This is a genomic window from Pseudoxanthomonas mexicana (genome assembly GCF_014397415.1).
GTDB classification, from domain to species: domain Bacteria; phylum Pseudomonadota; class Gammaproteobacteria; order Xanthomonadales; family Xanthomonadaceae; genus Pseudoxanthomonas_A; species Pseudoxanthomonas_A mexicana.
In genome coordinates, this window is the sequence record NZ_CP060731.1 from 2,347,569 (window position 1) to 2,402,935 (window position 55,367).

General features: G+C 68.0%; 59 protein-coding genes and 1 tRNA gene (2 of these 60 cut by a window edge). 40 read left to right on the top strand and 20 right to left on the bottom strand.

All coding sequences use genetic code 11. From position 1 onward, the window contains the following. The 5 genes from IAE60_RS10995 to IAE60_RS11015 form a co-directional block, all read left to right on the top strand. Positions 1-625: the 3' portion of a M48 family metallopeptidase gene (locus tag IAE60_RS10995; protein WP_187572273.1), read on the top strand. It extends 287 nt beyond the left edge of the window; the window shows 625 of its 912 coding nt (coding positions 288-912); the start codon falls outside the window, past its left edge; its stop codon occupies positions 623-625. Continuing rightward, a complete protein-coding gene (locus tag IAE60_RS11000; RefSeq protein WP_244966554.1) occupies positions 622-1,161 on the top strand; it encodes an SRPBCC family protein in 540 nt (179 codons plus the stop codon). The genes IAE60_RS10995 and IAE60_RS11000 overlap by 4 nt, the downstream gene beginning before the upstream one ends. Before the next feature lie 91 nt (positions 1,162-1,252). Then, positions 1,253-1,579 carry a hypothetical protein gene (locus tag IAE60_RS11005; RefSeq protein WP_187572274.1) on the top strand — a complete coding sequence of 109 codons (327 nt, stop codon included), beginning with the start codon at positions 1,253-1,255 and terminating at the stop codon, positions 1,577-1,579. A 115-nt stretch (positions 1,580-1,694) separates the two neighbouring features. After that, on the top strand, positions 1,695-2,045 hold the full coding sequence (locus tag IAE60_RS11010; RefSeq protein ID WP_187572275.1) for a bleomycin resistance protein: 351 nt from the start codon (positions 1,695-1,697) through the stop codon (positions 2,043-2,045). Positions 2,046-2,124: 79 nt separating this feature from the next. Beyond that, positions 2,125-2,565, top strand: coding sequence for a phage tail protein (locus IAE60_RS11015; protein ID WP_187572276.1), 441 nt, complete (start codon positions 2,125-2,127; stop codon positions 2,563-2,565). A 3-nt stretch (positions 2,566-2,568) separates the two neighbouring features. Here the strand turns inward: IAE60_RS11015 and IAE60_RS11020 are convergent, their stop codons facing one another. The 6 genes from IAE60_RS11020 to gluQRS all read right to left on the bottom strand — a co-directional run bounded on the left by IAE60_RS11020 (position 2,569) and on the right by gluQRS (position 6,262). Further along, positions 2,569-2,787: a hypothetical protein gene (locus tag IAE60_RS11020; RefSeq protein WP_187572277.1), complete on the bottom strand. Its 219-nt coding sequence runs from the start codon at positions 2,785-2,787 to the stop codon at positions 2,569-2,571. 42 nt (positions 2,788-2,829) lie between these two features. After that, entirely contained in the window at positions 2,830-3,000 is a 171-nt protein-coding gene (locus IAE60_RS11025; RefSeq protein ID WP_156383629.1) for a hypothetical protein, read from the bottom strand. 53 nt (positions 3,001-3,053) lie between these two features. Beyond that, on the bottom strand, positions 3,054-3,794 hold the full coding sequence (gene phbB / locus IAE60_RS11030; RefSeq protein ID WP_187572278.1) for an acetoacetyl-CoA reductase: 741 nt from the start codon (positions 3,792-3,794) through the stop codon (positions 3,054-3,056). Between the two features lie 75 nt (positions 3,795-3,869). After that, positions 3,870-4,373: a polyhydroxyalkanoate synthesis repressor PhaR gene (gene phaR, locus IAE60_RS11035; protein WP_162108933.1), complete on the bottom strand. Its 504-nt coding sequence runs from the start codon at positions 4,371-4,373 to the stop codon at positions 3,870-3,872. Between the two features lie 183 nt (positions 4,374-4,556). Continuing rightward, entirely contained in the window at positions 4,557-5,297 is a 741-nt protein-coding gene (phbB, locus tag IAE60_RS11040) for a beta-ketoacyl-ACP reductase (protein WP_187572279.1), read from the bottom strand. Positions 5,298-5,341: 44 nt separating this feature from the next. Then, positions 5,342-6,262 carry a tRNA glutamyl-Q(34) synthetase GluQRS gene (gene gluQRS / locus IAE60_RS11045; protein ID WP_187572280.1) on the bottom strand — a complete coding sequence of 307 codons (921 nt, stop codon included), beginning with the start codon at positions 6,260-6,262 and terminating at the stop codon, positions 5,342-5,344. 121 nt (positions 6,263-6,383) lie between these two features. Between gluQRS and htpX the strand changes: the two genes are divergently transcribed. Beyond that, positions 6,384-7,265, top strand: coding sequence for a protease HtpX (htpX, locus tag IAE60_RS11050; protein WP_162108936.1), 882 nt, complete (start codon positions 6,384-6,386; stop codon positions 7,263-7,265). 151 nt (positions 7,266-7,416) lie between these two features. Here the strand turns inward: htpX and IAE60_RS11055 are convergent, their stop codons facing one another. Continuing rightward, positions 7,417-9,492 (bottom strand): EAL domain-containing protein, encoded by a 2,076-nt coding sequence (locus IAE60_RS11055; protein WP_187572281.1) that lies wholly within the window; start codon positions 9,490-9,492, stop codon positions 7,417-7,419. A gap of 97 nt (positions 9,493-9,589) precedes the next feature. Beyond that, positions 9,590-10,609 (bottom strand): EF-P beta-lysylation protein EpmB, encoded by a 1,020-nt coding sequence (epmB, locus tag IAE60_RS11060; protein WP_187572282.1) that lies wholly within the window; start codon positions 10,607-10,609, stop codon positions 9,590-9,592. 102 nt (positions 10,610-10,711) lie between these two features. Between epmB and efp the strand changes: the two genes are divergently transcribed. From efp to folE2, 7 genes are all read left to right on the top strand, one after another. After that, positions 10,712-11,278, top strand: coding sequence for an elongation factor P (efp, locus tag IAE60_RS11065; RefSeq protein ID WP_162108939.1), 567 nt, complete (start codon positions 10,712-10,714; stop codon positions 11,276-11,278). Continuing rightward, positions 11,278-11,487: a hypothetical protein gene (locus tag IAE60_RS11070; protein ID WP_185895857.1), complete on the top strand. Its 210-nt coding sequence runs from the start codon at positions 11,278-11,280 to the stop codon at positions 11,485-11,487. Before efp ends, IAE60_RS11070 begins: the two co-directional genes overlap by 1 nt. Positions 11,488-11,498: 11 nt before the next feature. Then, entirely contained in the window at positions 11,499-12,839 is a 1,341-nt protein-coding gene (locus IAE60_RS11075; protein WP_187572283.1) for a TRZ/ATZ family hydrolase, read from the top strand. A gap of 46 nt (positions 12,840-12,885) precedes the next feature. Next, the gene (ubiG, locus tag IAE60_RS11080; protein WP_187572284.1) at positions 12,886-13,605 is read left to right on the top strand and encodes a bifunctional 2-polyprenyl-6-hydroxyphenol methylase/3-demethylubiquinol 3-O-methyltransferase UbiG; all 720 of its coding nucleotides are present in this window, start codon (positions 12,886-12,888) and stop codon (positions 13,603-13,605) included. After that, the gene (locus IAE60_RS11085) at positions 13,602-14,297 is read left to right on the top strand and encodes a phosphoglycolate phosphatase (RefSeq protein WP_187572285.1); all 696 of its coding nucleotides are present in this window, start codon (positions 13,602-13,604) and stop codon (positions 14,295-14,297) included. The genes ubiG and IAE60_RS11085 overlap by 4 nt, the downstream gene beginning before the upstream one ends. 106 nt (positions 14,298-14,403) lie before the next feature. Further along, on the top strand, positions 14,404-15,111 hold the full coding sequence (locus tag IAE60_RS18960; RefSeq protein ID WP_338052556.1) for an isoprenoid biosynthesis enzyme family protein: 708 nt from the start codon (positions 14,404-14,406) through the stop codon (positions 15,109-15,111). A gap of 107 nt (positions 15,112-15,218) precedes the next feature. Then, the gene (gene folE2, locus IAE60_RS11095; RefSeq protein ID WP_244966555.1) at positions 15,219-16,157 is read left to right on the top strand and encodes a GTP cyclohydrolase FolE2; all 939 of its coding nucleotides are present in this window, start codon (positions 15,219-15,221) and stop codon (positions 16,155-16,157) included. Between the two features lie 94 nt (positions 16,158-16,251). Here folE2 and IAE60_RS11100 read toward each other — a convergent pair whose 3' ends face one another. From IAE60_RS11100 to yidD, 3 genes are all read right to left on the bottom strand, one after another. Beyond that, the gene (locus IAE60_RS11100) at positions 16,252-17,034 is read right to left on the bottom strand and encodes a M23 family metallopeptidase (protein WP_244966726.1); all 783 of its coding nucleotides are present in this window, start codon (positions 17,032-17,034) and stop codon (positions 16,252-16,254) included. Positions 17,035-17,102: 68 nt separating this feature from the next. Beyond that, positions 17,103-18,449, bottom strand: coding sequence for a dihydroorotase (locus tag IAE60_RS11105; RefSeq protein WP_187572286.1), 1,347 nt, complete (start codon positions 18,447-18,449; stop codon positions 17,103-17,105). After that, complete coding sequence (yidD, locus tag IAE60_RS11110; RefSeq protein WP_162108947.1) at positions 18,449-18,706, bottom strand: membrane protein insertion efficiency factor YidD; 258 nt, start codon at positions 18,704-18,706, stop codon at positions 18,449-18,451. The genes IAE60_RS11105 and yidD overlap by 1 nt, the downstream gene beginning before the upstream one ends. Before the next feature lie 95 nt (positions 18,707-18,801). Here yidD and dksA point away from each other — a divergent pair, with 95 nt between their 5' ends. Next, on the top strand, positions 18,802-19,905 hold the full coding sequence (gene dksA / locus IAE60_RS11115) for an RNA polymerase-binding protein DksA (protein WP_187572287.1): 1,104 nt from the start codon (positions 18,802-18,804) through the stop codon (positions 19,903-19,905). Between the two features lie 70 nt (positions 19,906-19,975). On the opposite strand, the gene IAE60_RS11120 is transcribed toward dksA, so the two are convergent. The 3 genes from IAE60_RS11120 to cysS are packed head-to-tail and all read right to left on the bottom strand — an operon-like array spanning position 19,976 to position 23,107. Further along, positions 19,976-21,217, bottom strand: a complete 1,242-nt coding sequence (locus tag IAE60_RS11120) for an MFS transporter (protein WP_187572288.1) — start codon at positions 21,215-21,217, stop codon at positions 19,976-19,978. Further along, positions 21,214-21,651 carry a SufE family protein gene (locus IAE60_RS11125; protein WP_187572289.1) on the bottom strand — a complete coding sequence of 146 codons (438 nt, stop codon included), beginning with the start codon at positions 21,649-21,651 and terminating at the stop codon, positions 21,214-21,216. The genes IAE60_RS11120 and IAE60_RS11125 overlap by 4 nt, the downstream gene beginning before the upstream one ends. Before the next feature lie 4 nt (positions 21,652-21,655). Next, positions 21,656-23,107 carry a cysteine--tRNA ligase gene (gene cysS / locus IAE60_RS11130; protein WP_187572290.1) on the bottom strand — a complete coding sequence of 484 codons (1,452 nt, stop codon included), beginning with the start codon at positions 23,105-23,107 and terminating at the stop codon, positions 21,656-21,658. A gap of 142 nt (positions 23,108-23,249) precedes the next feature. Between cysS and IAE60_RS11135 the strand changes: the two genes are divergently transcribed. The 13 genes from IAE60_RS11135 (at position 23,250) to IAE60_RS11195 (ending at position 37,210) form a co-directional block, all read left to right on the top strand. After that, entirely contained in the window at positions 23,250-23,750 is a 501-nt protein-coding gene (locus tag IAE60_RS11135) for a hypothetical protein (protein ID WP_187572291.1), read from the top strand. A gap of 273 nt (positions 23,751-24,023) precedes the next feature. Further along, positions 24,024-25,028 (top strand): N-acetylornithine carbamoyltransferase, encoded by a 1,005-nt coding sequence (locus IAE60_RS11140; RefSeq protein WP_187572292.1) that lies wholly within the window; start codon positions 24,024-24,026, stop codon positions 25,026-25,028. 103 nt (positions 25,029-25,131) lie between these two features. Next, positions 25,132-26,328 carry an argininosuccinate synthase gene (locus IAE60_RS11145; RefSeq protein ID WP_187572293.1) on the top strand — a complete coding sequence of 399 codons (1,197 nt, stop codon included), beginning with the start codon at positions 25,132-25,134 and terminating at the stop codon, positions 26,326-26,328. Positions 26,329-26,474: 146 nt separating this feature from the next. Next, positions 26,475-27,557, top strand: a complete 1,083-nt coding sequence (locus IAE60_RS11150; protein ID WP_187572294.1) for an acetylornithine deacetylase — start codon at positions 26,475-26,477, stop codon at positions 27,555-27,557. Positions 27,558-27,636: 79 nt separating this feature from the next. Then, entirely contained in the window at positions 27,637-28,956 is a 1,320-nt protein-coding gene (locus tag IAE60_RS11155; RefSeq protein ID WP_187572295.1) for an acetylglutamate kinase, read from the top strand. 2 nt (positions 28,957-28,958) lie between these two features. After that, positions 28,959-29,582: a GNAT family N-acetyltransferase gene (locus tag IAE60_RS11160; RefSeq protein ID WP_187572296.1), complete on the top strand. Its 624-nt coding sequence runs from the start codon at positions 28,959-28,961 to the stop codon at positions 29,580-29,582. After that, the gene (gene argC / locus IAE60_RS11165; protein ID WP_187572297.1) at positions 29,579-30,529 is read left to right on the top strand and encodes an N-acetyl-gamma-glutamyl-phosphate reductase; all 951 of its coding nucleotides are present in this window, start codon (positions 29,579-29,581) and stop codon (positions 30,527-30,529) included. The genes IAE60_RS11160 and argC overlap by 4 nt, the downstream gene beginning before the upstream one ends. 78 nt (positions 30,530-30,607) lie before the next feature. Then, positions 30,608-31,900 (top strand): argininosuccinate lyase, encoded by a 1,293-nt coding sequence (locus IAE60_RS11170; protein ID WP_187572298.1) that lies wholly within the window; start codon positions 30,608-30,610, stop codon positions 31,898-31,900. Continuing rightward, complete coding sequence (locus IAE60_RS11175; protein WP_187572299.1) at positions 31,885-32,154, top strand: YciI family protein; 270 nt, start codon at positions 31,885-31,887, stop codon at positions 32,152-32,154. The genes IAE60_RS11170 and IAE60_RS11175 overlap by 16 nt, the downstream gene beginning before the upstream one ends. Before the next feature lie 7 nt (positions 32,155-32,161). Beyond that, positions 32,162-33,310, top strand: coding sequence for a glutamate 5-kinase (gene proB / locus IAE60_RS11180; RefSeq protein ID WP_185895876.1), 1,149 nt, complete (start codon positions 32,162-32,164; stop codon positions 33,308-33,310). A 147-nt stretch (positions 33,311-33,457) separates the two neighbouring features. Continuing rightward, positions 33,458-34,738 carry a glutamate-5-semialdehyde dehydrogenase gene (locus IAE60_RS11185; RefSeq protein WP_187572300.1) on the top strand — a complete coding sequence of 427 codons (1,281 nt, stop codon included), beginning with the start codon at positions 33,458-33,460 and terminating at the stop codon, positions 34,736-34,738. A gap of 124 nt (positions 34,739-34,862) precedes the next feature. Next, the gene (locus IAE60_RS11190; RefSeq protein ID WP_221893544.1) at positions 34,863-36,284 is read left to right on the top strand and encodes a glycosyltransferase family 2 protein; all 1,422 of its coding nucleotides are present in this window, start codon (positions 34,863-34,865) and stop codon (positions 36,282-36,284) included. Next, positions 36,284-37,210, top strand: a complete 927-nt coding sequence (locus IAE60_RS11195; protein ID WP_222937110.1) for a hypothetical protein — start codon at positions 36,284-36,286, stop codon at positions 37,208-37,210. Before IAE60_RS11190 ends, IAE60_RS11195 begins: the two co-directional genes overlap by 1 nt. A gap of 80 nt (positions 37,211-37,290) precedes the next feature. Here the strand turns inward: IAE60_RS11195 and IAE60_RS11200 are convergent. Beyond that, positions 37,291-37,367: transfer RNA gene (locus tag IAE60_RS11200), tRNA-Pro, on the bottom strand. Between the two features lie 149 nt (positions 37,368-37,516). Between IAE60_RS11200 and hisS the strand changes: the two genes are divergently transcribed. Then, positions 37,517-38,899, top strand: a complete 1,383-nt coding sequence (gene hisS, locus IAE60_RS11205) for a histidine--tRNA ligase (protein WP_185895879.1) — start codon at positions 37,517-37,519, stop codon at positions 38,897-38,899. Between the two features lies 1 nt (position 38,900). Next, on the top strand, positions 38,901-40,790 hold the full coding sequence (locus tag IAE60_RS11210) for an HAL/PAL/TAL family ammonia-lyase (protein WP_187572302.1): 1,890 nt from the start codon (positions 38,901-38,903) through the stop codon (positions 40,788-40,790). 168 nt (positions 40,791-40,958) lie between these two features. Here IAE60_RS11210 and IAE60_RS11215 read toward each other — a convergent pair whose 3' ends face one another. After that, entirely contained in the window at positions 40,959-42,863 is a 1,905-nt protein-coding gene (locus IAE60_RS11215; protein WP_187572303.1) for a sensor domain-containing diguanylate cyclase, read from the bottom strand. Between the two features lie 158 nt (positions 42,864-43,021). Here IAE60_RS11215 and IAE60_RS11220 point away from each other — a divergent pair, with 158 nt between their 5' ends. The 11 genes from IAE60_RS11220 to IAE60_RS11270 all read left to right on the top strand — a co-directional run bounded on the left by IAE60_RS11220 (position 43,022) and on the right by IAE60_RS11270 (position 52,749). Further along, positions 43,022-43,348, top strand: coding sequence for a YerC/YecD family TrpR-related protein (locus IAE60_RS11220; protein ID WP_187572304.1), 327 nt, complete (start codon positions 43,022-43,024; stop codon positions 43,346-43,348). Between the two features lie 8 nt (positions 43,349-43,356). Then, positions 43,357-44,271: an ATP phosphoribosyltransferase gene (hisG, locus tag IAE60_RS11225; RefSeq protein WP_187572305.1), complete on the top strand. Its 915-nt coding sequence runs from the start codon at positions 43,357-43,359 to the stop codon at positions 44,269-44,271. Next, positions 44,268-45,581, top strand: coding sequence for a histidinol dehydrogenase (gene hisD / locus IAE60_RS11230; RefSeq protein ID WP_187572306.1), 1,314 nt, complete (start codon positions 44,268-44,270; stop codon positions 45,579-45,581). The genes hisG and hisD overlap by 4 nt, the downstream gene beginning before the upstream one ends. Then, positions 45,578-46,657: a histidinol-phosphate transaminase gene (gene hisC / locus IAE60_RS11235; protein ID WP_187572307.1), complete on the top strand. Its 1,080-nt coding sequence runs from the start codon at positions 45,578-45,580 to the stop codon at positions 46,655-46,657. The genes hisD and hisC overlap by 4 nt, the downstream gene beginning before the upstream one ends. Then, complete coding sequence (hisB, locus tag IAE60_RS11240) at positions 46,654-47,727, top strand: bifunctional histidinol-phosphatase/imidazoleglycerol-phosphate dehydratase HisB (protein ID WP_162109609.1); 1,074 nt, start codon at positions 46,654-46,656, stop codon at positions 47,725-47,727. Before hisC ends, hisB begins: the two co-directional genes overlap by 4 nt. Continuing rightward, on the top strand, positions 47,724-48,326 hold the full coding sequence (hisH, locus tag IAE60_RS11245) for an imidazole glycerol phosphate synthase subunit HisH (RefSeq protein WP_187572308.1): 603 nt from the start codon (positions 47,724-47,726) through the stop codon (positions 48,324-48,326). Before hisB ends, hisH begins: the two co-directional genes overlap by 4 nt. After that, entirely contained in the window at positions 48,323-49,060 is a 738-nt protein-coding gene (gene hisA, locus IAE60_RS11250) for a 1-(5-phosphoribosyl)-5-[(5-phosphoribosylamino)methylideneamino]imidazole-4-carboxamide isomerase (protein WP_187572309.1), read from the top strand. Before hisH ends, hisA begins: the two co-directional genes overlap by 4 nt. Further along, the gene (gene hisF / locus IAE60_RS11255) at positions 49,054-49,830 is read left to right on the top strand and encodes an imidazole glycerol phosphate synthase subunit HisF (RefSeq protein ID WP_187572310.1); all 777 of its coding nucleotides are present in this window, start codon (positions 49,054-49,056) and stop codon (positions 49,828-49,830) included. Before hisA ends, hisF begins: the two co-directional genes overlap by 7 nt. Further along, positions 49,820-50,446 carry a bifunctional phosphoribosyl-AMP cyclohydrolase/phosphoribosyl-ATP diphosphatase HisIE gene (gene hisIE, locus IAE60_RS11260; protein WP_187572311.1) on the top strand — a complete coding sequence of 209 codons (627 nt, stop codon included), beginning with the start codon at positions 49,820-49,822 and terminating at the stop codon, positions 50,444-50,446. The genes hisF and hisIE overlap by 11 nt, the downstream gene beginning before the upstream one ends. Positions 50,447-50,587: 141 nt before the next feature. After that, the gene (locus tag IAE60_RS11265) at positions 50,588-52,168 is read left to right on the top strand and encodes a calcineurin-like phosphoesterase C-terminal domain-containing protein (RefSeq protein ID WP_187572312.1); all 1,581 of its coding nucleotides are present in this window, start codon (positions 50,588-50,590) and stop codon (positions 52,166-52,168) included. 2 nt (positions 52,169-52,170) lie between these two features. After that, complete coding sequence (locus IAE60_RS11270; protein ID WP_187572313.1) at positions 52,171-52,749, top strand: YdeI/OmpD-associated family protein; 579 nt, start codon at positions 52,171-52,173, stop codon at positions 52,747-52,749. Positions 52,750-52,914: 165 nt separating this feature from the next. On the opposite strand, the gene yddG is transcribed toward IAE60_RS11270, so the two are convergent. From yddG to IAE60_RS11290, 4 genes are all read right to left on the bottom strand, one after another. Continuing rightward, positions 52,915-53,787 carry an aromatic amino acid exporter YddG gene (yddG, locus tag IAE60_RS11275; RefSeq protein WP_187572314.1) on the bottom strand — a complete coding sequence of 291 codons (873 nt, stop codon included), beginning with the start codon at positions 53,785-53,787 and terminating at the stop codon, positions 52,915-52,917. A gap of 9 nt (positions 53,788-53,796) precedes the next feature. Next, on the bottom strand, positions 53,797-54,498 hold the full coding sequence (gene mtnC / locus IAE60_RS11280; protein WP_187572315.1) for an acireductone synthase: 702 nt from the start codon (positions 54,496-54,498) through the stop codon (positions 53,797-53,799). A gap of 97 nt (positions 54,499-54,595) precedes the next feature. Continuing rightward, positions 54,596-55,156 (bottom strand): 1,2-dihydroxy-3-keto-5-methylthiopentene dioxygenase, encoded by a 561-nt coding sequence (locus tag IAE60_RS11285; RefSeq protein ID WP_187572316.1) that lies wholly within the window; start codon positions 55,154-55,156, stop codon positions 54,596-54,598. A gap of 95 nt (positions 55,157-55,251) precedes the next feature. Then, on the bottom strand, positions 55,252-55,367 hold the 3' portion of the coding sequence (locus IAE60_RS11290) for a methylthioribulose 1-phosphate dehydratase (RefSeq protein ID WP_187572317.1). Its footprint extends 526 nt past the window's final position; the window shows 116 of its 642 coding nt (coding positions 527-642); its start codon lies beyond the right edge, outside the window; the stop codon is at positions 55,252-55,254.

The following is a 55,367-nucleotide window of genomic DNA, read 5'->3' on the forward strand; positions in this document are numbered from 1 at the left end:
CATCGCGCAACGGTTGATCGCCAAGGTGCCCCAGGTGGAGGCCGCCATCGCGGCGGAGAAAGGCACCCAGCCCAGCGGCAACTGGAAATCCTTCGACTGGGATGTCAACGTCATCCAGTCCGACCAGGCCAATGCCTTCTGCCTGCCAGGCGGCAAGATGGCCGTCTACACCGGCCTGATCCCGGTGGCGCAGAACGCCGATGCCGTGGCCGTCGTCATGGGGCACGAGATCGCCCACGCCCTGCTGCGCCACGGCGCGCAGCGCATGTCGCAGCAGAAGCTCACCCAGATCGGTCAGATGGCCGGCGCCATGAGCGGCATGGATCCGCAACAACAGCAGATGGTGATGGCCGCGATGGGCTACGGCTACCTGCTGCCCTACGCACGCGAACACGAGACGCAGGCCGATGAAGTGGGCCTGATGCTGGCCGCGGCGGCCTGCTTCAATCCGCAGGAAGCCGTGCCGCTGTGGCAGCGCATGAGCGAAGCCAGTGGTGGCCAGGCGCCGCCGGAGTTCTCCTCCACCCACCCCAATCCCGGCACGCGCATCCAGAACCTCACCGCGCTGATGCCCAAGGCGATGGCCTACCGCGCGAAGTTCTGCCCGCAGGGAGCGGCGCAGTGAAGACGCTGGCAGGTGTCGTGCTGCTGGGACTTGCGGTCGCCGCGCCGGTGCAGGCGGCGGTCAAGGATGCGCAGCCTAATGGCTTCACCCTCGAGAATTCCGAATGGGTACCGGTCGCGCCGCAGGTGGCCTACGCGGCGCTGGTGAACGATGTCGGCCGCTGGTGGCCGGCCGACCACACCTGGTGGGGCGATGCCTCGAAGCTGTCGATCAGCGACAAGGCCGGCGGCTGCTTCTGCGAGATCAACGGCGCGCAGCAGGCCTGGCATATGACGGTGACCTTCACCGATCCTGGCAAACTGATGCGCATGACCGGCGGCCTCGGCCCGTTGCAGGGCATGGGGCTGCACGGCGCGCTCGAGTGGCGCTTCGCCGAAGAGAACGGCGGCACCCGCATCACCCTGTGGTACCGCGCCGGTGGATACACACCGGACGACATCGGCAAGTTCGCGCCCGTCGTGGACAAGGTGCAGGGCCTGCAGCTGGGCGGCCTGGCGACGTTCCTGCGCAAGGGCAACGAGGGCGCCCCGCGCTGAGCCAGGCGCATCCGGCCATCGGGACGAAGGCTGCCTTCGGCCGCTTTGCCTGAGGAACGACATCAACGCTCGGCTCGAGGGAGGGGGGCTCGTGTTCAAGAGAATCGCGATCGTTGTCATGGTGCTGCTACTGGTACTGGCGCAGGGCTATTTCATCTATGCCATCCAGCACGGTGCCGGCGACGCATTCGCCGACACCTGGGCCGGTTTTGACGTCGTCCAGTCGGGCTACTCGCATTTCGTGTTTCGCACGATCAAGGGATGGTGGTCCTTGCCCATGCTTTGTCTGTGCCTTGCGGCGGTGGCCGCAAAAAGCGGTCGGACGCGCCATGCAGCGCTTGCGCTCACGGTCAGCGTCGTCGGCATCGTTGCGTTGTTGGCGGCCGCGTACGCCCCCGGGTTGTTCATCTCCGTGTGAGCTCTGCCGACGGAGGGCCGGTGACCGGTTCCATCGCGCATCCGGCGCTGCACGTCGTCCGCCAGCGCAGGGCGATAGCCTGTTTGCCGGAAGCCCCGTTCGAGGAGTGATATCCATGCCCCAGATCATCCCCATGCAGCCCGTCCGCCATCTGCCGCGGGCGATCGCGTTTTACGAGAAGCTCGGTTTCACCCTCGAAGACCGCCGTGACGACTGGGGCTGGGCGAAGCTGCGCTGGGGCGATTGCCAGGTGATGCTGGACCAGTCGATCAACGTGAACCCGGACGCGCCGCGCGGCGCGGTGCTGTACCTCTATCCCGACGACATCAGCGTCTTCCATGCGCAGGTGCGGGCGAACGGGCTGGACGTGCCGGAGTTGGAGACTACGTTCTACGGCATGCGCGAGTTCCGGATCGACGATCCAGATGGCAACCGGCTGTGGATAGGGCAGGTGGAGGCGGCCTGACCTCCGCGGGCGAGGAATCGCGTTGGAAGAGCGTGTGCCCCACACGGGCGCGCTCTCCTTCCCTGATGGAGCCCGTGCCATGCCCGTACAGCGCGATCGTCCGTATGCCGGAATGAATTTCCACGTCGACCTCGGTCTGGGCGACGGGCCCGATGCGGGCGTGTCCGAGGTGGTCTTCCCCGAAGCCCGTCTGCTGGTGAACGAGTACCGCAATGGCAACGACAGGGTGCTGGAGGCGACGAAACTCCCCACGCTGACCCGGTACGACAACCTGCTGCTGCGCCGGGGCGTGGCCGGTTCCCTCGCCTGGTATCAGTGGTGGGATGAGGCACGCAATGGGGGCGATGCGCGGCGCACGGTCACCATCACGTTGCTGGACGAGCAGGGCAACCCGGTGATGCGTTGGCGCTTCCTGCGGGCGCGACCGGCGGCGTACGCGCCTTCACCGATGGATGCGGCGGTGGGCGACACCCTGTTCGAGACACTCGAGATCGCTTTCGAACGTTTCGAAATGGAATGACGGTCAGGCGCCGGGATCGCGCGGGGAGGGGTCGCGCAGGTAATCCAGCGCGAAGCCGATGACCAAGCCGAGCAGGGCACAGCCAAGTGCCATGGCGGCAGACGAAGGTGCCTTGCCGGTCAGGTGGAACAAGGCCAGACCCGCCGCGATGCCGAGCAACGGAGGGACCACCAGGCGAGGCCTGCTCCACAGGCCGCCGAGCAGTGCGGCGATCAGTTCCATGGCCGACTCCCGATGATCGACACCGGGAGCATAGCCCGTGGCTCAGAGCTTGCTGAAGAGCGTCGCGGCCACCAGCAGGCCGAAGCCGGCAACCACCAGCCAGAACGCATGCGGAGCCAGCACCGGCACGTAGCCGAACTTCGCGGCGATGCCGCCGCCGCCCAGCAGCAGGGCGATCAGCCAGACACCGAAGGTGGGAGGAGTGAGTTTCATCGGGGAGTCTCTTGAGGGTTCGAGAAGAGATCGTCGTACGACCGGGAATCCGGTCAGAAGCTCATGAACAGGCCGCCGTTCACCGGCAGGTTGGCGCCGGTGATGTAGCCGGCATCGTCCGCGGTAAGAAAGGCGACTGCGCGCGCGATGTCGGCTGGCTGGCCGATGCGCCCGACGGGGACCGACGCCACGGTCCGCTCGCGGACCTCGTCCGGCATGGACCGGGTCATCGGCGTTTCCACGTAACCGGGCGAGACGCTGTTGACGGTCACGCCCTTGCGCGCGACTTCGCGGGCCAGCGACATCGAGAAACCGTGCAGGCCGGCCTTGGCCGCGGCGTAGTTCACCTGGCCGAAGTTGCCGGTCTGGCCGCTCACCGAACTGATGTTGACGATGCGGCCGAAACCGCGCGCCTGCATGCCGTCCACCGCGTGCCGGCACAGGTTGAACACGCTGTCCAGGTTCACGCCCATCACCGCGTCCCATTGCGCCTTGTCCATCTTGCGCAGGGTGGCGTCGCGGGTGATGCCGGCGTTGTTGACCAGGATGTCGAGGGCGCCGTGGCGCGTTTCCACCTCGTGCACGAAGGCGGCGCAGGCGTCGAAGTCGGCCACGTCGACGACGGCGGTCTCGATGTCCAGCGAGGCGGTACGGGCCCGGAACTCGGCCAGGCGTTCGGGGGAGGCGGGCAGGTCGGCGGCGATCACCTTGCGGCCGGCGTTCGCCAAGGCCTGGCAGATCGCCAAACCCAGACCGCCCAAGCCACCGGTCACCACGGCAATGCGTTGCGTCATGCGAAGTTCCTGAGGGTGTGGCTCAAAAAAAGGCCCGCGCAACAGGGCGCGGGCCGGGTCTCACTACGTAGCGGATCAACGAGCGCGCGTTTTCGGCGTCTCGCGCGGAGCGTCCTTCGGCTTGACCGTCGTGGGGCGGCCCATGCCGCCGGTCAGGTTGCGCTGGAACTCCTGCCACAACTCCATGTTGCGTTCGGTCAGCTGGTTCATCATGGTCCAGGGCGTCTGGCCCAGCAGGTTGCCCATCTGGCTGCGGAACTGCTGCTGCTGCTCCATGAACAGCTGCATGCTGCGCTCCAGGTAGTTGCCCATGAAGCCCTGCAGCGAGTCGCCATAGAAGCGGATGATCTGGCTGAGCAGCTGCGTGGACAGGACCGGCTCGCCGTCCTGTTCCTGCTCGCTGATGATCTGCAGCAGCACCGTGCGGGTCAGGTCGTCGCCGGTCTTGGCGTCGCGGACCTCGAAATCCTCGCCGTCCACGATCAGCTGGCGCACATCCTCGATGGTGATGTAGCTGGAGATCTCCGTGTCGTACAGACGACGGTTGGGATACTTCTTGATGATGCGGATCGCAGCCATTGAGTCTTCGCTCTAAACGCGTATTGCAGCAGCATGACGCAGCGCAACAGCCCTTGCAACAGGCCGGAGGGCAGGGTGTCCCTGTTCAGGGAGAGCAGGGCGCCGGAACGGGAAAGACGTGATCCTTCGCCGGCAGCTGCATCGCAGGAGGCCGGCGCCCCAACTCCCCGTTCCCGCGCTGCCTCACCACCCCATATGGTGGCCGCCGTTGATGTCCAGGTTGGAGCCGGTGATCCAGCTGGCCTGTTCGTCGACCAGGAAGGCGACCGCGTAGGCGATTTCCTCGGGCTTGCCGAGCCGGCCGGTGGGTATGTCGGCGGCGATCTTGGCGCGGACTTCCTCCGGCACCGCCATCACCATGTCGGTGGCCACGTAGCCGGGCGACACCGTGTTGACGGTGATGCCGAGCTTTGCGTTCTCCCGCGCGAGCGAAATGGTGAAGCCATGCATGCCGGCCTTGGCGGCGGCGTAGTTGGCCTGTCCGTACTGTCCCTTCAGGCCGTTGATCGAACTGATCTGGATGATGCGGCCCCACTTGCGGTCGCGCATCCCTTCGATCACCGGACGGGTGACGTTGAACACCGAATTGAGGTTGGTGTTGATGACGTCGCCCCACTGGGTGGCGGTCATCTTGTGGAAGGTGCCGTCGCGGGTGATGCCGGCGTTGTTGATGAGGATCTCGACCGGGCCCAGCGTCTGTTCCACCTCCTTCACCATCGCCTGCGCCTCGTCCGGCGAGGTCACGTCGCCCTTCACCAGCGCGATGTCGTAGCCGTCGGCCTTCATCTGCGCCTGCCACGCGCGCGCCTTCTCCTCGTTGCGGTAGTTGGTGGCGACCTTGTGGCCCATGTCGGCCAGCTTCTTGCAGATGGCGGTACCGATACCTCCGGTGCCGCCGGTGACCAGGGCGACGCGCGATGTCATTGGGGGATCTCCGTATACCGCCGCAAGCCGACGGCGATCCGATTCTAGACAGCGCCTGCAACAGGGTTGTTGTGCGCCGCAGCGAATGTCATGTGTGTCACTTTTGGCAGGCGCTCGGGCCGGAAGCCGCGGGCCGCGGCCTGCATCGCCTGGGTCACCGTCGGCAGGCCGGCGAGCAGGGCAGGCGCCTGTCCCAGCGCCTGCCAGGCGGCGCGGAGGGCGGGCAGGGGTGACGCATCGTCCACCGGCAGGGCGGCCATCGACTTGGACAGCTTGTCGCCGTGGACGTCGACGATCAGCGGCAGATGAAGGTAGCGCGGCCTGGGCAGGCCCAGCGCGCGCTGCAGCAGGATCTGGCGGGGGGTGGAGTCGAGCAGGTCCGCCCCGCGCACGACATCGGTGATGCCCTGTTCCGCATCGTCCACGACCACCGCCAACTGGTAAGCCCAGTAGCCATCCGCTCGGCGCAGGACCACGTCGCCGACGTCGCGATCGACCGCCTGCGCGATGCGGCCCTGCAGGCCATCGATGAAGTCCACGGCTGTGCCCTCGTCAACACGTAGCCGCACGGCGGCCGGCCGGGAGGGGTCGCGCGCGACGCAGCGGCGATGGATGCCCCCGACAGACGCCAGCTCGCTGCGGCTGCAACGGCACTCGAAGGCCGCGCCCCCGGCCAGCAAGCGCTCCAGTGCATGCGCATACCGCGCATAGCGCCGGCTCTGCCAGACGACGGGCAGGTCGGAGGTCATGCCGAATGCGGCCAGCGTGGCCAGTTGGGCATGGGCGGCGCCCGGAACTTCGCGGGGGGGATCCAGGTCCTCCACACGCACCAGCCACTCCCCCTGATGGTGTCGCGCCAGCAACCAGCTGCCCAATGCCGCCACCAGCGAGCCGAAATGCAGCGGGCCGGTAGGCGAGGGCGCGAAGCGTCCGCGGTAATGAGGGTGGGGAAGCGTCTCGGTCATTCGTCGGAAAGAAAGGAAAGCTGAACCGCACAGTCAGCCATTGGCTTGAATTCGTGTCGCCACAACCGCAATTCTGCGGCGTCCACCTCTGTTCTTGCACGTCATTTCTGGAGCTTCAACCGTGTTCACGCGCGTCGCCCTGTTCCTCGCTACCAACCTGGCCGTCCTGGTCCTGGCCGGCATCGTCATGTCGCTGCTGGGGGTGAACCCCAACCAATTGGGGGGGCTGCTGGTCTTCGCCGCCATCTTCGGCTTCGGCGGATCGCTGATCTCGCTGCTGACCTCCAAGTGGATGGCCAAGCGTGCCACCGGCGCGCAGGTGATCGAGCAGCCGCGTAACGATGCCGAGCGCTGGCTGGTGGCCACCGTTCAGCGCCAGGCGCAGGCGGCCGGTATCGGCATGCCGGAAGTCGCCGTCTACGATGCGCCGGAGATCAATGCCTTCGCCACCGGCGCCAACCGCAACAACGCCCTGGTGGCGGTGTCGACCGGCCTGCTGCGTTCGATGAACCAGGACGAGGCCGAGGCCGTGCTCGGCCACGAGGTGGCGCACGTCGCCAATGGCGACATGGTGACCATGGCCCTGCTGCAGGGCGTGCTGAACACCTTCGTCATCGTGCTGGCGCGCGTGGTGGGCGGCGTGGTGGACAGCTTCCTGTCCGGCAACCGCGAGGGCGAGGGCCGTGGTTTCGGCTACTACATCATCGTGATGGTGCTGGAAGTCGTGTTCGGCCTGTTCGCCACCATGATCGCCATGTGGTTCTCGCGCCGCCGCGAATTCCGCGCCGACCACGGGGGTGCCTCGCTGGCGGGCCGGCAGAAGATGATCGCCGCGCTGGAGCGCCTGAAGCAGCAGCAGCGCCCCAGCACATTGCCGGCCCAGGTGGAAGCGTTCGGCATCGCCGGCGGCATCGGCCAGGGCATGAAGAAGCTCTTCCTCAGCCACCCGCCGCTGGAGGAGCGCATCGCCGCGCTGCGCGCACAGCAGGCCACGGTCGCCTGAGCCGCGCGAGGCCGCAGGAACGAAAAACCCGCCGGAAGGCGGGTTTTTTTCAGCGTTTTTCGTAGGAGCGGGCCATGCCCGCGATGCTTTTTTGGACCAACGACGGAGAGCATCGCGGGCGTGGCCCGCTCCTGCAAGCGCGAGAGCGTGCTCAGCTAAAGTCGTAGTTCATCAGCGGTCCCGGCGCCGCCAGGAAGTTGCCTTCCACGTAATCCACATTAGCGGTGAACAGGAAGGCCATCGTCGCCGCATCCTGCACATGCTCGGCCACGGTCAGGATGCCCAGGGCCTGCGCGCGCTCTGCGATCTCGCGGATCTTCTGCTGGTGTTCGGCATTGCGGCCCAGGTCCTCGCTGAAGACGCGGTCGATCTTGAGGAAGGTGGGCTGGAAGTGCGACAGCAACTGGAACGAATCCAGGCCCGCGCCGAAATGCTCCAGGCCCACGTGGCAGCCCAGCTTGGCCGCGGCGGTCTGGAAGGCCTGCGCCTGGCGCAGGTGGGTGAACACCTTGGCCTCCGGCGTCTGCAGCCACAGGCGGTCGCCGGGCACGTCGTGCGCGGCCAGCTGCCGGGCGATGAGGTCGAGCAGGCGGTTGTCGGCGAAGGACGCCGGGCTGACCTTGACCACCATGCGCGTGTCGTGGCCGTTGCGCTTGCGTTCGGCCAGGACCTCGATGGCGCGGTTCACCACCCAGCGGTCGATGGCATCGAGCAGGCCGTTGTCCTCGGCGATGCCGATGAAGGACTGCGGCTGCACGATCTCGCCGTTGGACTCCAGGCGCAGCAGCGCCTCGTAGACCTCGCCGGGCTCGGCCTGCAGGCTGACCACGGGCTGGTAATGCAGGCGGAAGCTGTCGTCCTGCAGCGCTTCGCGCAGCCGCTGGATCCAGTTCTGCACGCGCTCTTCCTCGGCGCGGTCCACGGCGCCCGGGTCGAAGATCTCGAAGCGGTTGCCGCCCAGGTTGGTGGCGGCCTGCAGGCAGTCCGTCGCGCGCGTCAGCACGGGGCCGACGCTGGCGATCTTCTCGCCGATCTGCACGCCGCCCAGGCTGGCGGTCACCGAGGCCGAGCGTTCGCCCACATTGAACACGTGCGAGGCATAGGCCGCGCGGAGCTTCTCGGCCAGGGCGGCGGTATGGGCGTGGTTGCCGCGCAGCAGAACGGCGAACGTGCGCTCGCCGAAGCGGGCCGCGATGCAGCTGTCGTCCAGCTTTTCGGACAGGCGCGCCGCCAGCGCGGCGGCCAGGTCGTCGGCCGAATCGATGCCAATGTCGGCCAGCAGGCGCTGGTAGTGGTCGGGTTCGACCAGCAGCAGGCCGTACTGGTCTTCGCCGCGGGCCACCGCGGCCACCGCCGTCTCCAGCTCGCGCAGGAAGGTGGGGCGGTTGAGCAGGCCGGTGACCATGTCGCGCTGGCGCAGATCCTCCACCTCGCGGGCCAGTTCGGGATCGAACTCCTCGCGGCGGCGGAACACCACCTGCACGCAGGGCTCGCCCTCGTAGGTGGCGGTGGCGAATTCCAGCGTGGCCGGGAAACTGTCGCCGTCCAGGCTGCGCGCTTCCAGCTCGAAGCGCGGCGGCGGCGGTTCGCCCTTGCTGAGCTTCTTCAGCAGGGCCTTGAAGTCGCTGACGTACTGCGGACCCACCAGGTCCAGCAGCGACAGGCCTTCCACATCCTCGAACGACTCGAAGCCGAACATCTCCAGGTAGGCATCGTTGGCCCGGATGTGCATGCCTTCGTGGATGTAGGCGATCGGGTCGCGCGATGACGAGATCAGTGCGTCGCACCGGCGCTCGGTCTCGCGCATCTGGCCTTCCAGGCGGCGCTGCGAACGGCGCGCGTCCAGGTCGGCCCACTCCCGCCGCAGTACGGTCAGCACGTGGTCCGGCCGCCCGCGCAGGGCGACCGCGCGTGCGCCGGCCGCCTGGTCGGCCAGCAGGTCGGTCTCGGTGATGGCATCGGCCAGCACGATGACGGGGATGTCCTTGCCGCTCCCGTCCACCTGTGCCAGTACCGTGGCCAGCGGGATGCCCTTGGCGGTGCGGGAGGCCAGCAGCAGGTCCATGGGCTGGGACGCCACCATCTGTCCCAGTTCGCCGGCGTCGAGCGGCCGCAGGGGGCGCACGGCGATGCCGCCGTTGCGCAGGGTGGACACGATGGCCTCGGCGTCTTCGGCGCTGTCGTCCACGAGGGTCAATCGAAGGGTGGTGTCTTTGCCGATCTGCATGCAGCGGGTCCGCCGGGGGTGCGGGTTTAATACACGAAGGGGCGCGAAGCGTCCAATGCACGCGTCGCAGATGCGGCGGCGCGTCGCAGCCTGCGGCCTAGAGCGGACGCTTGCCGGTGTCGCCGGGGATCTCGCGCACCAGTCGGGGCACGAGGTAGCCGGACAGCCGGGCGGCCAAGCCGGCGTGGAGCGCGCGTGCATGCGCGTCGTCCACTTCGAAGTGGGCCACGCCGGCGACCCGGTCGAGCTGGTGCAGGTAGTAGGGCAGCACGCCGGCCGCGAAGCCGCGTTCGCTCAGTGCGGCCAAGGCGTCCACGCTGTCGTTCACGCCACGCAGCAGCACGGCCTGGTTGAGCAGGTGCACGCCGGCCGCGCGCAGGCGCCCGAGCGCCGCGTCGACGGTGCCGTCGAACTCGTTGGCGTGGTTGGCATGGACCACGAGGGTCACCGGCCAGGGCAGGGTCGAAAGCCAGCCCATCAGGCCGTCATCGACGCGCTCGGGCACCACGATGGGCAGGCGGCTGTGGATGCGCAGGCGGCGCAGGTGGGGAATATCCGCCAGCGCGCTGGTCAGTTCGGCCAGCTTGCCGTTGGACAGCGACAGCGGATCGCCACCGGAAAGCAGCACCTCTTCGATCGAGGCGTCCTGGCGGATGAGGTCGACAGCCTCGCGCCAGCCGTCGCGGGCCGCGGTTTCCTCCGCATAGGGGAAGTGGCGACGGAAGCAGTACCGGCAGTGGATCGCGCAACTGCCCGTAGCCACCAGCAGGGCACGGCCGCGGTACTTCTGGATGACGCCGGGCGCGGTTTTCGCCGCGCCGTCGCCCACCGCGTCCAGGTCGAAGCCCGGCATGGGGCGCATCTCGTCGTCCAGGGGCAGGACCTGGCGCAGCAGCGGATCGCGCGGGTCGCCGCGGCGCATGCGGGCCACGAAGCCACGCGGCACCCGCAGCGGGAACTGGGCCATCGCTTCGTCCGACAGGCGCGGGGCCAGGCCGTCCAGCCCCAGCAGGTCCAGCAGTTCGCGCGGATCGCGCACGGCCTCCCGCAGGGCCTGCTGCCAGCGGACGGGCACCAGCGCGGCAGGCTGTCGGGGTTCGGAGGCTGCGGTTATCATGTCGGGTCTGAAAACAAGCACCCGCCGGGTCCGGCGGGTTCCCCATTCTATCCGGCCGGCCGTGTCCCGCGGCGGGTTTGTCTCACCCCAAGGAGTTTATCCATGGCCAGTTACGGCATGAACGATGTCAAGAACGGGATGAAGATCCTCGTCAACAACGAGCCTTCCGTCATCACCGACACCGAGTACGTGAAGCCGGGCAAGGGCCAGGCGTTCACGCGCGTGAAGTACCGCCAGATCCGCACCGGCCGCGTGCAGGAAATCACCATGAAGAGCACCGACTCGGTCGAGGCGGCGGACGTGGTGGACACCGACATGCAGTACCTGTATTCCGACGGCGAGTACTGGCACTTCATGCAGCAGGAAACATTCGAGCAGGTGCAGGCCGACAAGGCCGGCATGGCCGGCGCCGAGAAGTGGCTCAAGGGCGAGGAGCAGTGCGTGGTCACGCTGTACAACGGCACCCCGATCCAGGTGACCCCGCCGAACTTCGTCGAACTGAAGATCGTAGAGACCGATCCGGGCGTGAAGGGCGACACCGCCGGTACCGGCGGCAAGCCGGCCACGCTGGAAACCGGCGCGGTCGTGCGCGTGCCGCTGTTCGTCGGCCAGGACGAGATCATCAAGGTCGACACGCGCTCGGGCGACTACGTCAGCCGCGTGAAGTGATGGAGCATCTTGCGCTGTATCTGGGCGTCTGGGCGGTGGGCGTGCTGCTCGCCGGCCTGGGCGTGATGCTGTGCTGGAATGCGACCCTGCCGCGGCTGTTCCCCAGCGTGCCGCGGCTGGGCTACGGGCGCGCCCTGGCCCTGATGCTGCTGTGCTGGCTGCTGTTCGGCGCCGGTGCCATCGGGCTGACCTACACGCTGGGATTCTGAGCCGAGGCCCCATGAGCGACCGCATCCCCGAAGCCTGCGACCTGTTGATCGAAGCCGGTTTCGTGGTGCCGGTCGTCCCGCACGGGGTGGTGCTGGAACACCATGCGGTCGCCGTGACCGGCGGCCGCATCGTGGCGGTCCTGCCGGTGCCGGAGGCGCGCTTGCGCTTCGCGCCGCGCGAGACGGTGTCGCGCCCGGATGCGGCGCTGATCCCGGGCCTGGTGAACGCGCATACGCACAATCCGATGACGCTGCTGCGCGGCGTCGCCGACGACCTGCCGCTGAAGGTCTGGCTGCAGCAGCACATCTGGCCGATAGAGGCGGCCGTGATCGGCCCGGACTTCGTCGCCGACGGCATCACCCTGGCGATCGCCGAGATGCTCCGTGGCGGCACCACCTGCGTCAACGAGAACTACTTCTTCCCCGACGTGCAGGCGGCCACCTACAAGCGCCACGGCTTCCGCGCGCGCGTGGGCCTGCCGGTGATCGACTTCCCCACCGCGTGGGCGGCGTCGGACGACGAGTACTTCGACAAGGCCGACGAGGTGCACGACCAGTGGCGCGACGACGCCCTGATCGCGACCGCGTTCGCCCCGCATGCGCCGTACACCGTCAACGATGCGAACTTCGAACGCGTGCGCATGCTGGCCGACCAGCTGGACATTCCCGTGCACCTGCACCTGCACGAGACCGCGCAGGAAGTCGAGCAGTCGCTGGAAAAGCACGGCCAGCGTCCGATCGCCAGGCTGGACCGGCTGGGGCTGGTCAACGAGCGGCTGATCGCCATCCACATGACCCAGCTGACCGAGGCCGAGATCCATCTGTGCGCCGAGCGTGGCGTCAGCGTGGTGCATTGCCCGGAATCCAACCTCAAGCTCGCCTCCGGCTTCTGCCCGGCCTGCGCGCTGGAACGGGCGGGTGTGAACCTGGCCATCGGCACCGACGGCTGCGCCAGCAACAACGATCTGGACATGTTCAGCGAAACCCGCACCGCGGCCCTGCTGGCCAAGGCGGTGGCGCAGGATGCCGCGGCACTGGATGCGTTCAGCGCGCTGCGCGCGGCCACCCTGGGCGGGGCGAAGGCGATCGGCTTCGACGACCGCGTCGGCTCCATCGAGCCGGGCAAGGAGGCCGACCTGGTGTGCGTGGACCTGTCCGCGCTGGAAACCCAGCCGCTGCATCACGTGGTGTCCCAGCTCATCTACGCCACCGGGCGCCAGCAGGTCAGCGACGTCTGGATCGCAGGCCGGGCCCGGCTGCGGCAGCGCATGCTGGTGGATATCGACATCGAAGGCGTCCTGTCCAACGCGCGCCAGTGGCGCGAGCGGATCGCCGGCATCCGTCTTTCCTGAGCCATGCGTGACGGCGTCATGGCCGGCATCGTCTTACAATGACGGCATGACCACCTCGACTGCGCCCCGCGACGACAATTTCAGCCAGGCCGAACTCGACAAGTTCGGCGCATTGGCCAACCGCTGGTGGGACCCCGATGGTCCCCAGAAGGCGCTGCACGCGCTGAATCCGGTCCGCCTGCAGTATGTGCGCGACCGGGCACGTCTTGCCGGCGCGACCGCGCTCGACGTTGGCTGTGGCGGCGGATTGCTGAGCGAAGCCCTTGCAAGCGAGGGTGCTCAGGTCACCGCGATCGACCTGGCGCCGGAACTGGTGAAGGTGGCGCGACTGCACCGGCTGGAATCCGGTGTGCAGGTGGACTACCAACTGCGCTCGGTGGAATCGCTGGCCGAGGAGCGGCCCGGCAGCTTCGACGTGATCACCTGCATGGAAATGCTGGAGCACGTGCCCGATCCAACGTCCATCATCCGCGCCTGCCATGCACTGCTGAAGCCGGGCGGGCAGCTGTTCCTGTCCACGCTCAACCGCACGCCGGCGGCGTTCGCCCTAGCGATCGTCGGCGCGGAATACGTCGCCCGCCTGCTACCGAAGGGCACGCATCACTACAAGGAATTCATCCGTCCGTCGGAACTGGCCTCGTGGCTGCGCGATGCAGGGCTGCAACTGCAGGACGTGTCCGGCCTGGCCTACGAGCCGTGGCGGCAGCGCGCACGGCTGAGTACGCGCACCGACGTGAACTACCTGGCCTGCGCGGTGAAGCCGTGACGTCGGCGGGGTTCCCGCGTGCCGCCCTGTTCGACCTGGACGGCACGCTGCTGGACAGCGCGCCGGACATGCTGGCCACCGCCAACAGGATGCGCGCCTCGCGGGGCATAGCGCCGATGACGCTGGACCTGTTGCGGCCGCATGTCTCCAAAGGGGCGCGTGCCATGCTGGCCGCGGCGTTTCCGGAGATGGAACAGGGTCCCCGCGAAGCGCTGGTGCCCGAATTCCTGGCGATCTACCGGGAAGAGCTGGGACGGCACAGCGTGCTGTTCGACGGCGTGGCCGCGATGCTGGCCGCGCTCGAAGCGGCGGGCAGCACCTGGGGCATCGTGACCAACAAGCCCGAATACCTCGCGCGCGCTATCCTGCCCCAGTTCGGCTGGGATACGCGTTGTGCGGTACTGATCGGCGGCGACACGCTGGCCGAAAAGAAGCCGCACCCGTTGCCGCTGCAGGTCGCCGCCGAACGCATCGCCATCGCCATCGCCGACTGCGTCTACGTAGGCGACGACGAGCGTGACATCCAGTCCGCCCGTGCCGCCGGCATGCCGTCGGTCGCAGCGCTGTGGGGCTATCGCCAGGCGCATGAGGAGCCGGCGCTGTGGTTGGCCGACGTGATGGTGGGAGTGCCCGCTGCGCTCATCGATCCGTCGGCATGGCCTTCGGCCCGGAGTCTCGTGGGAGCGACGTAAGTCGCGACCGCACGATCGCAGTCCTCCGCTGCCTGCGCGCACCCGCATCCCGGTCGCGACTTGCCAGTACCGGCATGCCGGTACTCCTCCTACAGGGTTCCACTGCATGTCCGATTCCGCCGCCCTCGACAGCTTCCTCGACAAATGGCGTGCACGCTGGCCCGAGTGGTCGGTGGGCGAGATCTTCGTCGTGCCGGAGCGACGCGACATCGTGGTGGCATGGTTCGCGCTGTTGCAGGAGTTCGAGGACGTGCTGAACATCGCCGGCGACCCGCTGCCGGCGGACGCCAAGCTGGCCTGGTGGGGCGAGGAACTGCGCGGCTGGGCCTCGCAACGTTCGCGTCATCCGCTCGGCCGTCGCCTCGAACCGGTGCGCGCCGACTGGGCGCGGCTTGCCGACGCGTTGCCCACGCTTGCAGAAGCTCGCACGGTACCGCGGGATCGCGAGGCGGGCTTCGCCGCGTTGTCGCGTTATGGCGAAGCGGTTGCTGTCGTGGAGAGCGGGGTGCTGGGTCACATGCCCGCCTCGCAGGCCATCGTCGCGGAGATGCTGTCTGCCCGCTTGATGGAGGTCGGCGGCGTGGCCGTGCCGGTGAACCTGCGGCAAGGCGCGGATGAAGCGGGCCAGCTCAGGGCCTGGGCCACCGCGTTGCTCGAAGCCTGGCCCCCGCGCGACGGCGCGCGCGAGCGTCGCCTGCTGTCCGCATATATGCATGGCCGCCTTCTCCGTTTCGCGCGCCGGGGCGAACCTGCGCCGCTGCCGTCGCGGGCCTCTCTGCTGTTCACCGGCTGGCGCGCCGCGCGCGGCGGCTGAAGGGCCCGCTTATCGCGCCGATAGGTTCGGAAGCATGCTGTAACGGACTGTTTCATCGAGCGATTCGGGGGCAGGGGGTACAATGCGCGGCATCCACTCCCCCGTGCATGACGATGGCTCCCTCGCTCCCCGCGGCGCCCCGCGCCGATCTTCCCGATGTCGCCCACCAGCGCGTGCCGCTGGCGCGCCCCCTGGACTGGGTGGGCATGGAGAACATCGCGTTGCCGGTCCGCCTGCCGGACGGGCAGGGTGGGCAGCTGCAGGTGGCCGCCAGCATCGACCTGTCGGTGAACCTGGCCCATGCCGATGCGCGCGGCATCCACATGTCGCGTCTCTACCTGGAACTGCAGGACGGTCTGGCGCGCGAGTCCATCACGCCTGCCGGCCTGCGCCACCTGCTGCAGACCAGCGTGGACTCGCAGGCCGGGCTGGCCACGCAGGCCCGGCTGCGTATCCGCTACGAGGCGCTGCTGCAGCGGAAGGCGCTGGAAAGCGATTACGCCGGCTGGAAGCGCTACCCGGTCGAGATCGAGGCCGCACTGGCCGACGGTCATCTCCTGCTGGCGCTGTCGTTCGCCGTCGAATATTCCAGCACCTGTCCGGCCTCGGCCGCGCTGTCGCGCCAGGCCAACGCCGAGCGCTTCGCCGAGGATTTTGCAGCGGCACGTCCGCTGTCGGTCAACGTGGTGCACGACTGGCTCGCGTCCGAGCGCGGCCTGGCTGCCACGCCGCATGCGCAGCGCAGCCGGGCCAGTGTGCGTGTGGAGTTGCGGCCGCAGTTCGACGAGTTGCCGTTGGTGACGCTCGTGGACGCCATCGAAGCCGCGCTGGGCACGCCAGTGCAGACCGCGGTGAAGCGGGTGGACGAACAGGCCTTCGCCCGCCTCAACGCGGAAAACCTGATGTTCTGCGAAGACGCCGCGCGCCGCGTGGCCTCGGTACTGGCGAACGATCCGCACATCGCCCGTTACGACGCCACGGTGGCGCACTACGAGAGCCTGCATCCGCACGATGCGGTGGCCCGGGTCAGCGGCAGCAACGATTGAGGCCTCGGTTGCCGGATGTGGGAGCGACGTGAGTCGCGATCGCCCTCAAAGCAAAGCTTCGCGACTTACGTCGCTCCCACAACGGCAGGGTGGGTTACTTCCCGCGTTCGAGTACCAGCAGCGGATCGATACGCGTATCGAACCAGTTCATTCCCCAGTGCAGATGCGGTCCCGTCGCACGCCCGGTGGCGCCCACGGCTCCGATGACCTGTCCCGGTTCGATCCGGTCGCCCACCTTCACGTCGATGCGTGACAGGTGCAGGAAATTGGAACTGACGCCATGGCCATGGTCCAGCAGCACGGTGCCACCGGTCAGATAGAGGTCGGGCGACGCGAACGTCACCACGCCACCGGCCGGCGCTCTCACCGGTGTCCCGTCCGGTGCCGCGATGTCCATGCCCGAGTGGCCCGCGCCGGGCTGGCCGTTGTAGACGCGCGCATTGCCGAAGCGGCCGCTGATGCGCCCCTGCACCGGCCACTGGAAAGGAAGCGCGAAGTCGGTGCGCTCATCGTCGCGCTCGCGCGCGGCGGTGACGAGCGCCTGCTCGCGCTGGATGCGCGCGGCGATCTCCGGCGGTGGATTGACGGTCTTCGGTGGCACGCCGTTGACATGTTCGACCGGCCAGTCGCGCGGCGTCACTGCGATGCTGACGGGTTCCACGCGGCCCGAGGGCAGGGTGACATCGACCTTCAGCGGGCCGGTCTCATCGCGGCCCACGCCGAACGCGACGGTGCCGTAGCCCGTGGCGCGCAACAAGCGTTCGCGGTAGCGCACCTGGCTGCCCGGTGGCACCTTGCCGAACACCAGCGCGCCCTGCGGCACGCTGGCGGGAAACACGACACGCTCTTCCTGTGGAACCGGGGCTGCCGGCCCCACGTCCTGCGCAACGACGAGCGGTACCCAGCCGGCACAGACAGCGGCGAACAGCGCCGCGACGATCAACTTCAACGCGCGAACTCCAGGCGCTGGCCGTTGGGTGTGCCGACCAGATGCTGGCCATTCCAGACCATGCGGCCATTGACCCAGGTGGCGCCGATCCGCGAACGGAACGTGCGGCCCTCGAACGGCGACCAGCCGACCTTGGACAGCACGTCCTCGCGCTTCACCGTGAACGGCTCGTCGTCGATCAGCACCAGGTCGGCGAAATAGCCTTCGCGCAGGTAGCCGCGATCCTTCACGTCGAACAGCTGCGCCGGGGCATGGGCGAACTTCTGCACCACGCGGGCGACGTCCATGCGGCCTTCGTGCACCAGTTCCAGGGCGGCCACCAGGGCGTACTGCACCAGCGGCAAGCCCGAGGGCGCCTGAACGTAGGGCTTTTCCTTCTCTTCCAGCGTGTGCGGGGCATGGTCGGTGGCCAGCACATCGACCACGTCGTCCACCAGCGCCTTGATCAGCGCTTCGCGATCGCCGGCATCCTTGATGGCGGGATTGCACTTGATCAGGTTGCCCAGCGCGGCGTAGTCGGCACGGTCGAAGCGCAGGAAATGGATGCAGGTCTCGGCGGTGATCTGCTTGCACTTGCCATCGGGCTGCACCAGCGGGCCCGGCGTGAACAGCGCCAGTTCGTCGGCCGTGGAGATGTGCAGCACGTGCAGACGGGTGCCGTGCCTGCGCGCCAGCGACATCGCCAGACGGGTGGACGTGATGCAGGCCTCGCGGCTGCGGATGTCGGGGTGGTGCTCGGCACTCAGCGCATCGCCGTACTTGGCCTGGAATGCCGCCAGGTTGGCGTCGATGGTCGGCGTGTCTTCGCAGTGGGTGATGATCGGCGTGGGCGCTTCGCGGAAGATCGCGTCCAGTGTGTCGGGATTGTCGACCAGCATGTTGCCGGTGGACGCGCCCATGAACACCTTGATGCCCGGCGCGGTCTTCGGGTCGAGCGTGCGGATCGCCTCCAGGTTGTCGTTGCTGGCGCCCAGGTAGAAGCCGTAGTTGCCCCAGGCGCGTCCCTTCGCGCGCTGGTACTTGTCTTCCAGCGCGGCCGCGTCCAGCGTCGGCGGGCTGGTGTTGGGCATGTCCATGAACGTGGTCAGGCCGCCGGCGACCGCCGCGGCGGATTCGGTGGCCATGTCGCCCTTGTGCGGCATGCCCGGCTCGCGGAAGTGCACCTGGTCGTCGATCATCCCCGGCAGCAGCCAGCGTCCGGCGGCATCGATCACCGTATCGTCGCCCTGGGGCCGGATTTCGGCTGCGATGCGGGCGATGCGTCCGTTCTCGATGCGCAGGTCGCCTTCGGTGACGCGACCTTCGTTGACCAGGCGGGCATTGACGATGACGGTGGCGGGCATCAGTGGTGTCCTGAACAGGAGTGGGTGGGGGAGGCGCCGTCGCGGGCAGGGACCGGGTCGTGCCCGCCGGGGTGCAGGGGATGGCAGCGGCCGATCCGGCGAAGGGCCAGCCAGCCGCCCCTGAACGGTCCGAACCGTCCGATTGCCTCCATCGCGTACTCCGAGCACGAAGGCACGAACCGGCAGCGCGGCCCCAGCAGCGGGCTTATGAAGCGCTTGTAGCCCTTCAACAGCAGGATGAGCAGACGGGCGAGCATGTTCCGATGATACCGCGTCGGGTTGCCGCTGCCCGCCGGGTAGGCTATAAAAGCGCGCTTTCCCGATGCTCGGGAAGAACAAGGAAGCGTTGTTCGTGGCTGCGAAGAAACCTGCGAAGAAGGCCGCCAAGGCCGCCAAGAAGCCCGTTCAGGCCGTCGCCAAGAAGCCTGCCGCGAAGAAGGTTGCCGCCAAGAAACCGGCTGCAAAGCCGGCGGCCAAGAAGGCGGCGCCCAAGCCTGCTGCCAAGAAGGCCGTCGCCAAGAAGGCGGTACCGGCCAAGAAGCCGGTCGCCAAGCCGGCGGTGAAGAAGGCCGCACCCGCCAAGAAGGCGGTTGCCAAGCCGGCCAAGCCTGCCGTCGCCAAGAAGCCCGCGCCGGCGCCCAAGGCGACCGCCGCCAAGGCTGCTCCGGTGAAGGCACCGGCCAAGGCCACGAAACCCGCTCCTGCCAAGCCCGCACCGAAGCCTGCCGCCAAGCCGGCTCCGGCAAAGTCCGCCCCCACCGCGGCTGCGACCAAGACTCCCGTGCCTGCGCCCGCCCCCAAGGCGGCAGTCCAGGCCCCGGCGCCCGCCGCCAAGGTTCCGTCCCCCCCGAAGCCTGTGCCAGTCCCGAAACCGAATACCAAGACCGCCAAAGCCACGTCCACCGCCGAAGCCCCCGTGAGTCCCCGTCCCGCCGCCACCCGCCCGATCGGCAAGGTCGCGGTCGCCGTGGCCGCCCGGCCTGCGGCGCCGGTCGTGCGCGGCAAGGTGAAAGAAGTGCCCTACAAGACCGATGAAGCCACCGGCCGTCCCATCGTGCCGACCGGCTACAAGCCCTCTCCCGAAGAGGAGTACATGAGCCCCTTGCAGCTCGAGTACTTCCGTCAGCGCCTGCTGCAGTGGCGCGCCGACCTGGTGGAGGAATCCAAGCAGACCATCGAGAACCTCAAGGACGAAGTCCGCGATATCGGCGATGAAGCCGAGCGTGCGACCCGCGAGACCGAGAACTCGCTGGAACTGCGCACCCGCGACCGCTACCGCAAGCTGATCGGCAAGATCGACAGCACGCTCAAGCGCCTCGAAGGCGGCGATTACGGCTACTGCGTCGACACCGGCGAAGAGATCGGCCTGGATCGCCTGGAGGCGCGCCTGACCGCCGAGCGCACCATCGACGCCCAGGAGCGCTGGGAGCATCTGCAGAAGCAGCAGGGCGACTGAGTCCTGCATCCAGCGCATGGAGAACCCCGCCTTGGCGGGGTTTTTCTTTTCCGGCCCGGACGATCTTGGCCTACTGCAGTTCGCGCAGGTCCAGCCGCCGCAGCCGGGGTGCCTTCCATGCCGTGATGCCGGCGACGGAGAGGATGGCGAAGCCGCCGAGGATCACCGCGGGCACCAGTCCCAGCAGCCTGGCCATCGTGCCCGCGTAGAACGCGCCCAGTTCGTTCGACGAACTGACGAAGATGCCGTTGATCGACGACACCCGGCCGCGCATCTCGTCGGGCGTGGACAGCTGCAGGATGGTCGAACGCACCACCACCGACACACCGTCGCACATGCCGTAGAACAGCAGGATGGCCGCCGACAGCCAGAAGCTGCGCGACAGGCCGAACGCGATGACGGCCAGTCCGAAACCCGCCACCGCGAACAGCAGCACGCGGCCGGCGTGCTGCTGCAGCGGATGGCGTGCCAGCCACAGGCCCACGCACACCGAACCCGCCGCCGGCATCGCACGCAGGATGCCCAGGCCCTCGGGGCCGTGGTGCAGGATGTCGTGGATGAACGCCGGCAGCATCGCCACCACGCCGCCCAGCAGCACCGAAAACATGTCCAGCGCCATCGCACCCAGCATGATCTGGTTGTTCCACACGAAGCGCGCGCCCTGCGCGATGCTGGCGAAGACGGGCAGGCTGACCGCAGGCGGTCCGGGCTCCTCCACGCGCAGCCGGGCCAGCACGATGCCCGCGAGCAGTGCGAACACCACCGCCATCGCGTACGAGAGGGTCTTGCCGCCGAATCCCACCAGCACGCCACCCAGGGCGGGGCCGGTGACCAGCGCGGCCTGGAAGATCACGCTGCCCAGGCCCGCAGCGCGCACGAAGTCCTCGCGCGGCAACACCTTCGCGAACAGGGCGTTGTAGACCGGGCTGAGGAATGAGCGCGCCATGCCGGTCAGTGCGATGGCGGCGTAGATCGGCCATGTGCCGTCGAACGGCAGCCGGCCGGCCGCCACCGCCACCAGGATCACCGCCGTGGTCGCCAGCGCGCCGCAGGCGATCATGCCGGTCCGCCGTCGTGGCAGGTGGTCGACCAGATAACCGGCGAAGGGTGCCACGCAGAAGAACGGCAGGACCTCGGCCAGCCCGACCAGGCCCAGCGAGAACGGATCGCGGGTCAGTTCATAGATGTGCCAGCCGACCGTGACGGCGACGATCTGGTACGACAGCAGTGCACAGATGCGGTACGCCAGCACCGCCGCGTAGCCGCGGTTGCGCAGCAGCGAGAAGGCGGAGCGGGACCCGGCTTCGCTCACTTCGCGTTGATGGCCGTCTCGCGGATGAAGGCCAGCAGCGAGGCCAGGCCGTTGCTGCGGGTGGGCGAGAGATGCTTGGCCAGGCCGATGTCGGCGATGTAGTCGGGCGTGGTGTCCAGGATCTCTGCGGCGGAGCGGCCCGAATAGACGCGCAGCGCCAGGAAGATCAGCCCCGACACGATCGCCGAGTCGCTGATGGCATGAAAGTCCAGTCGCGCCGCATCGCCCTCGGGCACGATCCAGACCATCGACTGGCAACCGAGCAGGCGGTGCTCCTCGCGCTTCCATTCCTCAGGGAACGGCGGCAGCTTGCGGCCCAGGTCGATCAGGTACTGGTAGCGTTCGGACCAGTCGCCGAAGAAGGCGAACTCGTCCTTGATGGCCGCTTGCGCGTCGGCGGCGGTGGGTTCGAGCGGGAAGACGGTGTCGGTCATGGTGTTATCGGTCAGGTCCGGCGTTCAGAGCTTCTTTTCCCCCGGCGGGAGAAGGAAAAGAAGGCATCCACGCCCGCTTCCAGCGCACGCCCTGCGGCGTGTCTTCCAGCAGGATGCCCTCGGCCGCCAGCTGGTCGCGGATGGCATCGGAACGGGCGAAGTCGCGGGACTTCTTCGCCGCTGCTCGTTCGTCGATCAGCGCCTGGATGCGGGCGTCGTCGTCGCTGGACGCGCCGCGACCGAACCATGCGGCGGGATCCTGCTGGAGCAGGCCCAGCACGCGGCCGGCAGCGAGGAGCTCGCCCTTCAGGCGCTGCCTGTCCGCATCGGTGGAGGCTTTGCGCGCCTCGGCGGCGATGCGTGCGACTTCGGCCAGCGCCTGCGGCGTGTTGAGGTCGTCGTCCAGCGCATCCTCGATGACCGGGGGTGTCGCAGGCGTTGCGTCCACATCGCCAAGATCACGCAACGTCCCATAAAGCCGGTCCAGCGTGTTCTTCGACTGTTCCACCAGCGCTTCGGACCAGTCCAGCGGCTGCCGGTAATGGGCAGAGAGCAGCGCGTAGCGCAGCGCTTCCGGCGGGTGCTGCTGCAACAGGTCGTGGACCTTCTCGATGTTGCCCAGCGACTTGCTCATCTTGGCGCCGCCGAAGTTGAGCATGCCGTTGTGCACCCAGAAGCGCGCGAACGTCTTGTGCGAGCCGTCGGCGTGCTTGTGCGCGCATTCGCTCTGCGCCACTTCGTTCTCGTGGTGCGGGAACTGCAGGTCCACGCCACCGGCATGGATGTCGATGGTCTCGCCCAGGTGGGCGGCGGCCATCGCCGAGCATTCGATGTGCCAGCCGGGACGGCCGACGCCCCAGGGCGAGTCCCAGCCCGGCAGGTCCGGCGTGGAGGGCTTCCACAGCACGAAGTCGCCCGGGTCGCGTTTGTAAGGGGCCACGTCGACGCGGGCGCCGGCCAGCATCTCGTCGGGATCACGGCGCGAGAGCTTGCCGTAGTCCGGGAAGCTTGCCACCGAGAACAGCACGTGACCTTCGGCGGCATAGGCGTGGCCGCCGGCGATCAGCCGCTCGATCATCGCGATGATGTGGGCGATATGGTCGGTGGCGGCGGGTTCGATGTCGGGCGCGAACTCGCCGGTCACGCCCAGCCCGGCCATGTCCTCGCGATAGGCGGCGGCGTAGCGGCCCGTGATGGCCGAGATCGGCACGCCCAGTTCCCGGGCGGCGGCGTTGATCTTGTCGTCCACATCGGTGATGTTGCGTGCGTAGCGCAGGCCGCCGTAGCGCCGGCGCAGCAGCGCGGCCAGTACGCCGAACACCACCGGCCCGCGGGCATTGCCGATATGGACGTAGTTGTAGACGGTGGGCCCGCACACGTACATCGTGGGAACGGGGCCGAGCGGTTCGAAATCCTCGACCCGACGGGTGAGGTTGTTGTGCAGGCGCAGGGTCATGGAGGCGGGGCAGGGGGAAAGCCGGTCGATTCTACCTTCTGCGTCGAAGCCAGGGGTCGGTGCGGGCTGGCGACGCCGATGTTCAGCCCCACTCAAGGCGCGGTCCCTACACTGTGACACCGGGATACCACTTTCAGGCCACATGCACCGCCTCCGCTCCGCCTTCGCCCTGTCCTGCCTGCTGCTCGCCGCGCCCGTCGTGGCGCAGGAGCGGGTGGTGCCTGCCGAAAACGTCCGCCTGGACTACGCGCAGGTGTTGAGCGTCGAGCCGGTGTACCAGACCCTTCGGGCCACCCGCACCGAGCAGCGCTGCGACGAGGTGCCTGCGCCCAAGCCGGAACGGCCTGCGCAGGAAGAAAGTCGCTGGAACAAGGTGGTCAGCTCCGTGCGGGGCTGGTTCGGCGGTGAGGACGAGGCGGATGCGCCCCCGGTGGCGCCGCCCACACCCACGGTGAAGGTCAATTGCAGGGTGGTGCCGGTCGAACGCGAATTCCAGCGACCCATCGCCTACGACGTGGACTACATCTACAAGGGCGTGAAGTACCGCTCACGCCTGGCGGAAGACCCGGGCAACCGCCTGCGCATCCGCATCTCTGTGGTGCCCTACGTGGCGCCGGCCCAGCCGACGGCCAGCGGGCCCTGATTTTCGAGCACGGTTGCACACGCAACCGAATCCGTCCTTGCGCTGCGCCGCAGCACATGCGAGCATTCGCGCCCATGAAGATGAACGCACACGCCCATGCCGACAGCGCGGCCCGACAGGCCTCGGGCATGACGTCGCGTGCGCGTCGACCGGAATCCTGCATCTAGCTGGGTAGCCCGGACGTTTTCGCCTGTTCGCCGGAACCCAGCCAGAGGCTGGGTTTTTTCGTTTCTGAAGCCCGTTTTGCCACATTCCCGACACCAGGATGCCGTCATGAAGCACTTCTTGAACACGCAGGACTGGAGCCGCAGCGACCTCGACGCGCTGCTGACCCAGGCTGCTCTCTACAAGCAGCACAAGCTGGGCGACGCACTGAAGGGCCGGTCCATCGCGCTGGTGTTCTTCAATCCGTCCATGCGTACCCGTACCAGCTTCGAACTGGGCGCCTTCCAGCTGGGTGGTCACGCCGTGGTGCTGCAGCCGGGCAAGGACGCATGGCCCATCGAGTTCAACCTGGGCACGGTGATGGATGGCGACACCGAGGAGCACATCGCCGAGGTCGCGAAGGTGCTGGGCCGTTACGTGGACCTGATCGGCGTACGCGCGTTCCCGAAGTTCATCGACTGGGCTTACGACCGTCAGGACATCGTGCTGAAGTCCTTCGCCAAGTACTCGCCCGTGCCGGTGATCAACATGGAGACCATCACCCATCCCTGCCAGGAGCTGGCGCATGCGCTGGCGCTGCAGGAGCACTTCGGCACGTCAGACTTGCGCGGCAAGAAGTACGTGCTCACCTGGACCTACCACCCCAAGCCGCTGAACACCGCCGTGGCCAACTCCGCGCTGACCATCGCCACGCGGCTGGGTATGGACGTGACCCTGCTGTGCCCCACGCCGGACTATGTGCTGGATGAGCGCTACATGGGCTGGGCCGAGCAGAACTTGGCCGAGAGTGGCGGTTCGCTGCGTGTCAGCCACGACATCGAAAGCGCGTATCGCGGTGCCGACGTGGTCTACGCAAAGAGCTGGGGTGCGCTGCCGTTCTTCGGGAACTGGGAGCCGGAGAAGCCCATCCGCGACCAGTACAAGCACTTCATCGTCGACGAGGCGAAGATGGCTCTGACCAACAACGGCGTCTTCAGCCATTGCCTGCCGCTGCGCCGCAACGTGAAGGCCACCGATGACGTGATGGATTCGCCGCAGTGCATCGCCATCGACGAAGCCGAGAACCGCCTGCATGTGCAGAAGGCCATCATGGCCGCCCTGATGCAGCAGTGAGCGGAGAGGAGTGAGGAGTGAGCGAAAGCGCTCGCCCGCCGCTCCCCCCGCGACCCCGCTTCTACTCACTCCTCACTCCTCTCCACGCACTCCTCCCACACCCATGAACCAGTCCAAAGACATCGTCCTCGCCTTCTCCGGCGGCCTCGACACCAGCTTCTGCGTGCCCTACCTGAAGGAACGCGGCTGGAACGTCCATACCGTGTTCGCCGATACCGGCGGCGTGGATGCCGAAGAACGCGCCTTCATCGAACAGCGCGCCGCTGAGCTGGGCGTGGCCAGTCACGTCACCGTCGATGGTGGCCCGGCGATCTGGGAGGGCTTCGTCAAGCCGTTCGTGTGGGCGGGGGAGGGCTACCAGGGCCAGTACCCGCTGTTGGTATCCGACCGTTACCTGATCGTCGACGCCGCGCTTAAGCGGGCCGCCGAGCTGGGCACCAACGCCATCGCGCACGGTTGCACCGGCATGGGCAACGACCAGGTACGTTTCGATCTGGCGGTGAAGGCCAGCGGCGACTACCGCATCGTGGCGCCGATCCGCGAGATCCAGAAGGAACACACGCAGACCCGAGCCTACGAACAGGCCTACCTGGAAGAGCGCGGCTTCGGTGTGCGCGCCAAGCAGAAGAGCTACACCATCAACGAGAACCTGCTGGGCCTGACCATGTCCGGCGGCGAGATCGACACCTGGTCGGCTCCGGGCGAGGGCGCCCGTGGCTGGTGCGCGCCCCGTGCCGAATGGCCGGTGGAACCGTTGCGGGTGACGGTCGGCTTCAGGAACGGCGAGGCGGTCAGCCTGGACGGACAGCCCGTCGCCGGCGCCGCGCTGCTGGCGAAATTGAACGCGCTGTTCGCGCCCTATGGCGTGGGCCGCGGCGTGTACACGGGCGACACCGTGATCGGCCTGAAGGGGCGCATCGTGTTCGAAGCGCCGGGTCTGGTGTCGCTGCTGGCCGCGCACCGCGCGCTGGAAGAAGCCGTGCTGACCAAGCAGCAGAACCGCTTCAAGCCCGAGATCGCACGCAAGTGGGTCGAGCTGGTGTACGAAGGCTTCTACCACGATCCGCTGAAGGCGGATCTGGAAGCCTTCCTGCAGTCCTCGCAGGCTACCGTCAACGGCGAGGTGATGCTGGAGACCCGCGGCGGCCGCGTCGACGCAGTGGCGGTGAAGTCCCCGCATATCCTCAACGCCAAGGGCGCGACCTACGCGCAGTCGGCGGATTGGGGGGTCGAGGAGGCCGAGGGCTTCATCAAGCTGTTCGGCATGAGCTCGACCCTGTGGGCCGAGATCAACCGCTGAGTCTTCGGGAAAAGCCCTGCTGTCATTCCAGCGCAAGCTGGAATCCAGTTTGATTCTGCTTCGGACGCTCCAGAAGCAAAAACAAGATGGATCCCGGCGTACGCCGGGATGACGTTCGAAACGACGACGGTCCACGGACACACACCATGCTGCCATCCGTTCTCCAGCACCTCGACAAGCTGGTGTCCTTCGACACCCGCAACCCGCCGCGCGACATCGGCACCGAGGGGATCTTCGACTATCTGCGCACGCAGTTGCCGGATTTCCGCATCGAGATAACCGACCACGGCGCCGGTGCGGTGTCGTTCTTCGCCGTGCGCGGGCGGCCGAAGCGGGTGTTCAACGTGCACCTGGACACCGTGCCGTCCTCGCCGGCGTGGAGCGCCGATCCGCACGTGCTGCGCATCGAAGGCGACCGTGCCATCGGCCTGGGTGCCTGCGACATCAAGGGCGCAGCCGCCGCGCTCGTGGCCGCCGCGCAGGTGACGAAAGGCGACGCTGCGTTCCTGTTCACGACGGACGAGGAAGCGAACGATGCGCGCTGCATCGCGGCCTTCCTGGCGCGCGACCACGGATTCGGCGAAGCCATCATCGCCGAGCCCACGCAGTGCCAGGCCGTGCTGGCGCATCGCGGCATCAGCGCTGTTCGCATGGCGTTCAAGGGCCAGGCCGGGCACGCCTCCGCCGAGAATGCGCTCTCGCTCAGTGCGCTCCACAATGCGATGCGCTGGGGCACATCGGCGCTGGATTTCGTGCAGGCCCAGCATCACCTGCGTTTCGGCGGCCTGACCGGCCTGCGCTTCAATATCGGACGGGTCGAAGGCGGCATCAAGGCGAACATGATCGCGCCCAGTGCCGAAGTCCGTTTCGGTTTCCGCCCACTGCCGTCGCAGGATCCGGCCGAGTTGCACGCCACGTTCCGTGGCTTGGCCAATGCCGATGCGCTGGCCGAGTACGAAGAGACCTTCCGCGGCCCGTCGCTGCCATCGGGCGATGTGGCCCGTGCGGAGGAACGCCGCCTGGCCGCGCGGGACCTGGCCGACGAGCTGGGCCTGCCGATCGGCAATGCGGTGGATTTCTGGACGGAAGCCTCGCTGTTCTCCGCGGCCGGCCTGACCGCCTTCGTCTACGGTCCCGGCGACATCGCCCAGGCACATACCGCCGACGAGTGGGTATCGCTGGAACAGTTGCAGCGGTACGCCGAGAGCGTGGCAAGGATCCTCCAATAACACCGTAGGGCGGGCCTCGGCCCGTCATGCGCAATGATGATGACGGCGGGCCGAGGCCCGCCCCACGAAAGCAAGAGACATGGAATCGAACAAGCAAACCCGCCAGACCATCATTCGCCTGCTGTCCAGCATGGCCAGCGCGAAGGAGATCTCGCAGTACGTCAAGCGCTTCTCGCAGCTGGACGCCAAGCGTTTCGCCGTGGTGAAGGTCGGTGGGGCCGTGCTGCGCGACGATCTCGAATCGCTGACGTCCTCGCTGACCTTCCTGCAGGAAGTCGGCCTGACGCCGATCGTTGTGCATGGCGCGGGGCCGCAGCTGGACGAGGAAATGACGGCGGCGGGCATCACCAAACAGACCGTCAACGGCCTGCGCGTGACCACGCCGGAGGTGCTGGCCATCGTGCGCAAGGTGTTCCTGCAGCAGAACCTGGCCCTGGTGGAAGCGCTGCAGCAGGTCGGTGCGCGCGCGACCTCCATCGTGTCCGGCGTGTTCGAGGCCGAGTACAAGGACCAGGCCACCTACGGGCTGGTCGGCGATGTCACCCGCATCAACCAGGCCCCGATCGAGGCCAGCCTGAAGGCGGGCTCCATTCCCGTCATCGCCAGCATGGGCGAGACCGTCGGCGGGCAGATCCTCAACATCAATGCCGACTTCGCCGCCAACGAACTGGTGCAGGTGCTGCAGCCGTACAAGATCATCTTCCTGACCGGCACCGGTGGCCTGCTGGATGCGGAAGGCCGGGTGATCGATTCGATCAACCTGTCGACCGAATACGACGAACTGATGGCGCAGCCGTGGATCAACGGCGGGATGCGGGTGAAGATCGAGCAGATCAAGGATCTGCTGGACCGCCTGCCGCTGACCTCGTCGGTGTCCATCACCAAGCCTGCCGAACTGGCCAAGGAGCTGTTCACCCATCGCGGTTCCGGAACGCTGGTGCGGCGCGGCGAGCGCGTGCTGCGGTTCGAAGGCAGCTGGGACGGCGTGGACCTGGCACGACTGAAGACGCTGATCGAATCCAGCTTCGGCCGCACGCTGGTGCCGGACTACTTCCAGCGCACCACGCCTTACCGCGTCTACATCAGTGAGAACTACCGCACCGCGCTGATCCTCACGCGGGAGGAGGGCTTCGCTTACCTGGACAAGTTCGCCGTGCTGGACGATGCACAGGGCGAGGGCCTGGGGCGCGCCGTCTGGCACGTGATGCGCGAGGAGAATCCGCAGCTGTTCTGGCGCTCGCGCCACAACAACCAGGTGAACATCTTCTACTACGCCGAATCCGATGGCTGCTACAAGCAGGAGAAGTGGAAGGTGTTCTGGTACGGCATCGAGGATTTCGCCGACATCGAGCGCTGCGTGGCCCACTGCCGCACGCGCCTGCCGACGCTGAAGGACTGACCATGGCGATCGACGACCTGCCGCCCGCATGGCGTGAGGTGCCCACCCTGGCGGGGCGGCATGCGCACCTGGAGCCGATGGCGCATGCGCACGTCGACGGCCTGCGTGCGGCCCTGGCGGGCGACGCGCTTGCCGCGCTGTGGTTCACCCAGGTGCCGACGGCGGCCCGTGTGGACGCATATGTGGACGCTGCGCTGGCGGCGCAGGCCGATGGGCGCGTGCTGCCGTTCGTGGTGCGCGATGCGCAGGGACGCGTCGTTGGTAGCACCCGGTTCTACGGAATGGAAGCGGACGTGCCCAAGCTCAGCATCGGCTACACCTGGTACGCGCCGGATGTGCAGCGGACCGGTGTCAATACCGAAGCCAAGCTGCTGCTGCTCACGCATGCGTTCGAGACATTTGGCTGCATCAGCGTGGTGTTCGAGACCAGCTGGTTCAACCACCGTTCGCGTGCCGCCATCGCCCGGCTGGGCGCCAAGCAGGACGGCGTCCTGCGCAACCACAAGCGCCACTCCGACGGCTCCCCGCGGGACACCGTCGTCTTCTCGATCATCGACGGCGAATGGCCGGCGGTGAAACGCAACCTGCTGGCCAAGCTGGCACGGCACGAACAGGATTCCCCATGAGCACCTCCAAGACCGTCGGCATCGTCGGCGCCCGCGGGCACACAGGCGCCGAGCTGATCCGCCTGATCGCGTGCCATCCGCACCTCGAACTGGCGTTCGTGTCCTCGCGCGAGCTCGATGGACAGAAGGTCAGCGACCATATCCCGGAGTTCTCCGGCGAACTGCGCTACGAGAACCTGAGCCACGAACAGGTGGGCGGCAACGGCGCGGATGCGGTGATCCTGGCGCTGCCCAACGGCAAGGCCGCTGAGCTTGTCGCGGCCATCGACGCGCAGGCGCCGGATACCGTCGTGGTCGACCTGTCCGCCGACTACCGTTTCGACGAGCGCTGGTACTACGGCCTGCCCGAACTGACCCGGCAGAAGTATGCGGGACAGAAACGCATCAGCAATCCGGGCTGCTATGCCACCGCCATGCAGCTGGCCATCGCCCCGCTGAAGGACCGCCTAGCCGGTCCGCCGCAGTGCTTCGGCGTGTCCGGCTATTCCGGCGCAGGCACCACGCCGTCGGACAAGAACAACATCGAACTGCTGCGCGACAACCTGATGCCCTACGCGCTGGCCGACCATCTGCACGAGCGCGAGGTCAGCCGCCAACTCGGTCTGCCGGTGGAGTTCATGCCGCACGTGGCGCCGCACTTCCGTGGCATCACCATGACGGTGAATCTGTGGCTGCAGACGGCGATGAAGATCGAGGACATCCGCGCGCTCTATCGCGAGCGCTATGCGGGCGAACCGTTGATCCAGGTGCTGGACGAGGCGCCCTGGGTCAGCCGCATCGCCGGCCGGCACGGCGTGGAGATCGGCGGCTTCACCCTGGCCCCCGGCGGCAAGCGTCTGGTCGTGGCCGCGACCCTGGACAACCTGCTCAAGGGCGCGGCGACGCAGGCGATGCAGAACCTCAACCTGGCGTTCGGCCATGAAGAGCTCGAAGGCGTGCCTTTGTAGGAGCGCCCTCGGGCGCGATCATGGGTCGTAGAAAAGCATCGCGCCCGAGGGCGCTCCTACAGTTCTATGGAGATTTCGATGACGAATCTGTTGTGGCAGAAGCCCGGCGTGGCGGTGGATGCGGAGATCCAGCGTTTCCTTGCAGGTGACGACGTGGTGCTGGATCGCGAGTTCTTCCTGCACGACATCCAGGCGAGCACCGCGCATGCCGAAGGCCTGCAGCGCATCGGCATCCTGTCGGGCGACGAACTGGCCGGGTTGAAGCGCGAACTGGCGATCCTTGCCGAGGATTTCCAGCGCGGCGACTTCGTGCTGGATGAGCGTTTCGAAGATGGCCACTCCGCCATCGAGGCGCGGCTGACCGAACGTCTGGGCGATGCCGGCCGCAAGATCCATACCGGACGCAGCCGCAACGACCAGATCCTGGTGGCCACGCGGCTGTGGCTGAAGGAAAAGCTGGCCCGCGTGGCGGTGCTGTCGCGCGAGATCGCCAAGGTGGCGCTGGACCGCGCGCAGGCCGAACGCGACCTGCCGATTCCGGGCTACACCCATATCCAGCGCGCCGTCGTATCGTCTGCCGGCATGTGGTGGGCGGGCTGGGCGGAAGCCTTCATCGACAATGCCATGCGCGCGCGCGACACGCTGAAGCTGGTGGATGCCAATCCGCTGGGCACCGCGGCGGGCTACGGCGTCAACCTCAAACTGGACCGCGAGCACACCACCGCCGCGCTGGGCTTCGCGCGCATGCAGGTCAGCCCCCTCTACGCGCAGCTCTCGCGCGGCAAGTTCGAACTGGCTGCGCTGGAAGCGCTGGGCGGCGCCACGCTGGACCTGCGCCGCATCGCGTGGGACCTGTCGCTGTTCACCAGCGCCGAGTTCGGCTTCGTCGCGCTGCCGGCGCAGTACACCACCGGCAGTTCGATCATGCCGAACAAGCGCAATCCCGACGTCATCGAACTGATGCGCGCCACCCATGCCAGCGTCGCGGCAGCACGGATGGAGATCGAACAGCTGCTGTCGCTGCCGTCGGGATACCACCGCGACCTGCAGGCCAGCAAGGGCGCCATCTTGCATGGCTTCGGCCGTGGATTGCCGGCGCTGGAACTGCTGCCGGCGCTGCTGGCGAACCTGGAATGGCGCGGGGACCGGCTGCGTGCGGCGATCGATTCGGGCATGTATGCCACCGATGTCGCCGTCGAAGCGGCGGTGGCAGGGGTCCCGTTCCGCGAGGCCTACAAGGCGGCCGCCGCATCCGCGGACAGCGCAGGGCAGGGGCGCACACCGGAGGGCAGCCTGGCCGCGCGGACATCGCCGGGCGCCGCGGCGGACCTGCGCCTGGATGCCCTGATCGTGCGATGGGAGGCGTTGTGACGCGCTACCTGGTCATGGCGATGCGTCGGCCGTCGTTCGACGAAGCGGTGATCGCGCCGCACCTCGCCTTCCTCGAAGAACTGCGCGCGATGGGGCAGTTGGAAATGACCGGCGGTTTCAGCGACAGGTCGGGCGGCGCCTACGTGCTGGTGAACGTATCCTCGCTGGACGAGGCGCGGGCGGTCGCGGCCCGCGATCCCCTGGCGCTGACCGGCACTTCCGACCTTACCGTGTACGAATGGAACACCCGCTGATCCGACCATGACGCCCGCCTCGCCGCTTCCGTTCGCAGAACAACCCTTGCCGGCCTGGCGCCGTGCCGTGCTTAAGGTCGGCAGCAGCCTGCTGGCGGGCGAGGGCGAAGGACTCAGTCCGCGCCATGCGCTGAACCTGGCGCAGTTCGTGTCGTCCAGCATCGCGGCCGGGCGCGAAGTGGTGATCGTGTCGTCAGGGGCGGTGGCGGCGGGACGCGGCCTGCTGCACCGCAAGCCGCAGGCCGGCGCCGCGATGGCCGAACGGCAGGCGCTGGCCGCACTCGGGCAGGCGCAGCTGATCGCGCTGTGGCAGCGGTTCTTCGATCGGCCCGTCGCGCAGGTCCTGCTGACCCACGACGACCTGCGCAACCGGCGTCGCTACCTCAATGCGCGCGCGACGCTGCAGGAACTGCTGGCGCTCGGCGCGTTGCCTGTGGTCAACGAGAACGACACGGTCTCCGTCGACGAGCTCAAGCTGGGCGACAACGACAACCTCGCCGCGGTCGTGGCTGCGCTGGTGGATGCCGACGCCCTGTTCATCGCCACCGACATCGACGGTTTCTACACCGCCAACCCGCGCACGCAGGTCGGGGCGCAGCCGATCCTGGACGTGGAGGCGCTGACGCCCGAGTTCTTCGCCATGGCCGGCGGCGCCGGCAGCGGTGTCGGTACCGGTGGCATGCACACCAAGCTGGAAGCCGCGGCGAAGGCGGCCGCCGCCGGCATCGAGACCTTCCTGTTCAACGGCACGCAGGCGGGCACCGTGTCCGCCCTGGCGCGTGGTGCGCTGATCGGCACGCGTTTCCGCCCCGCGCAGAACCGTCTGGCTGCGCGAAAGTACTGGCTGCGCAACGTGCCGGTGGAGGCCGGCGCCATCGTGGTGGATGCCGGTGCGGCGAACGCGATGGGGCAGAAGGGTGCCTCGCTGCTGCCGGGCGGCGTGACCACGGCGGAGGGCGACTTCCGCCGCGGCGACATGGTCGAGCTGGTGCTGCGCGACGATGCAGGCGAACGCCGCATCGCACGGGGCGTCAGCCAGTACTCGGCGGTGGACATCCGCCGCATCGCCCGGCGCCATTCGCGCGAGATCGAAGGCATACTCGGTTACACCTATGGCGAGAACGTCGTGCATCGCGACGATCTGGTGCTGCTGTGAGGCATCGCCGCCCGGTACCACACGCTTTTGTGGGAGCGCCCTCGGGCGCGATGCTCCTGCTCGGGAATCCAGATCGAAAAGCATCGCGCCCGAGGGCGCTCCTACAAGGGCATGGGTTCCATGACCGATCATGAGCAAGGAAATCGAATGACCGACATCAAGACGCTGGCCCTGCAATGCCGCGACGCAGCGACGGCCATCGCATCCTTGCCCACTGAAGCCAAGAACGCCCTGCTGCGCGCGATGGCGGGTGCCCTGCTGGCCGACGAAGCCGTGATCCTGGCCGCCAATGCACGCGATATCGAAGCGGCCGCCGCAAAAGGCATCGGCAGCGCCATGCTGGATCGATTGCGGCTCGATACGGCACGCCTGCAGGGCATCGCCGCTGCCGTGCGCGAAGTGGCGGAGCTGCCGGACCCCGTGGGCCAGGTCACCCGTGCCTACGACCGGCCCAACGGAATCCATGTCGAGCGCGTGCGCGTGCCGCTGGGCGTGATCGCGATGATCTACGAATCACGCCCGAACGTGACGGCCGACGCCGCCGCGCTGTGTCTGAAGGCCGGCAACGCGGTGATCCTGCGCGGCGGATCGGAAGCGATCCATTCCAATACCGCCATCGCGGCATCGCTGAAGCGCGCGCTGCGTGATGCCGGTCTGCCGGAGGCGGTGCTGACGCTGGTCGAAGACCTGCGCCGTGAGACCATCCTGGAACTGATCCAGCTCAGCGACATCATCGACCTGGTGATCCCGCGCGGCGGCGAGGGGCTGATCCGCTTCGTGGCCGAGCACGCGCGCGTGCCGGTGATCAAGCACTACAAGGGCGTCTGCCACCAGTACGTGGATGCCGGCGCCGACGAGGAGCTGGCGCTGGCGCTGCTGGTGGACGGCAAGGTGTCCCGGCCGTCGGCCTGCAACGCACTGGAGACCGTGCTGGTCCATCGCGACATCGCGCCGAGCTTCCTGCCGAAGGCGGCGGCCGCGCTGCGCGCGCGCGGCGTGGACCTGCGCGTGGACGAGGCGGGCAGGGCATGGATACCGGATGCGGCGGCGGCGACCGAAGAGGACTTCGCCGCCGAGTTCCTTGACCTGGTCCTCGCCATCGGCGTGGTCGACGACCTCGACGCCGCCATTGCCCACATCCGCCGCCATACGTCGGACCATACCGAAGTGATCGTCACCCGCGATCCCGCCCACGCGGACGCGTTCGTGCACGCCCTGCGTTCGGCCGTGGTCATGGTGAACGCGTCCTCGCGCTTCTCCGATGGCGGCGAACTGGGGCTGGGCGCGGAAATCGGCATCTCCACCACCCGGCTGCATTCCTACGGCCCCATGGGCCTGGAAGCACTAACCGTCGAGCGCTTCGTGGTGCGCGGCGAAGGGCAGGTGCGGCACCCCGGATTGCTGGGGGTCTCCGAGGGCGAAAAGTGACGCGAAGCGTCATGTTTTTGTGATGGACTTCGCAAAATGCGGTGAAATCTCCGTTATTGCGTGATGTGACGTGTGGCACGGCAATTGCATTAAAGGGGCGCCCCCCCTGTCGATGCAATCCCCCATGTACGACGTCAAGACGTCCCTCCCGCTGCCGGACACCTCGCCGCCTGAACCGGTCGCCGAGCCGTCCTGGCAGCCCGTGGGCGATGCCGCGCCCGCGCGCCGCCGCTTCTATGTGCCCGTCCGGGTGAAATACAGCTTCATCCTGCTCGCGTCGCTGGCCTGGGCCGCGATGTCGGTGAAGCTGTCCCAGCCCTGGTTGAACGAGCTTTCCAAGCCGCTGGGCTTCGGGCTGGCGCTGTTCGTGATCGCATTCATCGCGTACGTGCCGGGCTTCATGAATGCCTTCCTGATCGGTTCCATCCTGTCCGACCGCCGCCCGGTGCTGCGCAAGTACGACCGTCTGCCGGACGTCTGCGTGCTGGTCGCCTGCTACAACGAGAGCGAGAACATCGCCGATACCCTGACCAGCCTGGCGCGCCAGGACTATCCGGGCAGCGTGGAAGTGGTGGTGATCGACGACGGCTCGACCGACGACAGCCTGGCCATTGCCCGTGCGATGTCCGTCCAGCTCGCGCGCCCGGGCCTGCGGATCCGCGTGCTGGCGCAGCCGAAGAATGGCGGCAAGTCCAAGGCGCTGAACCGCGGTCTGGCCGAGACGCGCCAGGCGCTGGTGGTCACCGTGGACGGCGATTCCTACCTGCGCGCCGATGCGCTGCGCAAGCTGGTGGAACGCTTCCTGTCCGATCCGCCCGGCACGGTGGCCGTCGCCGGCGCGGTGCTGGTGCGCAACTCGCGCGAGAACTGGCTGACACGCAGCCAGGAGTGGGATTACTTTCACGGCATCGCCGCGGTGAAACGCATGCAGAGCATGTACCACGGCACGCTGGTGGCGCAGGGCGCATTCTCGCTCTACACCCGCGCGTCGCTGGAAGGCGTGGGCGGCTGGCCCGAGTGCGTCGGCGAGGACATCGTGGTGTCGTGGGCGCTGCTGGAAACCGGTGCGCGCATCGGCTACTGCGAAGAGGCCTGCCTGTTCACCAAGGTGCCCACGAAGGTGGGCCAGTTCGCCCGCCAGCGCCAACGCTGGTCGCGCGGCCTGATGGAAGCCTTCGCGCGCCACGGCCGTCTGCTCGTGAAGCCGCGCATGACCACGCTGTTCATCTGGTGGAACCTGCTGTTCCTGCCGCTGGACCTGGTGTACACGTTCGCCTTCATTCCCGGCATCGTGCTGGCCTTCTTCGGCTATTACTGGATCGCCGGCATCATGACCCTGCTGGTGCTGCCGCTGGCGGCGCTGTGGAACATCGTCATCTTCCGGGTGCAGTCGCGTATGTTCAAAAGCCAGGATCTGCGGGTCCGGCGGAACATCTCCGGCTTCGTGTTCTACACGCTGGCCTACACCATGATCCTGCAGCCGGTGTGCGTGATGGGCTATGCCGCCGAACTGCTGCGCCTGCGCAAGACCTGGGGGACCAAATGATGAAGCCCTATCTGCTGACCGCCGCGCTGGCCCTGGCCGCCGCGGCCCCCGCTGCCCTGGCGCAGGCGGAAACCGACGGAACCACGCAGGCCGTGCGCACCGATCTGTGGGTGGGATCGGACGCGGATGGCAACGAGGCCCGCAAGCTGGCGCTGGGCTGGGACGTGGACCATCGCGACATCGAGCACTGGTGGGGCGTGAAGGTGGAGCGCGCGCGCTTTTCCGGGCGTGGCTGGCGCGACGACCAGGACCGCGTGTTCGTCAGCGGCGCGGGCGATGCGGGCGAGCGGTGGCGGTGGGACGGCGATGTGGGCACGAACGGGGACGACCTGATCGGCCGTGCCTCGATCCACAGCCTGGACGCTTACCGCAAGGAGTTCTTCATCGAGCGCGACGTGCTGGAGACGCGCAACGGCGTTGCACAGGGCTGGGTGCAGACCTTCGCGGGCGCGGGCATCGACGTGCCGATGGGCGAGCGCTGGTCGGCCAGCGGCGTGGCGGGCCTGCAGGACTTCGGGGTGGGCGACAACCTGCGCACGCACCTGCGCGGCAACGTGGTGTTCGCGGTGGCGCCGGAGCAGGGTCTCAGCCTGCAGCTGCGCACGCGCTACTACCGCAACAGCGAGCCGCGCGAGGCGGACTACTATTCGCCGCGCTGGTACGGCGAGGCGCTGGGCGTGGTGGGCTGGCGCCGGCACGTGGGTGGCTATCAGTACACGGCGCGCGCGGGCCTGGGCCGGCAGCGCAGCGCGGGCGACACGTCCAAGCGGGCGCGCATGCTGGAAGTGGGCGTGGAGACGCCGCGCTGGAAGGACACATGGCTGCGGCTGGATGCCGGCTACACGGATACGCCGGTGCTGACGGATACGGGGACCGACAGTTATTCGTACCGATATCTGCGCCTGCAGGCGTTTGTGGCGTTCTGAAGGCGACGGCGCGGGTTCCGGTTGCATGAGAACCGTTCCTTCAGGCACAAAAAAGCCGGCCCAGGGCCGGCTTTTTCAATTGGTCGGGGAGACAGGATTCGAACCTGCGACCTCTACGTCCCGAACGTAGCGCTCTACCAGACTGAGCTACACCCCGACTGAGCGCGCCATTGTAGTGACCGGCCCCGGTTCCGGCAAGACCCGGGGCCGACTTTTCGCCACACGCGGGTCCGCGGCACCGGAAGGCTGCGGCCGATGGCGCCGGACACGTAAAATGCGCGGTCTACGCATGTCGGAGTTGCCCGCTTGATCAAGCCCCGTACCCCGCCCGGAGTGATGGAACTGCTCCCGCGCGAGCAGATCGCCTTCCAGCGCATGCTGGACACCATCCGCAGGAACTACGAGCGCTTCGGCTTCCTGCCCGTGGAAACGCCGGTCTTCGAGCTGTCCGAGACCCTGCTGACCAAGTCCGGCGGCGAAACCGAGCGGCAGGTCTACTTCGTCCAGTCCACCGGTGCATTGGCGAAGGAAGGCGAGGGCCTGCCCGAACTGGCGCTGCGCTTCGACCTGACCGTGCCGCTGGCCCGCTACGTGGCCGAGCACGAACACGAACTGACGTTCCCGTTCCGCCGCTACCAGATCCAGCGCGTCTACCGCGGCGAACGCCAGCAGCGCGGCCGTTTCCGCGAGTTCTACCAGTGCGACATCGACGTGATCGGCAAGGACGCACTGAGCGTGCGCTTCGATGCCGAGATCCTGGCGGTGATCCATGCCGTGTTCAGCGACCTGGGCATCGGCGACTTCACCATCCAGCTGAACAACCGCAAGCTGATGCGCGGCTTCTTCGAGGCGCAGGGCGTCACCGACGGCGAACAGCAGGCGCTGGTGCTGCGCGAAGTCGACAAGCTGGACAAGCGCGGGGCCGACTACGTGCGCGAGACGCTGACCGGCGAAGGCTTCGGCATGTCGGCCGAGGGCGTGGACCGCATCCTGGACTTCGTCGCCGTGCGCAGCACCGGTCATGCCGATGCGCTGGCGCGCCTGGACGCATTGGGGCAGGGCAGCGACACCTTCAACCAGGGCCTCGCCGAACTGCGCGAGGTGCTGGAACTGGTGAAGGCATTGGGCGTGCCCGAGAGCGCGTACTGCCTGAACTTCTCCATCGCCCGTGGTCTGGACTACTACACCGGCACCGTCTACGAGACCCAGCTGGACGGGTACCCGCAGATCGGCTCGATCTGCTCCGGCGGCCGCTACGAGGACCTCGCCAGCCATTACACCAAGTCGAAGCTGCCCGGCGTGGGCATCTCCATCGGCCTGACCCGCCTGTTCTGGCAGCTGCGCGAAGCCGGCCTGATCGCCGGCAGCGACGAGAGCAGCGTGCAGGCCATGGTCGCCCTGATGGACGAGGGCCAGCTGGCCGAGTCGCTGGATATCGCCCGCCGCCTGCGCGCGGCCGGCATCAATACCGAAGTGCAGATGGAAAGCCGCAAGCTGGCCAAGCAGTTCCAGTACGCCTCACGCGCGGGCATCCGCTTCGTGGTGCTGGCGGGCGAGGACGAACTGGCGCGTGGTGTGGTGACGGTGAAGGACCTGCTGCGCGAGCAGCAGTTCGACGTGAAGCGCGAGGAACTGGCCAGCAGCCTGAAGGTGGAGCTGGAACAGGCACGCGCACTGGCGGGGCGCTGACATGAAGCCGATCCTGCTGGATGGTGCCTCGCTCACCCGCGACAAGCTGGTCGAGATCGCGTTCGGCGCCAGCGTCGAACTGGACAAGGGCGCGCTGAAGGCGGTCGCACGCGCGGCCGACTTCCTGGCCGAACAGGTCCGCCGCGAGGAACCGATCTACGGCGTGTCCACCGGCTTCGGCAGCAATGCCGACAAGCTGCTGGGCGCGCATCCGCTGCGCGACGAACTGCCGGGCGCGACGAAGTCCGGCCGCTCGCTGCACGAGGAACTGCAGTACAACCTGATCGTCACCCATGCCGTCTGCGTGGGCGAGCCGATGGCGCCGGAGATCGTCCGCGCCATGTTGGGCATCCGCATCAACACGTTGCTGAAAGGACACTCCGGCATCCGCGTCGAGACGTTGCAGGCGCTTGCCACGATGCTCAATGCCGGCATCGTGCCAGTGGTGCCGTCGCTGGGCTCGGTGGGCGCATCGGGCGACCTGGCCCCGTTGTCGCACCTGGCCATCGTGCTGCTGGGCGGCGGCGAGGCGTTCTACGACGGCGAGCGCATGCCGGGTGCGGAAGCCCTCAAGCGTGCCGGGCTGTCGCCGGTCTCGTTGTCGTACAAGGAAGGGCTGGCGCTGAACAACGGCACGGCGCAGATGCTGGCGATGGGCGTGCTGGCGACCTACCGGCTGGACCAGTTGCTGGATACGGCGGACCTGGCCGCCGCGATGACCATCGATGCCTTCGCCGGTCGCCTGGGCGCCTTCGCCGAGGAGGTGCATGCCCTGCGCCCGCACCCGGGCCAGGTGCATGTGGCGGCACGGTTGCGCGACCTGCTCGACGGCTCCACGCTGGCCGACATTCCCTATCATCTGGTGCCGCGCTTCCGCACCTGGCTGCCGGACAGCTGGGATACGCCCGAAGCGCAGGCGCTGCGCTTCGACATCGGCTGGGACTGGGTGCCCACCGGGCAACGCCACGGCCGCGAGAAGTTCTACCAGCGCTTCATGCCGTTTCGTGGCGGCAAGAAGCACCAGCCGCAGGACAGCTACTCGCTGCGCTGCATCCCGCAGGTGCATGGCGCCGTGCGCGATGCGGTGGAGCAGGCCAAGCGCGTGCTGGAGATCGAACTCAACGCGGTCACCGACAATCCGCTGGTGTTCCCCGACCGCGAAGCGGAGCATGTCGAGGAGCAGGTGATCTCCGCCGGACACTTCCACGGCATGCCGCTGGCGCTGGCGATGAGCTATGTGAAGGCGGCCATCCCCACGCTGGCCTCGATTTCCGAGAGGCGCCTCAACAAGCTGGTCGATCCGGCCACCAACGACGGTCTGCCGGCGTTCCTGATCGGCAACGAGGACGGCACCGAGTCGGGCCACATGATCGTGCAGTACACCGCCGCAGCCATCGTCAACGACCTGGCCAGCCGCGCGCATCCGGCCAGCGTGTTCTCGGTGCCGACCAGTGCGAACGCGGAGGACCACGTGTCGATGGGCGCCAACGAGGCGCGCCACGTGCTGGCGATGGTGCAGGACCTGGGCAAGGTGCTGGCGCTGGAGCTGTACACCGCCGCGCAGGCGCTGGACCTGCGGCGCGACATGATCAATGCCGCGCGCGCGCTGTCGGTCCGAACCGATGCGGAAGGACTGGCCACCAAGGTATCGGGTGGCCCATCGCCGGGCGCCGAGGGGCGCGACGTGTTCCTGGCCGAGGTCGATGCCCTGCGCGCCGCGCTGGCGGCCAGCGAGGCCTTCCATCCGGGTCATGCCGTGGCCGCCGCGCATGCGGCGATCCGCGCGAAGATCCCGTTCCTCGACCGCGACCGCGCGCTGGATGGCGAAGTCGCCACCGCCGTGCGCCTGGTGGAGTCCGGCGAGATACTGGCGGCGGTGCGCAATCGCTGAGTAAGAAGCTGTAGGAGCGACGTCAGTCGCGACCGCACGAACACATCTGCCCTGATGCCAAGGCAACCAGTGACGGAGCGGTGGTTGAGGCGATAGGTTGACACGAGTTCCGTGCGCCTACGATTCACGGTCGCGACTGACGTCGCTCCTACAGTAGCCCCTGTCGCCTCACAACGTCCGCACGCAATCCCGTCCTTCGGCCTTGGCCGCATACAACGCCTGGTCGGCCACCTGCAGCGCGGACTCCAGGCTGTCGCGGGCCTCCAGGTCGACGCAGTGCACGCCGATGCTGGCCGAAACGGCGATCTCCAATTCGCCACTTCGGCATGGCGCGGCCCGCAGCGCCTGGCGCAGCTCCTCGGCCACCACGCTGGCCTCGCCCAGGCCCATGCCGGGCAGGGCGGCGATGAATTCCTCGCCGCCGAAGCGTGCCAGCAGTGCACCGTGCGGCCGCAGCGTCTCGGCCAGCGTGTTCGACGTGCAGCGCAGGCAGTCGTCGCCGACCAGGTGGCCGTAGGTGTCGTTGATGCGCTTGAAGTGGTCCAGGTCGATCATCAGCAGCGAGATGGGGCGCCGCGAGTTGCGCGACTGCGACAGCAGGTGCTCGAACGCTTCGCGGAAGTGGGTGCGGTTGTACAGATCGGTCAGGCCGTCGAGGCGGCTGGACTCGCGCAGGCGGTGGTGCGCCGTCTGCAGTTCCGACATCGCCTGCCGCAGTTCGCCGGTACGGACGACGATCTGTTCCTCCAGCAGGTTCTTCGCATCGCGCACGATGCGCTCGTTCTCGTTGCGCAGCGCGGCATAGCGGTAGCCCAGCGCCACCGACAGCAGCAGCATCTCCAGCGCCGAGCCGATCTGCACGCCGTATTCGGTCAGGAAGGTCTTGGGCAGCAGGCCGAAGGCCAGCGCCACGAAGATGCCCGTGCCCAGCAGGAACATCGCCCACGCCAGCAGGAACACCTTCGCCGGGCGATAACCGCTGCGCACCACCACTAGGGCGACAACCGCGATCCAGACGATGCTGGGGAATACGGCCGCCGACGCGATCGGCGTGGCCACGTGGTAGGGCAGCTGGGTGGCGGCGATGCCCAGCAGCACGAAGAACGAAATGATCGCCTTGCTGATGCGGTCGCCCCAACGCCATCGGGTGTTGAGGTCGAGGAAGGTGCGCGAGAACTGCTGCATGCCGATCTGGGCCAGGCAGACCGACAGCGGTACCGACTTGTCCGCCAGCCAGGTGGAATGCGGCCACAGGTATTCGAAGCCCAGCCCGTTCAGGGTGAACAGCACCAGCCCGAACGCGGTGATGTGGAACAGGTACCAGAAGTAGCTGCCGTCGCGCAGCACCAGCCACAGCACCAGGTTGTAGAAGAACAGCGCCAGCAGGATGCCGTAGTAGATGCCGATGCCCAGCTGCCCGTCACGGGAGAGCTCGGCGAAGGCGGCGGGCGTATACAGGAACAGCGGCACCTGCATCGAACTCTGGCTCTGCACCCTGACCAGCAGTTCGACGGGCTGGCCGCTGGGCAGGTCCAGCCAGAAGTTCGGATGCCGGTAGCGGATGCTGCGCTGCTCGAACGGGAACGTGTCGCCGCCGGCGTGGTGGACCATGTGGCCGTCGGGATAGCGCGCGTACACGTCGATGCGGTCGCTCAGCGCGTACTGCTGTACCAGCAGCCAGCGCTGCTCGCGCGGATTGCCGTTGACGACGTTCACCCGGAACCAGAACGCGCCGGTCTGGAAGCCGAACGAGGCATCGCCATCGGGCAGGGGGGCGAAACGGCCTTCGGCCAGCAGGCGCGTGGCGTCCTCGACCGTGGCCGCGCCGCCGGCGTCATGCAGGTAGGTGGAATGCGGTGCCAGCGGCAGGTAGCTGGCGTCGTGCGCGATGTGCGCCTGCGTCGCGGCCGCGGCACCCAGTGGCCATAACGCCAGCAGCAGGACCCACTGCACCAGCCGCCGATGCCATGTGATGTCGTCCCGTTGCCCCATGCCCGTCCCCCCCGGGTGGCCGGTCAGGGCGCCGCGGCGGTTACCCGCGGCGCCTTCCGGCGTCCTTGGCAGTGTACTCATCGTCCTTGCCCGCTCCAGCCCATCGTCGGTCCCCTGGCGTGCCCATGCCGGAAGTAACGGAAAGCGACCCCCATTCCAGCCAGCGTCCGGGTTGACGGTTCCTCTGTTGTTCATTTAATGTATTAACACGTTAATACATTAGTGCATGCATCCCCGACATGAAGCGCCGCTCTCCCCAGGAAGAAGTCGCCGACAACACGCCGCTGCAGGCCCTCGCCGAGGCCCTGGCGGCGCTGTCGGAAGCGGGTGAGGTGCGTGCCTTCCTGGAAGACCTGTGTACGCCCGCCGAGCTGGAGGCCATGGCCGACCGCTGGCGTGTGGTGCCGCTCCTGTTGAAGGGTGTGCCCTACCGGGAAATCCACGATCTCACCCAGGTCAGCGTGACCACGATCGGCCGCGTCGCCCGCACCCTGGAGCGGGGCGCCGGTGGTTACGCCGCCGCCGTCCACCGTCAGCAGGCGGCGACGGCTTCCGCCTCCCACTGAGTCCTTCCATGAGCCCCTCCCTGACCCCCGCGACGCGCGAGCGTCTGCGCATCGCCATCCAGAAGAGCGGACGGCTGGCCGAGCCGGCCCGCACCCTGCTGGCCGCCTGCGGCCTGAGCTGGCGCGAAAGCCGCGACAAGCTGTTCTGCTACGGCGAATCCCTGCCGGTCGACCTGCTGCTGGTGCGCGACGATGACATTCCCGGCCTGATCGCCGACGGCGTGTGCGATTTCGGCATCGTCGGCCGCAACGAACTGGATGAGCAGGCCGGCGAGCGTGCCCTGATCGGGCTGCCACAGGCCTACCGCGAACTGCGCCCGCTCGGCTTCGGCAACTGCCGGCTGATGCTGGCCATTCCCGAAAGCTGGGAATGGGAAGGTCCGCAGCAGCTGCAGGGCCTGCGCATCGCCACCAGCTATCCCTCCGTGCTGCGGCAGTGGCTGCAGGCGCGCGGGATCGATGCTGCCGTCGTCGAGCTGTCCGGTTCGGTCGAGATCGCCCCCAAGCTGGGCACGGCGGACCTGATCTGCGATCTGGTTTCCAGCGGTGCCACGCTGGCCGCCAACCAGTTGAAGCCGGTGGAAACGCTGCTCGAGAGTGAGGCGGTGCTGGCCGGTCCGGCGCGCGAGTTCGACGACGCCCGTGCCGGTCTGGCCGACATGCTGCTGCGCCGCCTCGACGGCGTGCTGAAACTCAAGGACAGCAAGCTGCTGATGTTCCGTGCCGAACGCGAGACCGTGCCGGCGCTGTCGCGCCTGCTGACCGACAGCGAGGGCCTGGTCACGCTTCCGGGCGGCGAGGACGGCCCCCTGTCGCTGCAGGCCATGTGCCATGGCGTGGTCACCTGGCAGCGGTTGGAGGAACTGCAGCGCGCCGGCGCGCAGGGATTGATGGTGCTTTCGGTCGAGAGGTCGCTGGCATGAGCGCTTCGCCCGCTCCGGTGTACGACTGGAATGCGCTGGATGCGGCCGGGCGCGACGCCGTGCTCGCACGGCCCGTGCAGGCGGTCGCGCAACGTACGCGCGATGCCGTGGCCGGCCTGCTGGTCGACGTGCAGGCGCGCGGCGACGTGGCGCTGCGCGAGGTCACCGCACGCTTCGACGGCGTGGAATTGGCCGCGTTCGAGGTGGGCGAAGAAGAATTCGCCGCTGCCCACACGGCGGTACCGGCTGCTCTGCGCCAGGCGATGCAGGAGGCGGCGGAACGGATCGAGGCCTTCCACCGTGCCGGCATGGCGCAGCCATATGCCGTGGAAACCGCCCCCGGCGTGGTCTGCGAACGCATGATCCGGCCGATCCCGCGCGTCGGCCTGTACGTGCCCGCGGGCAGTGCGCCGTTGCCGTCGACCGCGTTGATGCTGGGCGTGCCGGCGCGCCTGGCCGGATGCCGCGAAGTCGTGCTGTGTACGCCGCCACGCCGCGACGGCAGCGCCGATCCCGCCGTGCTGGTGGCCGCGCAGCTGACCGGCGTGCGCCGCGTGTTCAAGCTGGGCGGCGCGCAGGCGATCGCCGCGCTGGCCTTCGGCACGGACAGCGTGCCGAAGTGCGACAAGCTGTTCGGTCCCGGCAACAGTTACGTGACCGAAGCCAAGCAGCAGGTTGCGCAGGCCGGCGCCGCCGCCATCGACATGCCGGCAGGTCCCTCGGAAGTGCTGGTGATCGCCGATGCGGGCGCCGACGCGGCCTTCGTCGCGGCGGACCTGCTCTCGCAGGCCGAGCATGGCCCGGACTCGCAGGTGCTGCTGCTGTCCGATGACGACGCCCTCATCGCCCGGGTGCAGGACGAACTCGCCACGCAGCTTGCCCGGCTGGACCGGGCGGATATCGCGCAGCAGGCATTGTCGGCCTCGCGCTTGGTCAAGGTCGCCACGCTCGACGATGCCTTCGCCATCAGCAACCGCTACGCGCCGGAACACCTCATCCTGGCGCTGCGCGAACCGCGCGCGTGGCTGGACAAGGTGGAAGCCGCCGGCTCGGTGTTCCTCGGCGACTTCACGCCGGAAGCGTTGGGCGACTACTGCAGCGGTACCAACCACGTGCTGCCCACCGCCGGCGCGGCGCGTGCGTACAGTGGCGTCAGTGTGTCGAGCTTCCAGAATTTCGTCAGCGTGCAGTCGGCCAGCCGCGCGGGCATCGCCGCCATCGGCGACTGCGCCTTGACGCTCGCGCGGGCGGAAGGGCTGGGTGCGCACGCCCATGCCGTCGCGCTGCGGTTGCGCAAGGAGGCCGCATGAGCAGCGTCCTGCCCCTGGTGCGTCCGGACCTGCGCGACTTCGCGGGCTACAAGTCGGCCCGCAGCGAAGCCCTGCGTGGCGAGGTGTGGCTGAACGCCAACGAATCGGCGTGGGCCAATCCGGCCGACGGGCAGGGTCGCAGCCGCCGCTATCCGGATCCGCAGCCACCGGCGCTTCGCGCGCGCCTGGCACAGCTGTATGGCGTGGCCCCGGAGCAACTGCTGGTCGGGCGCGGCAGCGACGAAGCCATCGACCTGCTGGTGCGCGCGCTGTGCGTGCCCGGACAGGACGCCATCGTGGTGACGCCGCCGGTGTTCGGCATGTACGTGGTCTGCGCACGGCTGCAGGGCGCACGCATCATCGAGGTGCCGCTGGTCGATGGCGACGCCGGTTTCGTCGCCGATCTCGACGCCATCCGCGAGGCGGCGCTCGGTCAGGGGGCCAAGCTGGTGTTTCTGTGCTCGCCCTCCAATCCGGCGGGTTCGGCCATCCCGCTGGACGGCATCAAGGCCCTGGCACACGCGCTGGAAGGTCACGCGCTGGTGGTGGTGGACGAGGCCTACGGCGAATTCGCCGACGGTGCGTCCGCGACCAAGCTGCTGGGTGCGCACGCCAACGTCGCCGTGTTGCGTACGTTGTCGAAAGCGCATGCCCTGGCCGCCGCGCGCATCGGCGTGGTCGTCGGTGGCGCGGAACTGGTCGCCGTGCTGCAGCGCTGCCAGGCACCGTATCCGGTGCCCACGCCGTGTGCCGACCTCGCGCTGGAAGGCCTGTCCGATACGGCGCTGGAGCAGACGCGGGAACGCGTGGCGGTCGTGCGTCGTGAGCGCGAACGGCTGCTGTACGCGCTCGCGCGGATACCCGGCGTACGCCGCGTCTATCCTTCGCAGGGAAACTATCTGCTGGTGCGCTTCGATGATCCTGATGGCGCTTTCCATGCACTGCTCGCCGCCGGCGTGGTGGTGCGCGACCAGCGCGCCGCGCCCCAGCTGGACGACGCATTGCGCATCACCATCGGCTCGCCGGAACAGAACGATCGCGTGCTGTCGGCCCTGAACACGAATCCCACCCCATGACACCGATCCTCTTCATCGACCGCGACGGCACCCTGATCGAGGAGCCCGAGGATTTCCAGATCGACGCCTACGAGAAGCTGCGCTTCGTCCCCGGGGTCGTTCCGGCGCTGCTCAAGCTGCGCGACGCGGGCTACCAGTTCGTGATGGTCAGCAACCAGGACGGCCTGGGTTCGGAGCAGTACCCGCGCCCCTCGTTCGAAGGGCCGCACGCGCTGATGATGCAGGTCTTCGAAAGCCAGGGCATCCGCTTCCGCGACGTGCTGATCGACGAAAGCTGGCCGCACGAGAATCGTCCCACGCGCAAGCCGGGCATCGGTCTGGTGATCCCCTACCTGCAGGACCGCAGCGTCGACTGGTCGCGTTCGGCGATGGTGGGCGACCGGCAGACCGACAACCAGTTCGCCGAGAACCTGAACATCCGGGCATTCCAGCTGAAGACCGCGCAGTTCGGCGGCGAGTGGGACTGGGCCGGCATTGCGCATGAACTCGCGGATGCGCCGCGACGTGCGGTGGTGCAGCGGAACACCAAGGAGACGAAGATCCGCGTCGAGGTGGACCTCGACCGCATCGCCGAGCCGGTCGCGAAGACGGGATTGCCCTTCTTCGACCACATGCTGGAACAGATCGGCAAACACGGCGGGTTCGCACTCGACGTGCGCGCCGATGGCGACCTGCACATCGACGAGCACCACACCGTCGAGGACACCGGCCTCGCGCTGGGGCAGGCGCTGAAAGAGGCGCTGGGCGACAAGCGTGGCATCGGCCGCTATGGCTTCACCCTGCCGATGGACGAGACGCTGGCCAGCGCCGCGCTGGATTTCAGTGGGCGGCCATACTTCGTCTTCACCGGCGAGTTCCGGCGCGAGCGCGTCGGCGACCTGCCGACCGAACTGGTGCCGCATTTCTTCCGTTCGCTGTGCGATGCGGCAGGCCTGAACCTCAACCTGAAGGTGGAAGGCGACAACGACCACCACAAGGTCGAGGCCAGCTTCAAGGCGCTGGCGCGCGCGCTGCGCCAGGCGGTGAAGCGCGAGGGTGCCGAACTGCCGTCGACCAAGGGGGCCCTGTGACGAAGGTCGTGCTGGTCGATGCCGGCGGCTCCAACATCGGCTCGGTGCGCTACGCGCTGCAGCGCCTGGGCATGGACGCGGAACTGACCGGCGACGCGGCGACGATCCGCGCTGCGGACCGGGTGATCCTGCCCGGCGTGGGCGCCGCCGCCGTGTGCATGGCGCGGCTGCGGGAACTGAACCTGGTCGACGTGCTGCGCACGCTGGACAGGCCGCTGCTGGGCGTCTGCGTCGGTGTGCAGCTGTTGTTCGCGCATTCCGAGGAGGACGACACCCCCTGCCTGGGCCTGCTGCCGGGACGCGTGCGCAAGCTGCACGCCGCACCCGGCATCCGCGTGCCGCACATGGGCTGGAACACCCTGCAGTGGCGACGCGGCGGTTCGCTGGTGGAGGGCATCGCCGACGGCGACCACGCCTACTTCGTCCACAGCTATGCCGCCGCCGTCGACGACGACTGCCTGTGCAGCAGCGAGCACGGACAGCGCTTCGCCGCCGTCGTGCAGCGGGGCAACGTTGCGGGGGCGCAATTCCATCCCGAGCGCTCGGGCGCCGTCGGCGCGCGACTGCTGAAGAACTTCATCGAGTACGGACTGCAATGACAGGTTTCACGGTATATCCCGCCATCGACGTGCGCGATGGCCGCGTGGTCCGTCTGGCACAGGGCGACTACGCCCGCGAGACGCGGTACGAGGGCGCGCCGCTGCAGGTCGCGCAGCGCTATGCGGCACAGGGTGCCGAATGGCTGCACCTGGTCGATCTGGATGCGGCGCGCGCCGGCGGCTATACGCTCGCGCCGTTGCTGGGGGAGATCACGCGTACGACCGCGCTTAAGGTGCAGACGGGCGGTGGTGTACGCCAGCGCGACGACGTGGCACGCATCCTGGACGCCGGCGCACAGCGGGTGGTGGTCGGCTCACTGGCGGTCCGTGAGCCGGATACGGTGCTGTCGTGGCTGGCCGAATTCGGCAGCGAGCGCATCACCGTGGCGCTGGACACGCGGCTCGATGCCGGTGGTGCGTGGCGCCTGCCGGTGCATGGCTGGACCGAGACCGCGTCCGAGACCCTGGACGCGCTCGCCACGCGCTACGCCGATGCCGGCCTGCGCCATCTGCTGTGCACCGACATCGCCCGCGACGGCATGCTGAGTGGGCCCAACCTCGATCTGTACACCTACCTGCGCGCCACCGTGCCGGCGTTGGCGGTGCAGGCCTCGGGCGGCGTGAGCGCGGTGGCGGATATCGTCGGAGCGCGCGAAGCGGATTGCGCCGGCATCGTGCTCGGGCGCGCCTTGCTGGAAGGCCGCTTCGCCCTGCCGGAAGCGCTGGCATGCTGAGCCGGCGCATCATTCCCTGCCTGGACGTGCGCGAAGGCCGCGTGGTCAAGGGCGTGAAATTCCGCGACCACGTCGACATGGGCGATATCGCCGACCTTGCGCTGCGCTACCGCGACGAGGGGGCCGACGAACTGGTGTTCTACGACATCAGCGCCAGTCCGGAAGGCCGTTCGGTGGACTACGCCTGGATCGAGCGTGTTTCGCGACTGCTGGATATTCCGTTCTGCGTGGCGGGCGGCATCCGCGACGTGGAGACCGCCCGTCGCGTGCTGTACAGCGGGGCCGACAAGGTGTCGGTCAACACGCCCGCGCTGGAGCGTCCGGAGCTGATCGGCGAGCTGGCGCAGGCCTTCGGCGTACAGTGCGTCGTGGTCGGCGTGGATTCCATCCTGGAAGCCGACGGCGAATGGCGCGTGCGCCGCTATACCGGCGACCCCTCGAAGATGCAGGGTGCCGGACTGAGGACGCTGGACTGGGTCGTGCAGGCGCAGCGCCTGGGCGCCGGCGAAATCGTGCTGAACTGCATGGACCAGGACGGCGTGCGGCGGGGTTACGACCTGATGCAGCTGCGCGCGGTACGCGCCATCTGCGAAGTGCCGCTGGTCGCCTCGGGCGGCGCGGGCGAAGCGGCGCATTTCATCGACGTGTTCCAGCAGGCGGATGTGGATGGCGCGCTGGCAGCCAGTGTCTTCCACAGCGGGCACATCCGTATTCCGGCACTGAAGCAGGCATTGGCGCAGCAAGGCATCGAGGTGAGACGTGGCGACTGACAACCGGCGACCGGCGTTCGACGCCACCCGTCTCGACTGGGACAAGGGGGACGGCCTGCTGCCCGTCATCGTGCAGGACGCCGCGACGCTGCGGGTACTGATGCTGGGCTACATGAACCGCGAAGCGCTGCAGGCCACACTCTCCGGCGGGCGCGTGACCTTCTTCAGTCGCAGCAAGCAGCGGCTGTGGACCAAGGGAGAGAGCTCCGGCCACGTGCTGGAACTGGTGTCGGTCGAGGCCGATTGCGACGACGACACGCTGCTCGTCCTCGCGCATCCGCATGGTCCCACCTGCCACCTGCAGCGCGCCAGTTGCTTCCCGTCGGCACCGTCGGCATTCCTGTCGGAACTGGATGCCCTCGTTGCGCAGCGAGAGCGCGAACGACCGGCGGACAGCTACACCACGCGGCTGTTCGAGGCCGGTGTGCGCCGCGTCGCCCAGAAGGTGGGCGAAGAGGGCGTGGAAACCGCCCTGGCCGCCGTCGCCCAGGACGAAACCGCGCTGCTCGGCGAGAGTGCGGACCTGCTTTACCACCTGACCGTGCTGTTGCGCGCACGCGGCCTGTCGCTGGCCGATGCCGTCGATGTGCTGCGGGAGCGGCACGCCCCCCGATGACGCATCCCCACCGACTGTAGGGGCGGCCTCGGGCGCGATGCTCTTCGCTGCTGCTGAAAAAAAAGCATCGCGCCCGAGGGCGCTCCTACAAGCGCATCGGCCCTGCGCCATAATCCTCCGGTCCTTCCGGCTGGAGTCGCCATGCGCGCTTCTTTGACTGCCCTCGTCCTGGCGTTGCTGACGGTCCCCGCCCATGCGCTGCCGCCGCCGTGCAACTGGGGTCAGGTGTACGAGGACCGCAACGGCAACGGGACCCGCGACGCGGGGGAGCCGGGCCTCCCGGGCGTCAAGGTGTCCAACGGCATCGAGATCGCGGTGACGGACGGGCAGGGCGAGTACAGCCTCGATTACGTCGACGGCCGCACGCTCTTCATCATCAAGCCGGCGGGCTACGATCTGGCGGTGCGCCCCGACGGCCTGCCGGCGCGCTGGCGCAACCTGCAGTACCACGCCGGGCCCGCGCTGAAGTACGGCGGCATCCCGGAGCGCCAGCCCGACTGCACGCACTTCGGGCTGCATCCACGGGCGGCGGCGAAGGACAGCGCACTCGACGTACTGCTGTTCGCCGACAGCCAAACGTCTTCGGTGAAGGACGTGGACTACTACTGGCGCGACATCGTGCAGCCGCTGGTCGGCAGGCACGGCGCCGCGCTGGGCCTGACCCTGGGCGACGTCACCAACGACGACCTGTCGCTGTATCCGCAGATCCTGCGCACGACGATGAGCCTGCAGGTGCCCTGGCTGTTCATCCCGGGCAACCACGATCTCGATTTCGATGCCGCCGGCGATGAGGATTCGCTGCGCACGTTCCGCCATCATCTGGGACCGGACACGTTTGCGTGGGAAGAAGAGGCGGCGACCTTCATCGGCCTGGACGACGTGATCTACCAGCCGGGCGGCACGCCTGCGTACTTCGGCGGGCTGCGCGAGGACCAGTTCGCCTTCCTGCAGGCGTACCTGCCCACGGTGCGCAAGGATCGCCTGCTGGTGATCGGCGTGCACATCCCGTTCTACGAACCCGGCGCGCGCGGCTTCCGCCCGCAGGACCGCGAGCGCCTGTTCGCCATGCTGGAGGACTTCCCGCATGTGCTGCTGCTCAGCGGGCACACCCACACCCAGCGCCACTGGTACCACGACGCATCCACCGGCTGGCACGGGATGCGGCCGCTGCATGAGTACAACGTCGGCGCGGCCTGCGGCGCCTACTGGTCGGGCATCAAGGATGCCGAGGGCATTCCCGACACGATGATGGCCGACGGTACGCCGAATGGCTATGCGCGACTGCGCGTGGACACCGGCGGCGCCTACGCGCTGTCGTGGCATCCGGCGCGCGGTGCGGACGACAGCGGCATCGGCCTGCACGCGCCGCGCGTGCTGCGGAAGGGGGCGTATCCGGCGTGGGGCGTGTTCGCCAATGTCTACATGGGCGATGCGGAGACGCGCGTGGAGTACCGCATCGACGGTGGCGAATGGAAACCGATGAAGCGCGTGGAGCAGCCCGACCCCAGGCTGCTGGTGGAGAACATGCGCGACGACACGGCCGATGCGCTGCGTGGCTACGACCGCTCGCCCGAAGCGGAGGCGTCCCAGCACCTGTGGCGTGGCGCGCTGCCCACCGACCTGGCCGAGGGCGAGCATGCGGTCGAGGTGCGCGCCTTCGACCGGTGGCAGGGCGAGCGATCGGCCCGCACCTCGTACCGCCTGCAGGTTGCGGAGCCCTGATCATGGCTGGGGCGGAACTTCCCATCGAGCACTTCATGGATGCTGCGGCGTGGGAGCGCTGGCTGGAGCAGCATCCGGAATCCACGGGCGTGTGGCTGAAGATCGCCAAGAAGGGCTCGGGCGTCGCGTCGGTGAGCTACAGCGAGGCACTGGACGTGGCGCTGTGCCATGGCTGGATCGACGGACAGAAGAAGGGGTACGACGCGCAGTGCTTCCTGCAGCGCTTCACGCCCCGGCGTGCACGCAGCACATGGTCGAAGATCAACGTCGCCCGGATCGAAAGCCTGGTAGCGGCGGGTCGCATGCGGCCCGCAGGCCTGCGCGAAGTCGAGGCCGCCAGGGCCGATGGTCGCTGGGACGCGGCTTACGACGGTGCGAAGTCGATGGAGGTGCCGCTGGAACTCGCCAAGGCCCTGGCGAAGAACCGAAAGGCCAATGCTTTCTTCGACACGCTCGACAAGACCAACCGGTACGCGGTGTGCTGGCGCGTGCAGACAGCGGTTAAGCCGGAGACCCGGCAGGCACGCGTAGAAAAGCTGTTGGCCATGCTCGCGCGGGGCGAGAAGATCCACGGGGCCTGAAACGGAAGCGCCTCCCGAAGGAGGCGTCCTGGAACCTGGCGGGCGAGCGAAGGCGGGCGGGCGAGGTTGACGTGGCTGGCTGGCGAAGGCGGGCGGGCGACGTGGCGCGCAGTCTAGGCAATCCGCACGATGCGTGTAGAAACGCGAATCGCTCTCGAATAAATCTCAGCGGGCGGCGCGGCTGGATCGCACACTGAGCCACGCCCCGGCCAACAGCATCGCGATCGCGACGGCCTGGATCCCATGCGGCTCCGCGCGACCCGAAATGACCAACAGCAACGTCGACAGCAAGGGCGCGAGATAGGAGAGGCTGCCCAGCAGGGCAATGTCGCCGCGCTTGGTGCCGTGGTCCCAGAGCCAGAACGCGGCGCCTACGGGGCCGGCACCCATCACGGCGAGAACCAGCCATTGGGTGGCATCGGGCGCGACCGTGCGTTCGAACAGCAGATGGACCGCAGCGCCCAGGACCGAGACGCCCGCGCAGGCCACGGTGATGGCGGCGGTGGGGACCTCGGCGAAGCGGCGGTTGAACACGGAATACGCGGCCCAGATCACCGCCGCACCCAGTGCGGCGAGGTAGCCCGGCACGTGCGCACCGTCGACCTGCAGGCCATGCCCGCGGGTCACCAGCAGCGCCGCGGCCACCAAGCCGAGCAGCGTGCCTGCCCACTGCCCGGCACGCACCGTCACCCCGCCGACCAGGCCGGCGAAAACCACGATCAGCAGCGGCCACAGGTAATTGAGCAGGTTCGCCTCCACCGCCGGCGCGCGCTTGAGCGCGATGAAGTAGAGCGCGTGGTAGCCGAACAACGCCAGCGTGGACAGCGCCAGCGCCGCGCCGGGTTGGCGCAGCTCGCGCCAGCCCTCGGCGCCGCGCAGTGCCGCGCGCGCCAGCCCCAGCAGCGCCGCGATGCCGAAACTGACCGCAAGCACCTGGAACGGGGGCAGGTTGCCGGTCGCGGTCGTCAGTGCCGCCAGCGAAGCCCACAGCAGGATGGCGGCCAGCCCCGTCAGCGTAGCCGTGCGTTGCGACGCCATGGTTCGGATTCAGTCGGGCAGCGCGATGTCGGCGAACGACGCCACGCGCGCATGCCCGTGCGCGGCCTCGCCCTCGCGGGGCTGAGGGTAGTCGTCCAAGCGGTCGATCAGGCGCGTCTGCAGGCCGGCTTCGCGCGCGGCATCCAGTTCTTCCACCACATCGGACAGGAACAGGATGACATTGGCCGGCAAGCCGATGCGGCCGGCGATCACGCGGTAGCTGTCGGCTTCGCGCTTGCCGCCGACTTCGGTGTCGAACCAGTCGGAAAACAGCGGCGTCAGGTCGCCGGCGTCGCTATGGCCGAAGAACAACTTCTGCGCCGGCACCGAGCCGGACGAGTACACGTACAGCGGATAGCCGCGCGCGTGCCAGTCGCGCAGCGCGGGCGCCGCGTCGGGATAGATGTGGGCGGTGAAGTCGGCATCGCGGTAGCCCGCCTGCCAGATCATGCCCTGCAGCGCCTTCAGCGCCGTGTGCTTTCGGTCCTGGTCGATCCAGCCCTGCAGCGTCTCCACGATGACGTCGTCGCTGCAGATGCTGCCGTGCTCGGTGGCCACCACGTCCAGCCAGCGGCGGACGTCCGGGTCGTCGCGGTGGTCGCGCACGAAGCCGGGCAGGGCGCGCCGTGCGTACGGGAACAGCACGTCCTTCACGAACGAGATGCTGCTGGTGGTGCCTTCGATGTCGGTCAGGATGGCGGAAACGGGCATGGCGATGTTCACGGTCACGGTAGAGCGGAGCGCGCTCCGCTGCTCTTGTTCTGGATAGGGTCGTGCCGCCGGGCAGGCCCCGGGGCGGCAGGATCGATCAATGCCCGTCGGTCAGACCGTCGTAGCGCGGGAACTGCTGGGCGATGGTGGTGCCGGTGAAGTGGCCCACCCAGCCATCCGGCTCGGTGAAGAAGCGGATGGCGACGAAGCGGGGCTCCGGGCCCATGTCGAACCAGTGCAGCGCGCCGTCCGGCACGGCGATCAGGTCGTCCTGCACGCACTCGATCTCGTAGACCCTGCCATCCACGTGTAGCGTGAACAGGCCCGACCCCGCCACGAAGAAGCGCACCTCGTCTTCCTTGTGGTAGTGCTCATCGAGGAACTTGGCGCGCATCGCCTCGCGCTGCGGGTTGTCCGGCGCGATGCTGACCACGTCGACGGTCTTGAAGCCGCGCTCGGCCACCAAGCGGTCGATGTCGGCGCGATAGGCGTCCATCACTTCTTCCGGCGAGGCGCCGGGCTCGATCGGCTTGTTCGCCTTCCAGCGTTCGAAGGTCACGCCGATCTTCTTCAGCTCGGTGGCGATGAAATCGGGGTCGTAGCTGGAGAACTCCGGAGTGGCCGGGTCGGATTCCTTGAAGATGCGCAGGCGGCTCATGGCAATGGCGTGAGGCGGCGGGGGGAACGTTAGGGTAGCAAACCCGGCCCGGACGCCCTGTGGCGGAAAGGTAACGCGGGGATAACCGGCGGTTATCAGCCGCGGCAGCCGAGCTTGCGCAGCTCCAGTTCGGCCGCGAACAGGAATTCGAAGGCTTCCAGGTGCCGGCGCGCCTCGGCCATGGTGCGGCCCCATGCGTACAGACCGTGGC

Coding starts and splice junctions, on each gene's coding strand:
- hisA (WP_187572309.1), top strand. CDS start 48,323: ATGACAGGTTTCACGGTATATCCCGCCATCGACGTGCGCGATGGCCGC.
- IAE60_RS11025 (WP_156383629.1), bottom strand. CDS start 3,000: ATGAAACTCACTCCTCCCACCTTCGGTGTCTGGCTGATCGCCCTGCTG.
- cysS (WP_187572290.1), bottom strand. CDS start 23,107: ATGACCCTGCGCCTGCACAACAACCTCACCCGTCGGGTCGAGGATTTC.
- IAE60_RS11210 (WP_187572302.1), top strand. CDS start 38,901: ATGAAGCCGATCCTGCTGGATGGTGCCTCGCTCACCCGCGACAAGCTG.
- yidD (WP_162108947.1), bottom strand. CDS start 18,706: ATGCTCGCCCGTCTGCTCATCCTGCTGTTGAAGGGCTACAAGCGCTTC.
- hisB (WP_162109609.1), top strand. CDS start 46,654: ATGACACCGATCCTCTTCATCGACCGCGACGGCACCCTGATCGAGGAG.
- IAE60_RS11265 (WP_187572312.1), top strand. CDS start 50,588: ATGCGCGCTTCTTTGACTGCCCTCGTCCTGGCGTTGCTGACGGTCCCC.
- IAE60_RS11010 (WP_187572275.1), top strand. CDS start 1,695: ATGCCCCAGATCATCCCCATGCAGCCCGTCCGCCATCTGCCGCGGGCG.
- IAE60_RS11195 (WP_222937110.1), top strand. CDS start 36,284: ATGAAGCCCTATCTGCTGACCGCCGCGCTGGCCCTGGCCGCCGCGGCC.
- IAE60_RS11020 (WP_187572277.1), bottom strand. CDS start 2,787: ATGGAACTGATCGCCGCACTGCTCGGCGGCCTGTGGAGCAGGCCTCGC.
- phaR (WP_162108933.1), bottom strand. CDS start 4,373: ATGGCTGCGATCCGCATCATCAAGAAGTATCCCAACCGTCGTCTGTAC.
- gluQRS (WP_187572280.1), bottom strand. CDS start 6,262: ATGACCGAGACGCTTCCCCACCCTCATTACCGCGGACGCTTCGCGCCC.
- IAE60_RS11215 (WP_187572303.1), bottom strand. CDS start 42,863: ATGAGTACACTGCCAAGGACGCCGGAAGGCGCCGCGGGTAACCGCCGC.
- argC (WP_187572297.1), top strand. CDS start 29,579: ATGAGCACCTCCAAGACCGTCGGCATCGTCGGCGCCCGCGGGCACACA.
- IAE60_RS11155 (WP_187572295.1), top strand. CDS start 27,637: ATGGAATCGAACAAGCAAACCCGCCAGACCATCATTCGCCTGCTGTCC.
- IAE60_RS11190 (WP_221893544.1), top strand. CDS start 34,863: ATGTACGACGTCAAGACGTCCCTCCCGCTGCCGGACACCTCGCCGCCT.
- IAE60_RS11170 (WP_187572298.1), top strand. CDS start 30,608: ATGACGAATCTGTTGTGGCAGAAGCCCGGCGTGGCGGTGGATGCGGAG.
- IAE60_RS11140 (WP_187572292.1), top strand. CDS start 24,024: ATGAAGCACTTCTTGAACACGCAGGACTGGAGCCGCAGCGACCTCGAC.
- hisD (WP_187572306.1), top strand. CDS start 44,268: ATGAGCGCTTCGCCCGCTCCGGTGTACGACTGGAATGCGCTGGATGCG.
- IAE60_RS11160 (WP_187572296.1), top strand. CDS start 28,959: ATGGCGATCGACGACCTGCCGCCCGCATGGCGTGAGGTGCCCACCCTG.
- epmB (WP_187572282.1), bottom strand. CDS start 10,609: ATGATAACCGCAGCCTCCGAACCCCGACAGCCTGCCGCGCTGGTGCCC.
- folE2 (WP_244966555.1), top strand. CDS start 15,219: ATGACGATGGCTCCCTCGCTCCCCGCGGCGCCCCGCGCCGATCTTCCC.
- ubiG (WP_187572284.1), top strand. CDS start 12,886: ATGACCACCTCGACTGCGCCCCGCGACGACAATTTCAGCCAGGCCGAA.
- phbB (WP_187572279.1), bottom strand. CDS start 5,297: ATGACATCGCGCGTCGCCCTGGTCACCGGCGGCACCGGAGGTATCGGT.
- IAE60_RS11135 (WP_187572291.1), top strand. CDS start 23,250: ATGCACCGCCTCCGCTCCGCCTTCGCCCTGTCCTGCCTGCTGCTCGCC.
- IAE60_RS11055 (WP_187572281.1), bottom strand. CDS start 9,492: ATGCAGATCGGCAAAGACACCACCCTTCGATTGACCCTCGTGGACGAC.
- IAE60_RS11105 (WP_187572286.1), bottom strand. CDS start 18,449: ATGCCCGCCACCGTCATCGTCAATGCCCGCCTGGTCAACGAAGGTCGC.
- IAE60_RS11185 (WP_187572300.1), top strand. CDS start 33,458: ATGACCGACATCAAGACGCTGGCCCTGCAATGCCGCGACGCAGCGACG.
- phbB (WP_187572278.1), bottom strand. CDS start 3,794: ATGACGCAACGCATTGCCGTGGTGACCGGTGGCTTGGGCGGTCTGGGT.
- hisG (WP_187572305.1), top strand. CDS start 43,357: ATGAGCCCCTCCCTGACCCCCGCGACGCGCGAGCGTCTGCGCATCGCC.
- IAE60_RS11150 (WP_187572294.1), top strand. CDS start 26,475: ATGCTGCCATCCGTTCTCCAGCACCTCGACAAGCTGGTGTCCTTCGAC.
- IAE60_RS18960 (WP_338052556.1), top strand. CDS start 14,404: ATGTCCGATTCCGCCGCCCTCGACAGCTTCCTCGACAAATGGCGTGCA.
- IAE60_RS11015 (WP_187572276.1), top strand. CDS start 2,125: ATGCCCGTACAGCGCGATCGTCCGTATGCCGGAATGAATTTCCACGTC.
- mtnC (WP_187572315.1), bottom strand. CDS start 54,498: ATGCCCGTTTCCGCCATCCTGACCGACATCGAAGGCACCACCAGCAGC.
- IAE60_RS11145 (WP_187572293.1), top strand. CDS start 25,132: ATGAACCAGTCCAAAGACATCGTCCTCGCCTTCTCCGGCGGCCTCGAC.
- proB (WP_185895876.1), top strand. CDS start 32,162: ATGACGCCCGCCTCGCCGCTTCCGTTCGCAGAACAACCCTTGCCGGCC.
- hisF (WP_187572310.1), top strand. CDS start 49,054: ATGCTGAGCCGGCGCATCATTCCCTGCCTGGACGTGCGCGAAGGCCGC.
- yddG (WP_187572314.1), bottom strand. CDS start 53,787: ATGGCGTCGCAACGCACGGCTACGCTGACGGGGCTGGCCGCCATCCTG.
- IAE60_RS11285 (WP_187572316.1), bottom strand. CDS start 55,156: ATGAGCCGCCTGCGCATCTTCAAGGAATCCGACCCGGCCACTCCGGAG.
- IAE60_RS11075 (WP_187572283.1), top strand. CDS start 11,499: ATGAGCGACCGCATCCCCGAAGCCTGCGACCTGTTGATCGAAGCCGGT.
- IAE60_RS11220 (WP_187572304.1), top strand. CDS start 43,022: ATGAAGCGCCGCTCTCCCCAGGAAGAAGTCGCCGACAACACGCCGCTG.
- IAE60_RS11270 (WP_187572313.1), top strand. CDS start 52,171: ATGGCTGGGGCGGAACTTCCCATCGAGCACTTCATGGATGCTGCGGCG.
- IAE60_RS11175 (WP_187572299.1), top strand. CDS start 31,885: ATGGGAGGCGTTGTGACGCGCTACCTGGTCATGGCGATGCGTCGGCCG.
- IAE60_RS11070 (WP_185895857.1), top strand. CDS start 11,278: ATGGAGCATCTTGCGCTGTATCTGGGCGTCTGGGCGGTGGGCGTGCTG.
- IAE60_RS11125 (WP_187572289.1), bottom strand. CDS start 21,651: ATGACCGACACCGTCTTCCCGCTCGAACCCACCGCCGCCGACGCGCAA.
- efp (WP_162108939.1), top strand. CDS start 10,712: ATGGCCAGTTACGGCATGAACGATGTCAAGAACGGGATGAAGATCCTC.
- hisC (WP_187572307.1), top strand. CDS start 45,578: ATGAGCAGCGTCCTGCCCCTGGTGCGTCCGGACCTGCGCGACTTCGCG.